General features: G+C 72.4%; 51 protein-coding genes (2 of these 51 running past the window's edge). 30 read left to right on the top strand and 21 right to left on the bottom strand.

The annotated features are described in order from the left end of the window. The 8 genes in view from ACFYZ3_RS14425 to ACFYZ3_RS14390 are tightly spaced (at most 4 nt apart) and all read left to right on the top strand, a layout consistent with a single transcriptional unit that may run on beyond the window. Window positions 1–398, top strand: partial view of a GvpL/GvpF family gas vesicle protein gene (locus tag ACFYZ3_RS14425; protein WP_388516614.1) — the 3' portion only. Its footprint begins 376 nt before the window's first position; only the last 398 of its 774 coding nucleotides appear in the window; its start codon lies off the left edge, out of view; it ends in the stop codon at window positions 396–398. A 4-nt stretch (window positions 399–402) separates the two neighbouring features. Next, window positions 403–666 (top strand): gas vesicle protein GvpG, encoded by a 264-nt coding sequence (locus ACFYZ3_RS14420; RefSeq protein WP_007445595.1) that lies wholly within the window; start codon window positions 403–405, stop codon window positions 664–666. Continuing rightward, window positions 663–1,400, top strand: a complete 738-nt coding sequence (locus ACFYZ3_RS14415; protein ID WP_388516610.1) for a DNA primase — start codon at window positions 663–665, stop codon at window positions 1,398–1,400. The genes ACFYZ3_RS14420 and ACFYZ3_RS14415 overlap by 4 nt, the downstream gene beginning before the upstream one ends. Next, entirely contained in the window at window positions 1,397–2,521 is a 1,125-nt protein-coding gene (locus tag ACFYZ3_RS14410) for an SRPBCC family protein (protein ID WP_388516607.1), read from the top strand. Before ACFYZ3_RS14415 ends, ACFYZ3_RS14410 begins: the two co-directional genes overlap by 4 nt. After that, a complete protein-coding gene (locus ACFYZ3_RS14405; RefSeq protein ID WP_003972473.1) occupies window positions 2,518–2,847 on the top strand; it encodes a gas vesicle protein in 330 nt (109 codons plus the stop codon). Before ACFYZ3_RS14410 ends, ACFYZ3_RS14405 begins: the two co-directional genes overlap by 4 nt. Further along, window positions 2,844–3,638 (top strand): GvpL/GvpF family gas vesicle protein, encoded by a 795-nt coding sequence (locus ACFYZ3_RS14400; RefSeq protein ID WP_388516604.1) that lies wholly within the window; start codon window positions 2,844–2,846, stop codon window positions 3,636–3,638. Before ACFYZ3_RS14405 ends, ACFYZ3_RS14400 begins: the two co-directional genes overlap by 4 nt. Continuing rightward, window positions 3,635–3,817: a gas vesicle protein gene (locus ACFYZ3_RS14395; RefSeq protein WP_003972471.1), complete on the top strand. Its 183-nt coding sequence runs from the start codon at window positions 3,635–3,637 to the stop codon at window positions 3,815–3,817. Before ACFYZ3_RS14400 ends, ACFYZ3_RS14395 begins: the two co-directional genes overlap by 4 nt. A 1-nt stretch (window position 3,818) precedes the next feature. Beyond that, window positions 3,819–4,112: a gas vesicle protein K gene (locus ACFYZ3_RS14390; protein ID WP_361005276.1), complete on the top strand. Its 294-nt coding sequence runs from the start codon at window positions 3,819–3,821 to the stop codon at window positions 4,110–4,112. 62 nt (window positions 4,113–4,174) lie between these two features. Here ACFYZ3_RS14390 and ACFYZ3_RS14385 read toward each other — a convergent pair whose 3' ends face one another. The 3 genes from ACFYZ3_RS14385 to ACFYZ3_RS14375 form a co-directional block, all read right to left on the bottom strand. Beyond that, window positions 4,175–4,345: a hydrophobic protein gene (locus ACFYZ3_RS14385; protein WP_052840530.1), complete on the bottom strand. Its 171-nt coding sequence runs from the start codon at window positions 4,343–4,345 to the stop codon at window positions 4,175–4,177. 54 nt (window positions 4,346–4,399) lie between these two features. Next, entirely contained in the window at window positions 4,400–5,221 is an 822-nt protein-coding gene (locus ACFYZ3_RS14380; protein ID WP_388516600.1) for a methyltransferase domain-containing protein, read from the bottom strand. Window positions 5,222–5,406: 185 nt separating this feature from the next. Continuing rightward, complete coding sequence (locus ACFYZ3_RS14375; RefSeq protein ID WP_361005267.1) at window positions 5,407–6,912, bottom strand: phosphatase PAP2 family protein; 1,506 nt, start codon at window positions 6,910–6,912, stop codon at window positions 5,407–5,409. 123 nt (window positions 6,913–7,035) lie between these two features. Here ACFYZ3_RS14375 and ACFYZ3_RS14370 point away from each other — a divergent pair, with 123 nt between their 5' ends. Continuing rightward, window positions 7,036–8,655: an ABC-F family ATP-binding cassette domain-containing protein gene (locus tag ACFYZ3_RS14370; protein ID WP_388516597.1), complete on the top strand. Its 1,620-nt coding sequence runs from the start codon at window positions 7,036–7,038 to the stop codon at window positions 8,653–8,655. 62 nt (window positions 8,656–8,717) lie between these two features. On the opposite strand, the gene ACFYZ3_RS14365 is transcribed toward ACFYZ3_RS14370, so the two are convergent. Continuing rightward, window positions 8,718–9,839 (bottom strand): Vms1/Ankzf1 family peptidyl-tRNA hydrolase, encoded by a 1,122-nt coding sequence (locus ACFYZ3_RS14365; protein ID WP_388516594.1) that lies wholly within the window; start codon window positions 9,837–9,839, stop codon window positions 8,718–8,720. A gap of 62 nt (window positions 9,840–9,901) precedes the next feature. Here ACFYZ3_RS14365 and ACFYZ3_RS14360 point away from each other — a divergent pair, with 62 nt between their 5' ends. Beyond that, window positions 9,902–10,180, top strand: a complete 279-nt coding sequence (locus ACFYZ3_RS14360) for a DUF6158 family protein (protein ID WP_388516592.1) — start codon at window positions 9,902–9,904, stop codon at window positions 10,178–10,180. 81 nt (window positions 10,181–10,261) lie between these two features. Here the strand turns inward: ACFYZ3_RS14360 and ACFYZ3_RS14355 are convergent, their stop codons facing one another. After that, window positions 10,262–10,804 (bottom strand): type 1 glutamine amidotransferase domain-containing protein, encoded by a 543-nt coding sequence (locus ACFYZ3_RS14355; protein ID WP_388516589.1) that lies wholly within the window; start codon window positions 10,802–10,804, stop codon window positions 10,262–10,264. Between the two features lie 25 nt (window positions 10,805–10,829). Then, a complete protein-coding gene (locus tag ACFYZ3_RS14350; RefSeq protein ID WP_356865040.1) occupies window positions 10,830–11,228 on the bottom strand; it encodes a DUF2795 domain-containing protein in 399 nt (132 codons plus the stop codon). A 208-nt stretch (window positions 11,229–11,436) separates the two neighbouring features. On the opposite strand from ACFYZ3_RS14350, the gene ACFYZ3_RS14345 reads away from it, so the two are divergent. From ACFYZ3_RS14345 to ACFYZ3_RS14315, 7 genes are all read left to right on the top strand, one after another. Then, window positions 11,437–13,833 carry an ATP-binding cassette domain-containing protein gene (locus tag ACFYZ3_RS14345; protein WP_388516585.1) on the top strand — a complete coding sequence of 799 codons (2,397 nt, stop codon included), beginning with the start codon at window positions 11,437–11,439 and terminating at the stop codon, window positions 13,831–13,833. 67 nt (window positions 13,834–13,900) lie between these two features. Further along, the gene (locus tag ACFYZ3_RS14340) at window positions 13,901–14,401 is read left to right on the top strand and encodes a helix-turn-helix transcriptional regulator (RefSeq protein WP_388516583.1); all 501 of its coding nucleotides are present in this window, start codon (window positions 13,901–13,903) and stop codon (window positions 14,399–14,401) included. Between the two features lie 5 nt (window positions 14,402–14,406). Next, window positions 14,407–14,823: a VOC family protein gene (locus ACFYZ3_RS14335; RefSeq protein ID WP_361005245.1), complete on the top strand. Its 417-nt coding sequence runs from the start codon at window positions 14,407–14,409 to the stop codon at window positions 14,821–14,823. Window positions 14,824–15,110: 287 nt separating this feature from the next. Next, window positions 15,111–15,911, top strand: a complete 801-nt coding sequence (locus ACFYZ3_RS14330; protein WP_388516580.1) for an RNA polymerase sigma factor SigF — start codon at window positions 15,111–15,113, stop codon at window positions 15,909–15,911. A gap of 139 nt (window positions 15,912–16,050) precedes the next feature. After that, window positions 16,051–17,055 carry a hypothetical protein gene (locus tag ACFYZ3_RS14325; RefSeq protein WP_388516578.1) on the top strand — a complete coding sequence of 335 codons (1,005 nt, stop codon included), beginning with the start codon at window positions 16,051–16,053 and terminating at the stop codon, window positions 17,053–17,055. A gap of 199 nt (window positions 17,056–17,254) precedes the next feature. Then, window positions 17,255–18,568, top strand: a complete 1,314-nt coding sequence (locus tag ACFYZ3_RS14320; protein ID WP_388516575.1) for an aminotransferase class I/II-fold pyridoxal phosphate-dependent enzyme — start codon at window positions 17,255–17,257, stop codon at window positions 18,566–18,568. Then, on the top strand, window positions 18,565–19,605 hold the full coding sequence (locus tag ACFYZ3_RS14315) for an MBL fold metallo-hydrolase (RefSeq protein WP_388516573.1): 1,041 nt from the start codon (window positions 18,565–18,567) through the stop codon (window positions 19,603–19,605). Before ACFYZ3_RS14320 ends, ACFYZ3_RS14315 begins: the two co-directional genes overlap by 4 nt. A gap of 37 nt (window positions 19,606–19,642) precedes the next feature. On the opposite strand, the gene ACFYZ3_RS14310 is transcribed toward ACFYZ3_RS14315, so the two are convergent. Together ACFYZ3_RS14310 and ACFYZ3_RS14305 are read right to left on the bottom strand one after the other, a co-directional pair. Continuing rightward, window positions 19,643–20,269 carry a DedA family protein gene (locus ACFYZ3_RS14310; protein WP_388516570.1) on the bottom strand — a complete coding sequence of 209 codons (627 nt, stop codon included), beginning with the start codon at window positions 20,267–20,269 and terminating at the stop codon, window positions 19,643–19,645. After that, complete coding sequence (locus ACFYZ3_RS14305) at window positions 20,266–21,039, bottom strand: MBL fold metallo-hydrolase (RefSeq protein WP_388516567.1); 774 nt, start codon at window positions 21,037–21,039, stop codon at window positions 20,266–20,268. Before ACFYZ3_RS14305 ends, ACFYZ3_RS14310 begins: the two co-directional genes overlap by 4 nt. A gap of 94 nt (window positions 21,040–21,133) precedes the next feature. Here ACFYZ3_RS14305 and ACFYZ3_RS14300 point away from each other — a divergent pair, with 94 nt between their 5' ends. The 6 genes from ACFYZ3_RS14300 (at window position 21,134) to ACFYZ3_RS14275 (ending at window position 28,766) form a co-directional block, all read left to right on the top strand. Continuing rightward, on the top strand, window positions 21,134–21,535 hold the full coding sequence (locus ACFYZ3_RS14300; RefSeq protein WP_388516865.1) for a hypothetical protein: 402 nt from the start codon (window positions 21,134–21,136) through the stop codon (window positions 21,533–21,535). 116 nt (window positions 21,536–21,651) lie between these two features. Beyond that, window positions 21,652–23,796: a phage holin family protein gene (locus ACFYZ3_RS14295; protein ID WP_388516564.1), complete on the top strand. Its 2,145-nt coding sequence runs from the start codon at window positions 21,652–21,654 to the stop codon at window positions 23,794–23,796. 81 nt (window positions 23,797–23,877) lie between these two features. Then, on the top strand, window positions 23,878–25,302 hold the full coding sequence (locus ACFYZ3_RS14290) for an amino acid permease (protein WP_388516561.1): 1,425 nt from the start codon (window positions 23,878–23,880) through the stop codon (window positions 25,300–25,302). A gap of 81 nt (window positions 25,303–25,383) precedes the next feature. Further along, window positions 25,384–26,445, top strand: a complete 1,062-nt coding sequence (locus ACFYZ3_RS14285) for an ATP-binding protein (protein WP_388516558.1) — start codon at window positions 25,384–25,386, stop codon at window positions 26,443–26,445. Beyond that, window positions 26,442–28,253 carry a hypothetical protein gene (locus tag ACFYZ3_RS14280; RefSeq protein ID WP_388516555.1) on the top strand — a complete coding sequence of 604 codons (1,812 nt, stop codon included), beginning with the start codon at window positions 26,442–26,444 and terminating at the stop codon, window positions 28,251–28,253. The genes ACFYZ3_RS14285 and ACFYZ3_RS14280 overlap by 4 nt, the downstream gene beginning before the upstream one ends. Before the next feature lie 87 nt (window positions 28,254–28,340). Further along, complete coding sequence (locus ACFYZ3_RS14275; RefSeq protein WP_115745177.1) at window positions 28,341–28,766, top strand: OsmC family protein; 426 nt, start codon at window positions 28,341–28,343, stop codon at window positions 28,764–28,766. A gap of 44 nt (window positions 28,767–28,810) precedes the next feature. Here ACFYZ3_RS14275 and narI read toward each other — a convergent pair whose 3' ends face one another. From narI to ACFYZ3_RS14245, 6 genes are all read right to left on the bottom strand, one after another. Then, window positions 28,811–29,533 carry a respiratory nitrate reductase subunit gamma gene (gene narI, locus ACFYZ3_RS14270; protein ID WP_361005212.1) on the bottom strand — a complete coding sequence of 241 codons (723 nt, stop codon included), beginning with the start codon at window positions 29,531–29,533 and terminating at the stop codon, window positions 28,811–28,813. Continuing rightward, window positions 29,530–30,024 (bottom strand): nitrate reductase molybdenum cofactor assembly chaperone, encoded by a 495-nt coding sequence (gene narJ, locus ACFYZ3_RS14265; protein ID WP_361005209.1) that lies wholly within the window; start codon window positions 30,022–30,024, stop codon window positions 29,530–29,532. Before narJ ends, narI begins: the two co-directional genes overlap by 4 nt. A gap of 4 nt (window positions 30,025–30,028) precedes the next feature. Next, window positions 30,029–31,624, bottom strand: coding sequence for a nitrate reductase subunit beta (gene narH / locus ACFYZ3_RS14260; RefSeq protein WP_388516550.1), 1,596 nt, complete (start codon window positions 31,622–31,624; stop codon window positions 30,029–30,031). Beyond that, window positions 31,624–35,319 carry a nitrate reductase subunit alpha gene (locus tag ACFYZ3_RS14255; protein ID WP_388516547.1) on the bottom strand — a complete coding sequence of 1,232 codons (3,696 nt, stop codon included), beginning with the start codon at window positions 35,317–35,319 and terminating at the stop codon, window positions 31,624–31,626. The genes narH and ACFYZ3_RS14255 overlap by 1 nt, the downstream gene beginning before the upstream one ends. Window positions 35,320–35,448: 129 nt before the next feature. Beyond that, the gene (locus ACFYZ3_RS14250) at window positions 35,449–36,264 is read right to left on the bottom strand and encodes an SAM-dependent methyltransferase (RefSeq protein WP_388516545.1); all 816 of its coding nucleotides are present in this window, start codon (window positions 36,262–36,264) and stop codon (window positions 35,449–35,451) included. A 43-nt stretch (window positions 36,265–36,307) separates the two neighbouring features. After that, the gene (locus ACFYZ3_RS14245; protein WP_388516543.1) at window positions 36,308–37,171 is read right to left on the bottom strand and encodes a helix-turn-helix domain-containing protein; all 864 of its coding nucleotides are present in this window, start codon (window positions 37,169–37,171) and stop codon (window positions 36,308–36,310) included. A 228-nt stretch (window positions 37,172–37,399) separates the two neighbouring features. On the opposite strand from ACFYZ3_RS14245, the gene ACFYZ3_RS14240 reads away from it, so the two are divergent. After that, window positions 37,400–37,825, top strand: a complete 426-nt coding sequence (locus ACFYZ3_RS14240; protein ID WP_388516540.1) for a hypothetical protein — start codon at window positions 37,400–37,402, stop codon at window positions 37,823–37,825. Here ACFYZ3_RS14240 and ACFYZ3_RS14235 read toward each other — a convergent pair. Further along, the gene (locus ACFYZ3_RS14235) at window positions 37,807–38,625 is read right to left on the bottom strand and encodes a helix-turn-helix domain-containing protein (RefSeq protein WP_388516537.1); all 819 of its coding nucleotides are present in this window, start codon (window positions 38,623–38,625) and stop codon (window positions 37,807–37,809) included. The two genes, ACFYZ3_RS14240 and ACFYZ3_RS14235, sit on opposite strands and share 19 nt — an antisense overlap. Window positions 38,626–38,714: 89 nt before the next feature. On the opposite strand from ACFYZ3_RS14235, the gene ACFYZ3_RS14230 reads away from it, so the two are divergent. From ACFYZ3_RS14230 to ACFYZ3_RS14220, 3 genes are all read left to right on the top strand, one after another. Next, on the top strand, window positions 38,715–39,020 hold the full coding sequence (locus ACFYZ3_RS14230) for a 4a-hydroxytetrahydrobiopterin dehydratase (protein WP_388516534.1): 306 nt from the start codon (window positions 38,715–38,717) through the stop codon (window positions 39,018–39,020). A gap of 4 nt (window positions 39,021–39,024) precedes the next feature. Continuing rightward, entirely contained in the window at window positions 39,025–39,765 is a 741-nt protein-coding gene (locus tag ACFYZ3_RS14225; protein WP_388516532.1) for a class I SAM-dependent methyltransferase, read from the top strand. A 76-nt stretch (window positions 39,766–39,841) separates the two neighbouring features. Beyond that, window positions 39,842–41,737 (top strand): rhamnogalacturonan lyase, encoded by a 1,896-nt coding sequence (locus ACFYZ3_RS14220; protein WP_388516529.1) that lies wholly within the window; start codon window positions 39,842–39,844, stop codon window positions 41,735–41,737. A 54-nt stretch (window positions 41,738–41,791) separates the two neighbouring features. Here ACFYZ3_RS14220 and ACFYZ3_RS14215 read toward each other — a convergent pair whose 3' ends face one another. Together ACFYZ3_RS14215 and ACFYZ3_RS14210 are read right to left on the bottom strand one after the other, a co-directional pair. Beyond that, the gene (locus ACFYZ3_RS14215; RefSeq protein ID WP_388516526.1) at window positions 41,792–44,458 is read right to left on the bottom strand and encodes a cellulose binding domain-containing protein; all 2,667 of its coding nucleotides are present in this window, start codon (window positions 44,456–44,458) and stop codon (window positions 41,792–41,794) included. A gap of 250 nt (window positions 44,459–44,708) precedes the next feature. Continuing rightward, the gene (locus ACFYZ3_RS14210; RefSeq protein ID WP_388516523.1) at window positions 44,709–47,630 is read right to left on the bottom strand and encodes a glycoside hydrolase family 48 protein; all 2,922 of its coding nucleotides are present in this window, start codon (window positions 47,628–47,630) and stop codon (window positions 44,709–44,711) included. 520 nt (window positions 47,631–48,150) lie between these two features. On the opposite strand from ACFYZ3_RS14210, the gene ACFYZ3_RS14205 reads away from it, so the two are divergent. Further along, on the top strand, window positions 48,151–49,890 hold the full coding sequence (locus ACFYZ3_RS14205) for a cellulose 1,4-beta-cellobiosidase (protein ID WP_388516520.1): 1,740 nt from the start codon (window positions 48,151–48,153) through the stop codon (window positions 49,888–49,890). A gap of 160 nt (window positions 49,891–50,050) precedes the next feature. Continuing rightward, window positions 50,051–51,001, top strand: a complete 951-nt coding sequence (locus ACFYZ3_RS14200) for a class I SAM-dependent methyltransferase (protein WP_388516518.1) — start codon at window positions 50,051–50,053, stop codon at window positions 50,999–51,001. Window positions 51,002–51,062: 61 nt separating this feature from the next. On the opposite strand, the gene ACFYZ3_RS14195 is transcribed toward ACFYZ3_RS14200, so the two are convergent. From ACFYZ3_RS14195 to ACFYZ3_RS14185, 3 genes are all read right to left on the bottom strand, one after another. Continuing rightward, window positions 51,063–51,896: an aldo/keto reductase gene (locus ACFYZ3_RS14195; protein WP_388516515.1), complete on the bottom strand. Its 834-nt coding sequence runs from the start codon at window positions 51,894–51,896 to the stop codon at window positions 51,063–51,065. Window positions 51,897–51,979: 83 nt separating this feature from the next. Then, window positions 51,980–53,806 (bottom strand): AMP-dependent synthetase/ligase, encoded by a 1,827-nt coding sequence (locus ACFYZ3_RS14190; protein ID WP_388516512.1) that lies wholly within the window; start codon window positions 53,804–53,806, stop codon window positions 51,980–51,982. 227 nt (window positions 53,807–54,033) lie between these two features. Beyond that, window positions 54,034–55,548: an MFS transporter gene (locus tag ACFYZ3_RS14185; protein ID WP_388516509.1), complete on the bottom strand. Its 1,515-nt coding sequence runs from the start codon at window positions 55,546–55,548 to the stop codon at window positions 54,034–54,036. Window positions 55,549–55,665: 117 nt separating this feature from the next. Between ACFYZ3_RS14185 and ACFYZ3_RS14180 the strand changes: the two genes are divergently transcribed. Beyond that, complete coding sequence (locus ACFYZ3_RS14180; protein WP_388516506.1) at window positions 55,666–56,649, top strand: Lrp/AsnC family transcriptional regulator; 984 nt, start codon at window positions 55,666–55,668, stop codon at window positions 56,647–56,649. Here the strand turns inward: ACFYZ3_RS14180 and ACFYZ3_RS14175 are convergent. Further along, window positions 56,631–56,860, bottom strand: the end of a protein-coding gene (locus tag ACFYZ3_RS14175) for a LysR substrate-binding domain-containing protein (protein ID WP_388516503.1). Its footprint extends 649 nt past the window's final position; only the last 230 of its 879 coding nucleotides appear in the window; the start codon falls outside the window, past its right edge; the stop codon is at window positions 56,631–56,633. The two genes, ACFYZ3_RS14180 and ACFYZ3_RS14175, sit on opposite strands and share 19 nt — an antisense overlap.

Raw genomic sequence — 56,860 nt, 5'->3', positions numbered from 1 at the left:
TGATGGCCGAGAACCCGGAGATCCGTGCCCTCGCCGAGTCCAACAGGCAGGCGGGCGGCGGGACTTACGAGACGAAGATCCGGCTCGGCGAGATGGTCGCGGCCGCGGTCAAGGAGAAGGAGGCCGCGGACGCCACGGCGCTGGAGCGCGCCCTGGAGGCCGCCGCCGACGCCGTGAGCGTGGGCCCCGAGTCCACCGGCTGGCTGGCCAACGTCTCCTTCCTGGTGAAGCGGGAGGCGGCCGACGAGTTCCTGGCCGCCGTCGAGCGGGCCCGCGGCCTGATGCCGCACCTGGAGGTCCGCGTGAACGGCCCGCTGCCGCCGTACAGCTTCGTCGAGCCCGGTCCGGCCGAGCCCGCGGGCACGGCGGCCGGCGGTGCGGACGCCGGAGCGGGGTGACGACATGGGACTGATCTCGGAGGTCCTGCTGCTGCCGTTCGCACCGGTGCGCGGCAGCGGCTGGGCCATCAGACAGGTGCTGGAGGAAGCCGAGCGGATCTACTACGACCCCGCCACGGTACGGGCCGAACTTGCCCGCCTGGAAGAGCAGTTGGAGGCCGGTGAGATCACGGAGGAGGAGTTCGACCGACAGGAGGACGAGCTTCTGGACCGGCTGGAGATCGCTACGCGCACGAGCGCGGGATTGGGCAACGGGACGGCACCATGAATCGAGTGGGACTGGGCCTCGCCATAGGGGCCGGATACCTGCTGGGGCGCACGAAGAAGCTGAAACTCGCGGTCGCCGTGGGCACCATGGTGGCCGGCAAGAAGCTGAACCTGACCCCGAAGGGCGTCGCCGAACTGGTCTCGGGCCAACTGCAGAACAACCCGCAGTTCAAGGAGATCGGGGACCAGTTGCGCACCGACCTGCGGGGCGTCGGCAAGGCGGCCTCGGGTGCCATGGTCGAGCGGGAGATCGACGCGCTCGCCGACCGGCTGCACGGGCGCACCGCCGAGGTGCGCGACCAGCTCTCCGGCGTGGCGTCCCGGGCGCCCGGCACCGGATCCGACGACTCCCGCGACTCCCGCGACTCCCGTGACTCCCGTGACTCCGAGGACTCGGAGGACTCGGAGGACTCGGAGTACGAGGAGGCCAGGGAGCGGGAGGAACCGGAGGAGCCCGAGGAGCAGCAGGACGCCGAGGAGCCCGAGCAGGCCGAGGAGCCCGAGGAGCGGCCCGGGCCGCGGCGCGCGCGGCCCGCGAAGAAGGCACCGCCCGAGTCGCGCGGGACGGCCAGGAAGGCGCCCGCGAAGAAGGCCGCCGCCAAGGCCCCCGCGAAGAAGGTGGCGGCCAAGCGTGCCCAGCCCGCCAAGAAGGCGGCCGGAAAGAAGACGGCAGGGGCGAGGAGTGCCGCCCGCGGCGCCGGTGCCCGGCGGTCCAAGGACGGTGGTGAGCGATGAGTGACTCCCTGGGGTCCGCGGCCTCCACGGCGGGAAAGGCCGCGAAGAAGAACCCGCTGGCCGACGTGGCGCAGAGCGAGGCGGCCGACCGTCTCAAGGCCGAGGTGCAGGACTACCTCGCCGCCCAGGCCACCCGGCTGCTGACCGGAGTCGGCACCAAGCTCGGCGAGACCACCGGCAGGCTCAACGACATCGCGGAGGGCAACAGCCCCGGATTCGCCAAGCTCGCCCTCGACGGCGGACGCAAACTCGCCGAGGGCAAGAGCCCGATGCGGGCCGCCTTCGAGGTCGGCGCGGGCAAGGTGAAGGACAACGTGGTCGGTGCCTTCAAGAACCTCACCGGCGGCAAGAGCCGCAAGAAGGGCGGTGGGGGCCAGAAGCCGACCGTCATCATCGAGTACGTCGACGTGGGCGTGCCGCTGCGCACGGCCTACGACCAGTGGACCCAGTACCAGGACTTCAGCACCTTCGCCAAGGGCGTCAAGAGCGCGAACCGCGCCGACGACACGTCCTCGGACTGGCAGCTGAAGGTCTTCTGGTCCAACCGCAGCTGGAAGGCGACGACCACCGAGCAGGTGCCCGACGACCGGATCTCCTGGACGTCGGAGGGCGCCAAGGGCTCCACCAAGGGCGTCGTCAGCTTCCACGAGCTGGCCGACAGCCTGACCCGGGTCGTCCTGGTCATCGAGTACTACCCGAAGGGCCTGTTCGAGAAGACCGGCAACATCTGGCGCGCCCAGGGCCGCCGGGCCCGGCTCGACCTCAAGAACTACGTCCGCCACATCACCTTCAAGGGCGAGGCCGAGGACGGCTGGCGCGGTGAGATCCGCGACGGCGAGGTCGTCCGCAGCCACGAGGACGCGGTCGCCGAGGAGGAAGAGGAGCGGCAGGCCGGGCAGGAGCAGGAGCAGGAGCAGGAGCAGGAGCCCGAGGGCGAGTACGAGGAAGAACCGGAGGGGGAGCCCGAGGGCGAGTACGAGGAAGAACCGGAGGGCGAGTACGAGGAGCCCGAGGAGGACAAGGAAGCCGGGGAGGACGAGTACGCGTCCCGTGACGACTACGAGGACGAGGACGAGTACGAGCCCGAGTACGAGGACGCCGAGGGCGGGAGCCGTCGATGACCACCCCCAGCCGGCTGCCCGATCCCTACGGCCAGGGACAGAGCGCCAACCTCGCCGACATCCTGGAGCGGGTGCTCGACAAGGGAGTCGTGATCGCGGGCGACATCAAGATCAACCTGCTCGACATCGAGTTGCTGACCATCAAGCTGCGGCTCGTCGTCGCCTCCGTCGACAAGGCCAAGGAGATGGGCATCGACTGGTGGGAGAGCGATCCCGCACTGTCCTCGCGCGCCCGGCACGACGAGCTGACCCGGGAGAACGCGGCGCTCCGCGAACGCCTGCGTGAGCTGGACCCGGGCCGGGTGCCGAGGGAGGAGGCGCCGTGACCGGACTGCGCTACGTCTACGCCGTCTGCCGCCCCTTCGGCGCGGCCCTCCAGTCCCAGCTCGCCGGGGTGTCGGGCGACCCGCCCCGGCTGCTGCCGCACGGCGACCTGGTCGCCGTCGTCAGCCATGTGCCCGAGGCCGACTTCGGTGAGGAGGCGCTGCGCGACCATCTGGAGGACCTGGACTGGCTGACCGCAACCGCCCGCGCCCACCAGCAGGTGGTCGACGCGCTCACCGCCGTCACCACCCCGCTGCCGCTCCGGCTCGCCACCGTCTTCCGCGACGACAGCGGCGTACGCGTGATGCTGGAGGAGCGCGAGGCGGCCTTCCGGCGCACGCTCGAGCGGCTGGACGGCCGGGTGGAGTGGGGCGTGAAGGTGTACGTCGAGGCGGATACGGCGCAGCAGGCGGAGTCCGAGCGGTCGGCCGCGTCGGCCCGGCCCGCGCCGAAGCCCGCCTCGGGCCGGGACTACCTGCGGCAGCGGCGCCGGCAGTCCCGGGCGAACGACGACCTGTGGAGCAGGGCCGAGGAGTTCGCCACCGGTCTGCACACGACGCTGTCCGGCCGGGCCGACGACGCCCGGCTGCACGCGCCGCAAAATCCCCGCCTTTCCGGTGCCGCCGGTCGGAACGTTCTCAATGCCGCCTATTTGGTGGCCCGCGACGCATCCGAGGAATTCGTCGAAATGGTGGACCGTACGAAGGACGACGCCCCCGGAATCCGCGTGGAACTCACCGGCCCGTGGGCGGCCTATTCCTTCGCCGGAGAGACAGAGGAGGAGGGATCGTGACCGTCGTGGAGCGCCGCGAGATCGCGCTGGTCGACCTGCTCGACCGGCTGCTGGCGGGCGGAGTCGTCATCACCGGTGACGTCACGCTGCGCATCGCGGACGTCGACCTGGTCCGCATCGATCTGAACGCGCTGATCAGCTCGGTCAACCGCAACGTACCCTCACCGTTCGGGGACTGACGTGACCGAACCCGCCGAGCCCCGCAAGCGCCTCGACCTCGACCCCGACACGGTCGAGCGCGACCTGATCAAGCTGGTCCTGACGGTCGTCGAACTGCTGCGCCAGCTCATGGAACGCCAAGCGCTGCGCCGGGTCGACGAGGGCGATCTGAGTGAGGACCAGGAAGAGCGGATCGGGCTCACCCTGATGCTCCTCGACGACCGCATGACCGAACTGCGTGACCGCTACGGACTGCGGCCCGAGGACCTGAACCTGGACCTCGGGCCGCTGGGACCGCTGCTGCCCCGGGAGTGAGCACTCCCGGGGCAGCAGCCTCGTCACCTGTCGTGCGTCACCGGTTGTTCACCACCGGTTGTTCACCACCGGTACCAGCGGCCCCTGCCGCCGCCGGCCGTCGTCCCGCGGGCCAGGAAACCGATCAGCCACAGGACCAGAACCGCCAGAGCGATCCACCAGAGAATCTTCACCGCGAATCCGACACCGAAAAGAACGATCGCGAGAAGCAGTACGAGCAGAAGCGGAACCATAATGTTGAACCTCCTGTCGTACTGGTTTCCCGGATTTCACCGAACAGGCGTGGGTCACGCTTCCTTTCGGCACAGAATCTCTCCGTGCAGAACGCTGAACCAGCTTTCCGGGTGCTTTCCCCAGTCCCGCCAGGCCGCCGAGACGGCGCGCAGTCGCTCCGGCGTCGCATGGCCGCCCTCGGTGGCGCGCTCCGCGTACGCCGACGCCAGGGTGCGGTCCGCCCACAGGCCGCTCCACCACTCCCGCTCCTCGGGGGTGGTGAAGGTCCAGGTGGCCGAGGTCGCCGTGATGTCGGTGAACCCCGCGTCGAGCGCCCAGGCCTTCAGCCGGCGTCCGGCGTCCGGCTCGCCGCCGTTGGCGCGGGCCACCCGGTGGTACAGGTCCAGCCAGTCGTCCATGCCCGCGGACGCGGGGTACCAGGTCATGGCCCCGTAGTCGGAGTCACGGACGGCGATGAACCCGCCCGGGCGCGCGACCCGCTTCATCTCGCGCAGCGCCCGCACCGGGTCCCCCACGTGCTGGAGCACCTGGTGCGCGTGGACCACGCAGAAGGTGTCGTCCGGGTAGTCCAGCGCGTGTACGTCCGCGACCGCGAAGTCGGTGTTCTCCAGCCCTCGTGCGGCGGCCGTGGCCCTGGCCCGCTCCACGATCTCCGGCGACCGGTCCACGCCGGTGACGTGGCCGTCCGGAACCAGTCCCGCCAGGTCGGCGGTGATGGTGCCCGGCCCGCAGCCGACGTCCAGGATCCGCATGTGGGGCCGCAGCGATCCGAGCAGATAGGCGGCGGAGTTCTCGGCGGTGCGCCAGGTGTGCGAGCGCAGCACGGACTCGTGGTGCCCGTGCGTGTAGACGGCGGTCTCATGCGGCTTCGGCATGGTCGATCCCCTCTCCCGACAGTGTGATCACGGTACGCCCGCCAGCCGCATGCTGAGACTGACGTTTTGCCATGTGGACTGACGAAGTGTCAGGAGAGAGGCGTCGTGTGCAGGAGAGGTGTGTGGTGTCAGGAGAGGGGCGTGGTGTCAGGAGAGATGTCTGGTGTCAGGAGAGATGTGTGGTGTCAGGTGAACAGGCCGCCACCGGGCAGCGGCCGGTACACCGTGAGCGCCTCGGGCAGCTTCTCCAGCGTCAGGTCGCCCTCGGTCTCGGTCAGCTCGCCGTCGTACGCCATCAGCGTGCCCGGCGCGACCCCCGACAGGCGCAGCCGGGGCACCTGCACCGCCGCGTGGGCGGGGGAGCGGGTCAGTGGTCCGGCGAGGGCCGCGGACAGCAGCCGCAGGGCCGGCCGGCGGCCCCCGTGCACCACCCGCACGTCCAACTGTCCGTCCGCCAGGTCGAGCCGGCGTCCCGAGGCGAGCCCGCGGCGGTGGTACGTACCGTTGCCCGCGAACAGCATCCACAGCGGGCGCCGGCGGCCGCGCACCTCGGCCTCCAGCGGGTGCCGGTCGGCGCGCAGCACCCGCACGGCGGCGAGCACCCCGGCCGGCCAGCCGCCGATCCGGGGCGACCAGCGCTCCCGCTCGTTGACCAGCTCCGGGTACACACCGAGGCTGAAGGTGTTCAGGAAGACACCGCGCCGCCCGCCGGAGGCGAACCGGCCCACGTCCACCCGCACCCCCTCGCCCCGCTCCAGCGCCCCGCACAGATCCCGTACGTCCTCCACACCCAGGTCGTAGGCGAAGTGGTTGAGCGTGCCGCCGGGCAGGACCGCGAGCGGCAGGCCGTGGCGGAGCGCGATCTCGGCCGCGGCGTTCACGGTGCCGTCGCCGCCGCACACGCCGAGCGCCCGGGCATGTCCGGCCGCCTTCTCGAGTTCGGCCCGGACGTCCCCGGGCTCGCACTCCACGACCTCCGCGTCGGGCAGCGCGTCGCACAGGGCCCGCACCCGGTCCGAGGTGCCCGAGCCGACGTTGGCGACCATGACGAGTCCCTCGCCCCCCGGCAGCGCGGGCACCTCGGCACGCGGCCGGGCCGGCGGGGTGTGCTGCGCCCGGGTCGGCACCAGGCCCCGTACGGCGAACGCGGCCCCCGCCCCGAGGGCCGCACCGGCCAGGACGTCGCTCGGGAAGTGGACGCCCGTGTAGACCCGGGACAGGGCCACCGCGGCGGCCACCGGGGCCACCGCCGCCCCCCACGCCGGGGACTCCAGCGCGACACCGGTCGCGAACGCCGCGGCCGACGCGGCGTGCCCCGAGGGGAAGGACGTCGTGATCGGCTGCCGCTTCAGCTGCCGGACCAGCGGCACCGGGTCCAGTACCGGACGGGGGCGCCGCACCGAGCGCTTGCCCAGGGTGTTGATCGTCAGCGAGGCCAGGCCCAGCGAGGCCAGCCCCCGGGCGGCCGCGCGCCGGGCCCGCGGGGTGCGCGACGCGGCCAGGGCGGCGCCCACCGCGAACCACAGCACCCCGTGATTGGCGCCGCGGCTCAACCGGGGCAGCAGGGGGTCCGCGCCCGGCCAGGTGCGGGAGGCGACGGCCTCGAACGCCCGCTGGTCCAGCCGCAGGAAACCGTTGCGGAGGGGATGCGGGCCGGGCGTGGCGGCGGTGAGGTCTACGTCGGGACTCATGGATCCCGCCTACCCTGCGGACGGCGTTTCCTGCCGGTGGTCCGCGCCACATGTCCCCGGCTCGGGCGCCGCGGCGGAAATGGGTTTGCCCGGGGAGCGGCCGGAGCCGCAGAATCCGGTCCTATGGGTCACCTCGAAGCCGCGCACCTGGAGTACTGCCTCCCCGACGGGAGGGCGCTCCTCGGCGACGTGTCCTTCCGGGTGGGGGAGGGGGCCGTCGTGGCCCTCGTCGGACCCAACGGCGCGGGCAAGACCACCCTGCTGCGCCTGCTGGCCGGGGAGCTGAAACCGCACGGCGGGACCGTGGCCGTCGGTGGCGGCCTCGGCGTGATGCGCCAGTTCGTGGGCTCCGTACGCGACGAGACCACCGTGCGCGACCTGCTGGTGTCCGTCGCGCCGCCCCGGATCCGCGAGGCCGCGCGCGCCGTCGACGCCGCCGAGCACGCGATCATGACGGTGGACGACGAGGCCGCCCAGCTGACCTACGCGCAGGCGCTCTCCGACTGGGCCGAGGCGCGGGGGTACGAGGCGGAGACCCTGTGGGACATGTGCACCACCGCCGCGCTCGGGATGCCGTACGACAAGGCCCAGTGGCGGCAGGTGCGCACCCTGTCCGGGGGTGAGCAGAAGCGCCTCGTCCTGGAGGCGCTGCTGCGCGGCACCGACGAGGTGCTGCTGCTCGACGAGCCGGACAACTACCTCGACGTGCCCGGCAAGCGCTGGCTGGAGGAGCGGCTCGCCGAGACCCGCAAGACCGTACTGTTCGTCTCCCACGACCGGGAGCTGCTGGCCCGCGCCGCCGAGAAGATCGTCTCGGTCGAGCCCGGGCCCGCGGGCGCCGACGCCTGGGTGCACGGCGGCGGTTTCACCACCTTCCACGAGGCCCGCCGCGAACGCTTCGCCCGCTTCGAGGAACTGCGCCGCCGCTGGGACGAGAAGCACGCCCAGCTGAAGAAACTGGTGCTGACACTGCGTCAGGCCGCCGCGGTCAGCCACGACATGGCCTCCCGCTACGCCGCCGCCCAGACCCGGCTGCGCAAGTTCGAGGAGGCCGGACCGCCGCCCGAGCCGCCGCGGGAGCAGGACATCAGGATGCGCCTGAAGGGCGGCCGCACCGGCGTCCGCGCCGTCACCTGTGAGCAACTGGAACTCACCGGCCTGATGAAACCCTTCGACCTGGAGGTCTTCTACGGCGAACGGGTCGCCGTCCTCGGCTCCAACGGCTCCGGCAAGTCGCACTTCCTGCGGCTGCTGGCCGGAGACGACGTGGCGCACAACGGGAACTGGAAGCTGGGGGCGCGCGTGGTGCCCGGCCACTTCGCGCAGACCCACGCCCACCCCGAGCTGCTGGGCCGCACCCTCCTGGACATCCTGTGGACCGAGCACGCCCAGGACCGGGGCGCCGCCATGTCCCGGCTGCGCCGCTACGAACTGACCCAGCAGGCCGAGCAGTCCTTCGACCGGCTCTCCGGCGGCCAGCAGGCCCGCTTCCAGATCCTGCTGCTGGAACTCCAGGGCGTCACCGCCCTGCTCCTCGACGAACCCACCGACAACCTCGACCTGGAATCGGCCGAAGCCCTCCAGGAGGGCCTGGAGGGCTTCGAGGGCACGGTCCTCTCGGTCACCCACGACCGCTGGTTCGCCCGCTCCTTCGACCGGTACCTGGTCTTCGGCAGCGACGGCCGGGTGCGCGAGACGGCGGAGCCGGTCTGGGACGAACGGCGGGTGGAGCGGGCCCGCTGACGGCCGGACTCCGGACTCCGGACTCCGGACCTACTCCGGTCTCCGGAGGAGACCCGGGAAGATCACTTCCAGCGCAGCAGCGCCCCCAGGCCGCCCACCGGTGCCTTCTGGGAGGTCTCCGGCGGCAGCACCGGCGTCACCGAGATCGCGGGCGCGCCGGTCATCACCGCCGACCGCAGCAGGGCGTCGTCGGCCCGCGCCGACCAGGAGTTCTGCTCGCCGAGCGTCTTCAGCTCCGTACGGCGCACCGCCACCTGGTCGGCGTCCTCGCCGATCCAGACCTCGCGGTGGGTGTCGGGGGCGTCCGGGATGACCAGCAGCTCGTCGATGCGGTGCTCCCGGGCGGCCTCGACCAGCGCGGGCACGCCCTCCGCCGCGCCGGCCCGGCCCTCGTCGTCCGGCGACCGGGCGGCCAGGAACCGGTCCAGGTCCTCTTGGGCACGGGCCCGGACGTGGTCGTCGCGCAGCCCCTCCACCTCGTCGTCCAGCAGCCTGCTGCCGGCGCCGCGGGAGGCCTCGGCGACGCGCTCCATGAGCCGCGAGGGGAGCCGCTCGTGCACCGAGCGCCGCTCCCGGTCGTCACCCACCAGGATCAGCAGGTCGGCGCCGGTCTCCTCCTGGCACACGGCGAGCGCGTCCGCGATCTCCGCCGCGTTGTGCTCCCAGGTGTTCTCCACCCGGAGCTGGAAGTGCCGCTCCGACCAGTCCGCGCTGCTCGTGCGGTGCACCGGCCACTGCCTGCCGGTCACGCCGCCCGCGTCGGAGCTGCCCAGCGCGGAGCGCAGCTCGAAGTCGGCACCCTTGCGGTCGATGTACGCCACCACGCACACCGGGTCCTCGCCGGCCAGGTCGAGCAGCGGCGTGACGTGCGGCAGCGGGGCCCAGTCCGCGGTGGTCCCGCCGTACGGGGGCCGGGCCAGCGGCGGATCGAGGACCACCTGACCCGCACACGCGAACAGGGCCCGCCCGTGCGGGTCGGTGGCGTGCCGCAGCTCGTCCACCGCCTCCCGCACCGCCCGGCACGTGGCGTCGTCCGCGCCCTGCTCCGCCAGCTCCCGGGCCACCGCGGCGGCCGTCAGCTCGCGCTCATGGGGGGTGTCCTCCGTGTGCCGGGAGAGGTCGACGTAGACGGAGGCCCAGGGCCCCTGGTGTTCGTAGAGGGGGTGCAGAAACGCGAGATCCATGTGGCTGCCCTCCCGGGTGCCGCTCGGGGGTGGTAGTGCTGCGGGGCGGGTACCCGGGACGCATGAACGAACACGACACGCGGGACGACACCATGACCGGAGTGGACCCGGGCCGCCTGGACGACCAGCAGCTGATGAAAGAGCTGGAGACCATCCACCGCACGCGCCACGACACCCTGCTGTACGGGTCGAACGACGCGCTGCGGGCCCACAACGACCGCATGGCCCGGCTGGAGGGCGAGTGGCTGCGCCGCAACCCCCGGCGCCCGGTGGCCCCGGGCCGCACCCGCGAGGGCGCCCGGGAACGCGGCTGCGGCCAGACCGCCGCGCCCGGTGGCTGAGCGCGGCGGCGGGCCACCGGCGATCACTCACCGGTGGCCCGTCCGCCCGTCGCTCGGTCGTCCGCGCTGTTCTTGTCCGTCTCAGCCGGCCGCCTTGGCGAACTGCGCGAGGTAGGTCGCGCAGAACGCCTCGAGGTCGTCCGGTTTGCGGCTGGTGATCAGGACGTTGTCGCCCGCGTCGCAGACCTTGACCTGTTCGTCGACCCAGGTGGCGCCCGCGTTGCGCAGATCCGTCCGCAGACTGGGCCACGAGGTCACGGTGCGGCCGCGCACCACGTCCGCCTCCACGAGCGTCCACGGCGCGTGGCAGATGGCGGCCACCGGCCGGCCCTGCGTGAAGAAGTCCTTGACGAACGCCACGGCCTTCTCGTCCATTCGCAGGAAGTCCGGGTTGGCCACCCCGCCGGGCAGGACGAGACCGCCGAACGCGTCGGCGGAGGTCTCGCCCACCACCTCGTCGACGGGGAACGTGTCCGCCTTGTCGAGGTGGTCGAAGCCCTGGATCTCGCCGGACTGCGTGGAGACGAGCACCGGGTCGTGGCCCGCGTCCTTCGCCGCCCGCCACGGCTCGGTCAGTTCCACCTGCTCCACGCCCTCGGGCGCGGTCAGAAATGCGATGCGCATGGAGTTTCGGTTTCCCTTCCGGCGCCTACGCGCCCTGCGGACCGGACCGGCCGCTCTCGGTGAGCGCCACCGCCAGCTCCTGGACGTTGTCGTAGCGCGCCTTGTGCGGCAGTCGGTCCAGTCCCTCGACGAGGGCGTCCGGCGCGTTGCCGCGGCGCAGTGTGCGGGTCAGTTCCCGCGGTCCCGCGGGGAAGCTGCCCCGGGTCAGGTTCCGGGCCAGCTCGAGCCGCAGGGCCTCCAGGTACGTCGGTCCGCGGCCCGGTGTCACCGGTCCGTACATGACGTCCGGATCGTCCTCGGCGGCCGGCTCCGGGTCGTTCCACTCCTCGCTGCGGGTGGGGTGCCCGGACCTGAGCAGACCCTGCAGTTCATGCTTCATCTCGTCGTCGCGGTGGACGCTCATCCGGTCGCTGCCTCGCTGCATGTCTCCCTCCAGATCCTTAAGGGGTGCCGACCGCGTACCCGGACACCGCGGGCCGACACGGATTCAGCCGGACGGGTCCGCTCCGATTTCCGCGGTCCCTGAGCGGATCAGTAATCGAGAAGCGCGGGCCGCCGCGCGCCCTCTAGCGTGTGACCACCGAGGCACTGAGGGCGTCACCTTCACCGAGCCCCCGACAGATGGAGACACGATGAGCAGCGCCAAGAGGCCGGGCACCCAGAAAGCCGGGTCGCACGTCGCCGACAGCCACGATCTGATCCGTGTGCACGGCGCCCGCGAGAACAACCTCAAGGACGTCAGCGTCGACCTTCCCAAGCGCCGGCTGACCGTGTTCACCGGCGTCTCCGGCTCGGGCAAGAGCTCGCTGGTGTTCAACACGATCGCCGCCGAGTCGCAGCGGCTGATCAACGAGACCTACAGCGCCTTCGTCCAGGGCTTCATGCCCACCCTCGCCCGCCCCGAGGTCGACGTCCTGGACGGCCTCACCACCGCCATCATCGTGGACCAGCAGCGGATGGGCGCCGACCCCCGCTCCACCGTAGGCACCGCCACCGACGTCAACGCCATGCTGCGCATCCTCTTCAGCCGCCTCGGCGAGCCGCACATCGGCCCGCCCAGCGCCTACTCCTTCAACACCGCCTCGGTCCGGGCCAGCGGCGCGATCACCGTCGAGCGGGGCAACAAGAAGGCGGTCAGGGCGACCTTCCAGCGCACCGGCGGCATGTGCACGAACTGCGAGGGCCGGGGCACCGTCTCCGACATCGACCTCACCCAGCTCTACGACGACTCCAAGTCGCTCGCCGAGGGCGCTTTCACCATCCCCGGCTGGAAGTCGGACAGCCAGTGGACCGTGCAGGTGTACGCCCAGTCCGGCTTCGTCGACCCGGACAAGCCGATCCGCGAGTACACCGACAAGGAGCTGCGGGACTTCCTGTACGGCGAGCCGGTCAAGGTGAAGGTCAACGGCGTCAACCTCACCTACGAAGGCCTGATCCCCAAGATCCAGAAGTCCTTCCTGTCCAAGGACAAGGAGGCCATGCAGCCCCACATCAGGGCCTTCGTGGAGCGGGCCGTCACCTTCACCACCTGCCCCGAGTGCGAGGGCACCCGGCTCAGCGAGGGCGCCCGCTCGTCGAAGATCAAGAAGGTCAGCATCGCCGACGCCTGCGCGATGGAGATCCGGGACCTGGCCGAATGGGTTCGCGACCTCGACGAACCCTCGGTGGCGCCGCTGCTCACGGCCCTGCGGGACACCCTCGACTCCTTCGTGGAGATCGGCCTCGGCTACCTCTCCCTCGACCGGCCCGCGGGCACCCTGTCCGGCGGCGAGGCCCAGCGCGTCAAGATGATCCGCCACCTCGGCTCCTCGCTCACCGACACCACGTACGTCTTCGACGAGCCCACCGTCGGACTGCACCCGCACGACATCCAGCGGATGAACGACCTGCTGCTGCGCCTGCGGGACAAGGGCAACACGGTCCTCGTCGTCGAGCACAAGCCGGAGGCGATCGCGATCGCCGACCACGTGGTCGACCTCGGCCCCGGAGCCGGCGCCGCGGGCGGCACCGTCTGCTTCGAGGGCACCGTCGAGGAGCTGCGGGCAGCCGACACCGTCACCGGCCGCCACCTCGACGACCGGGCCGTCCTCAAGGAGTCGGTCCGCAAGCCCACCGGCGCCCTGGAGATCCGCGGCGCGCGGACGCACAACCTCCAGGGCGTCGACGTCGACGTCCCGCTCGGCGTGCTCTGCGTGGTCACCGGGGTGGCCGGCTCCGGCAAGAGCTCCCTGATCCACGGTTCGGTCCCGGGCGCCGCGGGGGCCGACGTCGTGTCGGTCGACCAGAGCCCCATCAAGGGCTCGCGGCGCAGCAACCCCGCGACGTACACCGGACTGCTGGACCCGATCCGCAAGGCCTTCGCCAAGGCCAACGGCGTGAAGCCGGCTCTCTTCAGCGCCAACTCCGAGGGCGCCTGCCCCACCTGCAACGGCGCCGGTGTCATCTACACCGACCTGGCCATGATGGCCGGCGTCGCCACGCCCTGCGAGGACTGCGAGGGCAAGCGGTTCCAGCCCGCCGTGCTGGAGTACCGCTTCGGCGGCCGGGACATCAGCGAGGTGCTCGCGATGTCCGTGGACCAGGCCGAGGAGTTCTTCGGCGCCGGGGCGGCACGCACCCCGGCCGCGCACAAGATCCTCCAGCGGCTCTCCGACGTCGGCCTCGGCTACCTCACCCTCGGCCAGCCGCTGACCACCCTGTCCGGCGGCGAGCGGCAGCGGCTCAAGCTGGCCACCCACATGGGCGAGAAGGGCGGCGTGTACATCCTGGACGAACCCACCACGGGACTGCACCTCGCCGACGTCGAGCAGCTGCTCGGCCTGCTCGACCGCCTCGTCGACGCCGGCAAGTCGGTCATCGTCATCGAGCACCACCAGGCCGTCATGGCGCACGCCGACTGGATCGTCGACCTCGGCCCCGGCGCCGGTCACGACGGCGGGCGGATCGTCTTCGAGGGCACCCCCGCCGACCTCGTCGCCGACCGCTCCACCCTCACCGGCGAGCACCTCGCCGCCTACGTCGGCGCCTGAGGGTGCCCCCTGCCCACGGCGCCGGAACCGCTACCGGCGGTGTCCGGTGCTGTGGGATCGTGGCCGGGTGACGACGCTGGAGGATCTGGCCCGGCTGCGCCGGGCCCGCGACCTGATGGACCGCGAGTACGCCGAGCCGCTCGACGTGCCGGCGCTGGCGCGTGTCGCCCTCATGTCGGCGGGCCACTTCTCCCGCAGCTTCCGCGCCGCCTACGGGGAGACGCCGTACAGCTACCTGATGACGCGCCGCATCGAGCGCGCCATGGCGCTGCTGCGGCGCGGCGACATGAGCGTCACCGAGGTCTGCTTCGCGGTCGGCTGTACCTCGCTGGGGTCGTTCAGCTCGCGGTTCACCGAACTGGTCGGCGAGAGCCCGAGCGCCTACCGGGACCGCGATCACGCCGACGGGGCCGCCCTTCCGGCCTGCGTCGCCAAGGTCTACACCCGGCCGGTCAGGAACGGCGAGCCGGTCAGGAGCGGGACGCCGGCCGGGAAGAGCGAGTCGGTCGGGAACGGCGAGTCGGTCAGGAACGGAGAAGCGACGCCCGCGCCGCCGCCCGTAGCGTGACGCGCATGGACATCAGCCTCTCGCAGTGCTTCATAGCCGTCGACGACCACGACCGGGCGCTCGCCTTCTACCGGGACGTCCTCGGCCTGGAGGTCCGGGGCGACGTCGGGTACGAGGGGATGCGGTGGGTGACCCTCGGCTCCCCGGCGCAGCCCGACGTGGACATCGTCCTCGAACCCCCGCTCGCGGACCCCAACGCCTCGGCCGCCGACAAGCAGGCGATGGCCGACCTGCTGGCCAAGGGCCACCTGCGCGGCGTCATCCTCACGACCGACGACGTCGACGCCACCTTCGAACACGTCCGCGCCGCGGGCGCCGAGGTCCTCCAGGAACCGGTCGACCAGCCCTACGGCGTCCGCGACTGCGCCTTCCGCGACCCGGCCGGCAACATGGTGCGTTTCCACCGCCCGCGCAAGGGCTGAGAAGCCGGGGGTTTGCCGCGGGGGACAGGGGGCATGCGCAAGGTCAGTGCTTCGGACAGGAGGCACGTCCGTGGGAGCGGCGCGACGCCGCCACGGATGCGTCCGTCCGGGGCCGGACGCCCTCCCACGGTGACCGCCCGACCAAGGGCCCCGTCGTCGTCACGGTGCCGCCGCCCCGCGAGCCGCAGGTCGCGAAACCTCCGGCCGCGATCCGCGGGGCCGCACCGACCGGGCTGCCGTCCGGTGCGACGACGGGACCCCGCGCTCCGAGGGAGTTGCGACGCACCATGCCGATCCACGCCAGTGTGCAGCACCCGCACGACGACGCCCCCGACACCGCCGACGCCTTCCGTCGGTTCGCCACCCTTCCCGACGGTCCCGAGCGCGACGCGCTGCGCGACCGGATCGTCGAGGCCTGGCTGCCCATGGCCGAACGGCTGGCGGGACGATTCCGCAGCCGCGGCGAGAGCTACGAGGACCTGCGCCAGGTCGCGGCCCTCGGCCTGGTCAAGGCCGTCGACCGGTACGAGCCCGAGCGCGGCAACGCCTTCGAGAGCTACGCCGTACCGACCATCACCGGCGAGATCAAGCGCCACTTCCGCGACCACATGTGGACCCTGCACGTGCCGCGCCGGGTCCAGGAACTGCGCAACCGCGTGCGCTTCGCCGGCCAGGACCTGTCCCAGACCATCCCGGGCCGCAGGCCCACCGTCGCCGAGATCGCCGAGCGCGCCGACCTGAGCGAGGAGGACGTCCGGGTGGGGCTCGAGGCGCTGGAGAGCTTCACCGCCCTGTCCCTGGACGCCGAACTCCCCGGCAGCGAGGACGGCTACTCGCTGGGCGACGCGCTCGGCGCCCCCGACCCGGCCCTCGACACGGTCGTCGACCGCGAGGCGGTCAAGGACCGGCTGGCCGCCCTGCCCCCGCGCGAGCGGGCCATCCTGTACATGCGGTTCTTCGACGACATGACCCAGAGCCGCATCGCCGAACAGCTGGGCATCTCCCAGATGCACGTCTCCCGCCTGATCACCCGCTGCTGCGACCGGGTGCGGGAGCAGGTCCTGCGGGATCCCGGTCCGGAGGCGTGAAACCTGGGACTCACCCGCCCGGACGCTCCGTTCGCGCGAACGGAGCACGGTGACGGGCGTCGCCGTGCCGGGCGGGCTGTGATGGCCGAGGGGCGCGAGTGCAGTGCCCCGCAAGCCGTCGCTCGAAGGAGCCCGCCCCATGCGCCGCACCGCCCGCGCCCTGTCCGTCGCCGTGCTGGCCAGTGCCGCCCTCGGTCTCTCCGCGGGGGTCGGCGCGGCCGACCCGGGTGTCCCGCCGTCCCCCTCCGAGGCGGGGGAGCCCGTCGTCCCTCCGCCCGCCGACGACTCGGCGGCCGTGCCCCCGCCGTCCGCCGAGGAGGCCCTGCCGCCGTCCTCCGGGCAAGCAGCCGCGCAGGTCAGCCCGGCGGACGCCGGCCCCGGCGACACCGTCACCGTCTCGGTCTCGTGCGGTCCGACCGGCGGGTCCGCGCCCGCGAGCCTCGACGCGACCTCGGCGGCGTTCGAGGAGGGCACCGTCGCGCTGCGCAAGGTGGCGGACGACGCGGGGACGGCGTCCGGGCCGGCCTACCGCGGCACCGCGCGCATAGCCGCCGCCGAGGACTTCGCGGCCGAGCGGCCCGCAGCGGGCAGCACCGACCCGGAGGGCACCACGGACCCGGAGGGCACCACCGACCCGGAGGGCACCACCGACCCGGAGGGCACCACGGACAGCGAGCCCTCGGCCGGGACCGAGGGCTGGGCCGAGACCGGCGACGCCGCCGCTGAGGCCGCCGACGACTGGACCGTCGACGGCGCCTGCCCGGACGCCTCGGGCGGCGAGGGCGGCGCCCCCTGGAGCGCGACCATGAGCGTGCCGGAGGAGAGCGGTGCAGGTGCCGGTGCCGCTCAGCCGGCGTGCCGGGAATCCACCGTTCCACGCGAGGGGACCTCCGCGCACGGCACGCCCTGCGCTCCCACCAAGCCCCCGTGCCCCGAACCCACCGCCTCGCGCGGTGCGGCGGCCAGCCCGGGCACGTCCTGCGGCGGCGCGACGGCGGAGCACGGGGTCCGTGCCGGTGCAGGCGGGACCTTCGGCGACTCGGTGCCCGCCCTGGCCGCGGGCGGCCTCCTGATCGCGGGCGCGTGCGGGGCGGCCGCACACCGGCTGCGGCTGCGCCTGCGCGGGGAGGACGGGGAGCGCTGACCCCGCGCGGGCGCCGGGCCGGCTGTGACGCGCGCAACCGGACCCGGAGCCTTGGCGGCGCCCCACGGTGGGTACTGGGACCAACGAGCGGCGAGCGAAGCAGACGACCGACGGGAACGGGAACGGGACCGACGGCAACGGGACCGACGGCACCAGGGCACGGCACGGACAGGCGGCACGGACCGCGCGGAGGTACGGCATGCGGCGCACGGACCCCGAGGGCCTGGCCACGGAACCCGGAGGCCACGAACCCGCAGGCCGCCCCGGCGCGGGCTCCGGTGCCGTGGGACACGGTCCCGTGCGTTACGGCCCGCACTTCCCCGACGACGGCCTGCCGGTGCTGCCCGAACTGTCCGCCGTGCTCGCCGCCGCCGCGGGCCGCGCACGCGGTGAACCGGCGGGCGGCGCCCCCGCCCTCCTGGACGCGGCGAGCGGCTACTGGGACCGGCGCGGCCTGACCACGGACGCCGGCCACCTCGCCGCCGCCCCCGGGGCGGGCGCCCTGCTCCTCGCGCTGACCGCCGCGCTGGGCGGCGACGTCCTGGTGCCCCGCCCCTGCGCCGCCTGGTGGGCACCGTACGCACGACTGCTGGGCCGACCCGTCTTCCACGTACCGACGCCGGCCGAGTCCGGCGGCGTACCGGACCCGTACGCCCTGCTGGAGACCGTCCGCCGGGTCCGCGCGGAGGGCGGCGATCCCCGCCTGCTGGTGCTGTCCGTCGCCGACGACCCCACCGGCACCGTCGCGCCGCCCGAGCTGCTGCACGAGACCGTCGAGGCCGCCACCGGCGAGGGCCTGCACCTGGTCAGCGACGAGACCTGGCGCGACACCCTGCACGACCCGCACGCCACAGTGCTCCTCAGCCCCGCCGAGATGCTGCCCGAGCGGGTCACCGTCGTCACCGACCTGGCCGGTGCGCTGCTCCCGCCGGCCTGGCCGGCCGCCGTGGCCCGCTTCCCCGCCTCCGCCGCCGGGAACGGACTGCACGCGCGCGTGCTGGACGTGCTCACCGCGCTGGGCGCCCGGGTGGCCGCCCCCGTCGCCGCCGCCGCCGGGTACGCGCTCGGCGAACCCGAGCCGGTCACCGCGCGGCGGGCGGCCGCCGTACGCCTGCACGCGCGCGTGGCCGCCGCCGCGCACGCGGCCGTCGTCGCCTCGGGTGCCACCGCCCGCCCCCCGCAGGCCGGCCGCCACCTCTACGCCGACCTCGGCCCGCTGCGTGACGCGCTCGGCGCCGAGGGCGTCGGCGACGCCCAGGAACTGGAGGACTACCTCACCGCCCGGCTCGGCCTGCCCGCCCCCGGCGGACACCGCTTCGGCGACGACCTGCCCGCCCTGCGCGTCCGGCTCGCCACCGGCCCCCTGCTCGACGCGGGCACCGACGAGCGGCGGGCGGCCTGCCTCCTGTCCCCGGACCCGTTGGAACTGCCACACGTACAACGCGCGTTGACCGCTCTGAAGTCGGTCTTCGACGGTCTCCGCGACGCTCAGCGATGGGAGCCCCCTCGATGACGCAGCAGCCCCGGTCGACCACGAGCACCCCCGCCTCCGCCAAGGACACCGCCGAGGCCGCCGCCCAGCCGCCGCTCGCCGCCCCCCGGCCGCCGGCCGAGCACCGGGTGTGGCCGCGGACCTTCCACGACCGGCTGACCGCACCGCTGCCCGGTCTGAAGGCCTTCGCGAGATTCGCCCGCGAGGGCGCGGTCAGACCCGGACCGGCCGGACTCGCCGACATCCCCCGGCTGCCCTGCGCCCCCGGCCCGCTGCCCCGGGTGGACGCGCGCACCGTCGCCGTCACCTGGGCCGGACACGCCAGCTGGGTGGTGCGGATCGGCGGCCTCACCGTGCTCACGGACCCGGTCTGGTCCCGCCGGATCCTCGGCACTCCGCCCCGGGTCACCCCCGTCGGCGTCCCCTGGAGCGCCCTGCCCCGCGTCGACGCCGTCGTCGTCAGCCACAACCACTACGACCACCTGGACGCCCCCACCCTGCGCAGACTCCCGCGCGACACCCCCGTCCTGGTGCCCGCCGGTCTCGGCCGCTGGTTCCACCGCCGCCGCTTCACCCGGGTCACCGAACTGGACTGGTGGGAGGCGACCGAGCTGAACGGGGTCCGGTTCGACTTCGTCCCGGCCCACCACTGGTCCAAGCGCACCCTCACCGACACCTGCCGCACCCTGTGGGGCGGCTGGGTGCTCACCGAGCCCGACGGCCGGCGCGTCTACTTCGCCGGTGACACCGGATACGGCCACTGGTTCACCCGGATCGGCCGCCGGTATCCCGGCATCGACCTCGCCCTGCTCCCCATCGGCGCCTACGACCCCCGCTGGTGGCTCAGCGACGTGCACTGCGATCCGGAGGAGGCGGTGCGGGCCGCCCAGGACGTCGGCGCGCGCCACATGGCGCCGATGCACTGGGGCACGTTCGTGCTCTCCGCGGAGCCGGTGCTGGAACCCCTCACCCGCGTACGCGCCGCCTGGCAGCGGGCGGGCCTGCCCCGTGAACGCCTGTGGGACCTGCCGATCGGCGCCTCCCGCGTGCTGGAGTGACGCTCCCCGCCCCCAGTGCCCGCCGACCGCCGGACGCCTACGCCTTCGCCGGGCCCCGGAACCGCCGCCACATCCCCGGCGCCACGCTGACCAGCACGGTCAGTGCGATCGCCGCGGCCACGCCCTCCCACGGCTTGCTGAACAGGGCACCGCTGAGGATCCCGATCAGCTGGTACGTCACCGCCCAGGCCAGACAGGCCGGCAGGTTGCCCCGGGCGAAGCGGCGCAGCGGCCACTCGGCCAGCAGACAGGCCAGCATCACCGGTATCCGGCCCGCCGGCACCAGCCGGGAGAGCACCAGCACCGCGACGTCGTGCTCGGCGAGCTTGTCCTGCGCCTGCTCCAGCCGGTCCTCCGGCGCCCGGGACCGGATCGCCTCCAGCCAGCGCGAGCCGTTCTTCGAGCCCACCCCGCGCCGGCCCAGCCAGTACAGCGCCATGTCCCCGCAGAACGCGGCCAGCGACGCCGTCGCGAACACCATCAGCATGGCGAACGGCAGCGTCTGGTGCATCGCCACCACCGCCGCCGAACTCACCAGCGCCCCCGTCGGCACCACCGGCACCAGGGCCCCGATCAGGACCAGCAGGAACAGCGACGGGTAGCCGAGCGCCTGCTGCGTCGGCTCCGTCGGTATGTCCAGCGTCGCGGCCGCCAGCCAGCTCACCGCGCGACCTCCACCCGCACACTCTCGCCGTGCCCCAGCCGGTGCACCGCCACGCCCGGCGCGCGCAGCGCCGACAGGCGCACGAACTCCTCGCCCGGCGTGTGGAACTCGTGGGGGCGCACGGCGTCCATCCCGATCGGCCAGTACGTGCCGTAGTGCACCGGCACCGCCGTGCGCGGCGCCAGCCGGGCCAGCGCCTCGGCCGCCCGTCCCGCGTCCAGGTGCTCCGCGCCCAGGTAGGGGCCCCAGCCGCCCACCGGCAGCAGTGCCACGTCGACCGGCCCGACCTCCCGCTCCATGCCGTCGAACAGACCGGTGTCCCCGGCGAAGTACGTCCGCGCCTCGCCCTCGACGACGTAGCCGAGCGCGGGGGCGCGGTGCCGCCCGACCGGCAGGCGCCGCCCGTCGTGCCGCGCGGAGACCGCCCGTACGCGCAGGTCACCGACGGTCGTCTCGTCACCCGGCGCCACCTCGGTCAGCTCCAGGTGCCCGAGCCGCCGCAGCCCCGGCACCGCCCGGCGTGCGCCCCGGGGCACGAGCAGGCGCGTGCCCGGCGCGAGCCGCGCGAGCGACGGCACATGCAGGTGGTCGGCGTGCAGATGGGAGACCAGCGCCACGTCCGCGCGCCACGCCTCGGGCGGCGGCACCGCGCCCCGCCTGCGACGCAGATGGGCCAGCCGGCGGACGAACAGGGGATCGGTGAGCACGCGGATGCCCGAATCCTCGACCGTGCAGGTGGCGTGACCCCACCACGTGAGCTCCACCGGCACTCCTTTGCCTCCTTCGCGCGACTCCCCGAAGCCTACGTCCAGGAGTAGGGTCGGCGGCGAAAACGGGAGGTGACGGGAGGTGAGGGGGGACACCATGGGGCCGGTGCGGGTGACGGCGATCGCGAGTCTGACGCCATTGGAACAGCTGGACGACGACCCCTTCCTGGTGGACTCCCGCAGCCAGCACGCCATGTGCGCCCGCTGGGCCGCGGAGCACGGCTACGTCGTCGCCAGACAGCTGCTGGTGCGCGGTCTGCGGCCCGACCACGACGCCCTGTGGGACGGAGTGCGCCCCGGGCAGGACCTGTTCGTGGCGCCCAGCCGCCGGGTGCTGGAGAGCGCGCTGTCCTCCGTCGACGACTTCAGCGCGGAGTGTGCGCGGCGCGGCGTCCGCGTCGAGACCGTCGGCCGCGCGGAACCGTCCTACGACGCCCGGATGAAGGCGTGCGTGCACCGCAGACTGTCGATGCCGACGGCCGGGTACGACGGCCGCTGACCCCCGCCGCGGGGTGTGAACCGGACCCGGGGGGACAAACGGGCACTCCGGAGCGTTGTGGCAGGGTGGGGAAGGCCCGCACGGACGACGGGCCGGGGACGTGAGGTGTGCGGAGCGTGGGTGGAGGGCGTTGGCGCCGGGTCGCCAGTCAGGTCGGGCGGAGTGTCACGGTGTGGGCCGTGTCCACCCTCACCATGCTCGTGCTCGCCGGGATCCTGCCGGACTTCCGGCTCCAGTCGCCCGACGGGGACAGCGCGACCGACATCGCCATGACCGCCGCGGTCGGCGCCGGTGCCTTCGGCCTGCTCTCCGCCCTGGTCTGGCCGCTCATGGTCCGCCTGCTGCTCCTGGTGCCGGCGCTCGTCCTCGGCCTGCTGGTCTTCTTCCTCAACGGCGGGCTGCTGCTCCTCGCGATCGACGTGAACCCGGCGGGGCGCGGAGGCGTCGCCCCCGAGACTGCGGTCGTGGTGGCCGCCGTCATGTCCGCCGTCGCCTCGGCCACCGGCGGCGCCCTGGCCGTGCGCGACGACGACGCCTACCGGCGCCGCCTCTACCGCCTCGCCGACCGCCGCCGCAGATCGGGACCGCCCTGCCCGGCCGGCCCCGGCACCGTCTTCCTCCAGCTGGACGGCGTCGGCCACGACGTCCTGCTCGACGCCGTCGACCGCGGCGCCATGCCCACCGTCGCACGCTGGCTCGGCCGCGACGGCGCCTCGGCCACCCACCGGCTCGCCGAGTGGCGCACCGACTGGTCCAGCCAGACCGGCGCCAGCCAGCTCGGCATCCTGCACGGCAGCAACCACGACGTCCCCGCCTTCCGCTGGTACGAGAAGGACAGCGGCGAGGTCATGGTCTGCAACCGCCCGACCAGCGCCGCCGAACTCCAGTACCGCGCCGTGCGGCGCACCGGCGACGGCGGACTGCTCAGCCTCGACGGCGCCAGCCGCGGCAACCTGTTCGGCGGCGGCGCCGACGAACAGGCCCTCGTGCTGTCCATAGCCACCCGCCGCCGCAGCCGCGAGACCCGCTCCAGATCCGGCTACTTCGCCTACTTCTCCGACCCGGCCAACGCCGTGCGCACCGCGATGTCCTTCGTCGCCGAGGTGTGCCGGGAGATCGGCCAGTCCACCCGCGCCCGCGTCCACAAGGTCCGCCCGCGGGTCTCCCGCGGCGGCCTCTACCCCTTCGTGCGCGCCTTCGCGACCGTCGTCGAACGCGACGTCGTCGTCGCCGCGGTCATGGGCGACATGCTGGCCGGCCGTACCGCCGTCTACGCCGACCTGGTGGCCTACGACGAGGTCGCGCACCACTCCGGGCCGGGCGGCCGGGACGCCGCCAAGGTCCTCCAGCGGCTCGACCGGTCCCTCGCCCTGGTCGAGAAGGTCGCCGAGCACGCCCCCCGCTCGTACCGGATCGTGCTCCTGTCCGACCACGGCCAGAGCCCCGGCGAGACCTTCCGCGCCCGCTACGGCCTGACCCTCGCCGACCTGGTGCGGGCGGGCTGCGGGCTGCCCGTGCCGCGCAGCGCCCGGCGCACCCGCAGCGGCGCCGAGGCGCGCAACACCGTACGGGCCGCCCTGCACCGCCCGGTCGAGGAGGGCGCCGAGCAGCAGCGGCCCGCCGACACCCCCACCGGACGCCGCTCCGAGCCGATCGTGCTGGCCTCCGGCAACCTGGGCCTGGTCTCCTTCCCGGACGTGCCGCACCGGATGACCCGCGAGGAGATCGACGCCCGCCACCCCGCCCTGCTGCCGACCCTCGCCAACCACCCCGGCATCGGCTTCCTGCTGGTGCGCAGCGAGGAACACGGCGGTGTCGTGCTCGGCGCGCGCGGCGCCGAGGTGCCCCTGGACCGGCTCGACGAGGACCCCGGGCCGCTCGCCCCGTTCGGCCCCGGTGCCGCCGACGCCGTACGCCGAACGCACTCCTTCCCGCACACCGCCGACATCATGGTCAACTCCTTCCACGACCCGGCCGACGGCGAGGTCCTCGCCTTCGAGGAGCAGATCGGCTCGCACGGCGGACTCGGCGGCGCCCAGTCGCGCGCCTTCCTGCTGTCGCCGGTCGTCCTGTCCGCGCCGGTGGCCGGGGACGCGGAGATCGTCGGCGCCGAACACGTCCACCGGGTGCTGCGCCGCTGGCTGCGCGAGTCGAACGGCCCGCAGGTGCCCGTGGACCCGGTGGACGTTTCACGGCCGAACGTCGCGGACGGCGCACCTTTTCCCGTCGCGGACGGGTTCGTACAGGACAAAAGCGCCTGATTTGGAGCGGTGCCGCACCGTGCCCGACCATGGGCGCGTCCGGTGATCCCGGACCCCGTTCCATGAGAGGCGCACCACCCCATGCACGTCACCGGGACCGTCCCCCCACCGGCTCCGGAACCGCAGGCGACCCCCGCGGCCCCCGACCCCACCGCTCCCACCGACCCCACCCCCGGCAACGGAAGGCACGCCCGCCGCTTCGGCCTTCCCGTCGCCACCGCCCTGGTCATGGGCAACATCATCGGCGGCGGCATCTTCCTGCTCCCGGCCTCCGTCGCGCCCTTCGGCACCATCAGCCTGCTGGCCTTCGGCGTCCTGACCGTCGGCGCCATCGCGCTCGCGCTGGTCTTCGGCCGCCTCGCCGCCCGCGACCCGCGCACCGGAGGCCCCTACGTCTACGCCCGTGAGGCCTTCGGCGACTTCGCCGGGTTCCTCGCCGCCTGGGCGTACTGGATCACCACCTGGGTGTCCAACGCGGCCCTCGCCGTCGCCGCCGTCGGCTACCTCGACGTCCTGGTCCCGGTGAACGACCACCGCTGGACCGCGTGCCTGGCCGCACTCGTCATCCAGTGGCTGCCCGCCCTCGCCAACTTCGCCGGCACCCGCTGGGTCGGCGCCGTCCAGCTGGTCTCCACCGTGCTGAAGTTCGCGCCGCTGCTGCTCGTCGCGGTCGGCGGGCTGTTCTTCTTCGACGCCGACAACCTCGGCCCGTTCAACGCGAGCGGCTCCAGCGGCATCGGCGCGGTCTCCGCCGCCGCCGCGATCCTGCTCTTCTCCTACCTCGGCGTGGAATCCGCCGCGGTCAGCGCGGGCGAGGTCAAGGACCCCCGCCGCACCGTCGGCCGCGCCACGGTCATCGGCACCGCGGGCGCCGCCCTCGTCTACCTGCTCGGCACCCTCTCGGTCTTCGGCACCGTCGCCCACGACCGCCTGGTCACCTCGGACGCCCCCTTCTCGGACGCCGTGAACGCCATGTTCGGCGGCGCCTGGGGCGGCTGGGCCGTCGCGCTGGCCGCCCTGGTCTCGATGACCGGCTGCCTCAACGGCTGGACCCTGCTCAGCGCCCAGACCCCGTACGCGGCGGCCAAGGACGGTCTCTTCCCGGCCGCGTTCGCGCGCAAGCGGCGCGGCGTGCCCACCGTGGGCGTCGGCGTCACCGTCGTCCTCGCCTCCCTCCTCACCGTCTACAACTACACGTCCGGCTCGGCGAAGGTCTTCGAGGTCCTGGTCCTCGTCACCACCTTCACCGCGACCGTGCCGTACCTGCTGGCCACGGCCGCCCAGCTCTTCCACCTGGTCTCCGGACAGGGCGAGAAGGTCGACCGGGGGCGCCTGGCGCGGGACGGCGTGATCGCGGCGGTCGCGTCGGTCTTCTCCCTGTGGCTGGTCGCGGGCGCCGGTTACGCGGCGGTCTACCAGGGCGTGCTGTTCCTCTTCGCGGGCGTGCTCGTGTACGCGGTGATGGCGGCCCGCAGGCGGCGCGCGGAGGGACCCGGCGCGCCGTAATTCGGCTGCGCCGGGACACGGAGGACACGCACACTGGGCCGGACACCCTCCCGACCCCCTCTTCCGCCAAGGAGCCCCTGCGTGCAGGCAGCCGTCACCGTCACTCCCGCCCGCCTCCCGGAACTGCTGCTCGGCCTCGCCACCGTGCGGCCGGTCTTCCTGTGGGGCGCACCCGGCATCGGCAAGTCCTCCCTGGTGAGGAACTTCGCCGACTCGCTGGGCCTGGAGTGCGTGAGCCTGCTCGGCACCCAGCTCGCGCCGGAGGACCTGATCGGCGTCCCGCAGATCCGGGACGGCCGCTCGGTGTTCTGCCCGCCGGAGTCCATCGCCCGCGACGAGCCGTACTGCCTCTTCCTGGACGAGCTGAACGCGGCCACACCGGACGTGCAGAAGGCGTTCTACTCCCTCATCCTGGACCGCCGCATCGGCACCTACGAACTCCCCAAGGGCTCCATCGTCATCGGCGCCGGAAACCGCGCCACCGACAACGCGCTCGCCCGCCCCATCGCCTCCGCGCTGGTCAACCGCCTCACCCACGTCCACCTGGACGCCTCCGCCAAGGACTGGCTCGTCTGGGCCGGCGAGAACGGCATCCACCCGTGGATCACCGACCACCTCACCGACCGCCCCGACCACCTGTGGTCCAAGCCGCCCAAGACCGAGGAGCCGTTCTCCACCCCGCGCTCCTGGCACATGCTCTCCGACGCCCTGCACTCCTTCGGCCAGGACCTCGACGAGGAGACCCTGAAGGTCCTCGCGCACGGCACGCTCACCCCGGCCCACGCGACCGCCTTCTGCGGCTACGTCAAGATCGTCCGCAGCCGCTTCGGCATCGAGGCGATCCTCAAGGGCGAGGCCCGCTGGCCCAGCGGCCTCCAGGACCGCGACCTGCTCTACTACCTCGCCGAGTCCTTCCGCGGCCGCCTGGTCAAGGAACTGCCCGCGAGCAAGGAGCACATGTCGGCGAACGGCCGCCAGACCGCGTACCGCGCCAAGTCGCTGCTCGTGCAGCTCGCCGAGATCTCCGTCGAGGTCGCCCAGAGCGTCATCGCCTCCGACGCCGACGGCAACCCGCTGCTGCCCGCCTGGTTCCTCGTCGAGGCCGCCCGCGACATGCCGCGGCTGGTGGAGGCCCGCCGGTGAGCCGCACCCGCAAGCAGAAGCAGCAGCAGAAGAAGAAGAAGGACCCGGCCGCCGAGGACTGCGCCAAGGGCGTGCAGCTGGCGTGGGCCAACCCGGCACTCGCGGCCATGGAGGTCAAGCTGTGCCGGGAGGAGGAGTGCAAGGTCGCGCCCCGCCAGGGTCTGGCCCGGGTCGACTCCGACGGCCGGGTCCACCTGAACCCCACCCGTCACGCCGAGCCCGCCGACTGGGCCTGGTCCCTCGCCCACGCCCTGATCCACCTCGGCTTCGGTCACGTACCCGCGGCCCACGGCGAGCGGGTCCAGCCCGACCGGTACGACCTCGCCGCCCGCTGCGCCGTCGTCAACCGCTTCCTTCAGACCTTCCCGGTCGGCCGCACCCCGGACCACCTGCCGCCGACGTACCCCGACGGCGACGAGGAGCGCATCGCCGCCGCCTGGCGCCGCGAGGGCGGCATCCCCGTCGCCTACGAGCGCTGCGGCACCGCCGGCGGCGACCCCGACCAGGTGCTCGTCCCCTGGGACGCCTGGAACCCGCAGGTCCCCGACTGGCAGCTGGCCTTCGCCCATGCCCTGACCCGCACCATGTCCACCGCCCTCGACCTCGCGGGCGGCCGCCGCGACGCCATGCTCGGCGGACCCACCCGACTTCAGCCCTGGCAGCGGGCCCTGAGCTGGTTCGTCTCCTCCTACCCGCTGCTCGGCGGCATCGCGTCGGGCATCACCCTCGTCGCCGACGCCGAACTCGCCCGTGCCCACGGCATTTCCGTCGCCGCCGTCAACGCCGAGGCGGGGGAGATCTACGTCAATCCCCTGCGCCGCTACGACGACGAGGAATGGCGCTTCATCCTCGCCCACGAGATGCTGCACGCCGCCCTGCGCCACGGCGACCGCTGCGGCACCCGCGACCCGTTCCTGTTCAACGTGGCCTGCGACTATGTCATCAACGGCTGGCTCGTCGAGATGCAGGTCGGCACCATGCCCGAAGGCCTGCTGCACGACCCGGAGCTGGCCGGACTCTCCGCAGAGGAGGTCTACGACCGCATCGCCGGAGACCTGCGCCGCATCCGCCGCCTGTCCACCCCGCGCGGCAAGGGCGTCGGCGACGTCCTCGGCGGCCCGCTCGGCTCCCCCCGCGACCACGTCGACCTCGACGGCTTCTACCGCCGGGGCCTGGCCCAGGGCTTCGACCTGCACCAGCAGCAGGGGCGCGGCTTCCTGCCCGGCGGCCTGGTCGAGGAGATCCGCGCCCTCAGCCACCCGCCACTGCCCTGGGACGCCCGCCTCGCCCGCTGGTTCGACGAGTACGTGCCCCGCCCCGAGCCGGTCCGGTCCTACGCCCGCCCCTCGCGGCGTCAGGCAGCCACCCCCGACATCCCGCGCGCGGGACGGTACTTCCCCCCGGAGGAGATCGCCCGCTGCACCTTCGGCGTCGTCCTGGACACCTCCGGCTCCATGGACCGCACCCTGCTCGGCAAGGCGCTCGGCGCGATCGCCTCCTACGCCGAGGCCCGCGACGTGCCCGCCGCCAGGGTCGTGTTCTGCGACGCCGCGCCGCACGACGCCGGGTACCTCCCGGTGACGGACATCGCCGGGAGGGTGCGGGTGCACGGCCGGGGCGGCACCGTTCTCCAGCCCGGCATCGACCTGCTGCTGCGCGCCGAGGACTTCCCGCCCACCGCGCCGGTCCTCGTCGTCACCGACGGCTGGTGCGACGTCCTGCGGGTGCGGCGCGAGCACGCCTACCTGATCCCGCAGGGCGCGCGGCTGCCGTTCACGGCCCGAGGGCCGGTCTTCCGGGTGAGCTGAGCCGGAGTGTGATCGGATGGGGGGTGGGAGCCCGGCCGCCGGTCTCCCACCGCCCAGCTCCAGCAAGAGAATTCGAGAGGAACCGCCGTGGCAACCACGCGCTCCGCACACACCGTCTGGGAAGGCAACCTGCTCGAGGGCAACGGTGTCGTCACCTTCGACTCGTCCGGCATCGGCGAGCAGCCGGTGTCGTGGCCGTCGCGCGCCGAGAAGGCCAACGGGAAGACCAGCCCCGAAGAGCTGATCGCCGCCGCCCACTCCAGCTGCTTCTCCATGGCGCTGTCGAACGGCCTGGCCGGCGCCGGCACCCCGCCCACCAAGCTCACCACCTCCGCCGACGTCACCTTCCAGCCCGGCGAGGGCATCACCGGCATCCACCTCACCGTGGAGGGCACCGTCCCCGGCCTCGACAACGACGCGTTCGTCGCCGCCGCCGAGGACGCCAAGAAGAACTGCCCGGTCAGCCAGGCCCTGACCGGCACGACCATCACCCTGTCGGCCAAGCTGGCCTAGTCGGACGGTCGGACGGTCGGACGGTCGGACAGTCGGACAGGGCCCTAGGAGCCCGCGCGCTCCCAGCCCCGCCGGTCCGGGCGCGGCCCCAGCTGCCTGGGGTCGCGCGACCGGTAGACGACGTACGGCCGGGTCAGGTACTGCAGCGGCGCGCTGAACATGTGCACCAGACGGGTGTAGGGCACCAGGGCGATCAGCACCATCCCGACCACCGCGTGCACGTGGTACAGCACCGGCACGCCCGCCATCAGCTCCGTCTTCGGGTTCAGGGTGAACAGGCTGCGCGCCCACGGGGCGATGGTGCTGCGGTAGTCGTAGCCGTTGCCGGAGGTGTCGGAGAGCTTGGCGATCATGCCGAGGAGCAGGGCGCCGAGCAGGAAGACGTACATGAGCTTGTCGTTGGCCGTGGTGGCCCGGAAGACCGGCGCGTTGGTGCGGCGCCGGTAGATCAGGATGCCGATCCCGGCGACCGCGAGGACCCCGGAGACCGTGCCGCCGTAGAGCGAGAACAGGTGGTACGCGTGCTCGCTGATGCCGATCGACTGCGTCCAGGACGCCGGGACGAACAGGCCGATCAGATGGCCGGCGAGCACGAACAGGATGCCGTAGTGGAAGACCGGTGAGGCGATGTTCAGCAGCTTGGACTCGTAGACCTGCGAGGAGCGGGTCGTCCAGCCGAAGCGGTCGTAGCGGTGCCGCCAGACGAGGCCCGCGATCAACAGCGCGAAGGCGGCGTAGGGCAGCACGCCCCACAGGAAGACGTTCATCGGCGGGCTCCGGTGGGTGCGGGCGGCAGGGTGGCGCACACGGCGTCCAGGACGCACGCGTAGGGCGTGCCGAAGGCGGTGAGCCGGGCGCGCAGCTGGTCCAGGGCGTCGCGGTGCTCGGTGAGCATCCCCATGTCCCCGGTGCGGGAGACGAACTCCAGGACCGCGGGCAGGAAGTCCGGCAGCTCCTCGCCGGTGAACTCCAGGCCGTGCCTGCGGTACAGCTCCTTGAAGCGGACCAGGGACATCCCGCGGTTGCGGGTGTCGCCGTCGGTCCACCAGCTCAGGTACAGGCTGTGCCGGTTCTTGAAGTCGAAGACCTCGACGTAGTGCGCCTGGAGTTCACTCTGTCCGGTCGCCGCCGCGTGGTCGGTGAAGCCGCGCAGTTGCGGCGCCGCCTCGCGCAGCAGCGGCAGCCGGGCACGGAAGTCGTCGTCGGGATAGGTCAGACAGAGCGCCGCCGCCTGGTAAAGGACCTCGAAGCCGGGCATCGGATCAGACCTCCCTCTCGTCGTCCGCGGTCTGCCGCCTGCGCAGGATGTGGAAGTTCTCCACCGGCACCAGCGGCAGCCGCTTGCGTCCCGAGTCCTGGCCGAACGGCCCGTCGCCGCCCATGCCGGGGCCGCCGTCGGTGTCCAGGCTGCACGTGTCCGGCAGGGCGGACGCCTCCAGCCGGTGCGCGTCCCCGACGGCCGCCGTCGGAATCACGTACCGCTCCTCGTACTTGGCGATCGCCAGCAGCCGGTACATCTCCTCGACCTCCTCGGGGCGCATGCCGACGCCCGCGCAGACGGCCGGGTCGGGGTCCTCGCCGAGGTTGACCGACCGCATGTGGGCGCGCATCGCCGCGAGTTTCTCCAGCGACGCCCGCACCGGCCCGGTGTCTCCCGCGGTGAACAGCTCGGCCAGGTACTCCAGCGGAATGCGCAGCGTGTCGATGGCGCCGAACAGGTTGTCGGCGTCCTCGCCGTCGTGCCCGGTCTCCGTCAGCGCGTCCACGACCGGCGACAGGGGAGGGATGTACCAGACCATCGGCATCGTCCGGTACTCCGGATGCAGGGGCAGCGCGACCCGGTACCTGCTGACCAGCGCGTGCACGGGGGAGCGGCGGGCCGCCTCGATCCAGTCGAACGGGATCCCCGCCTCCTCGGCGGCCCGCCGCACCGCGGGGTCCTCCGGGTCGAGAAAGACGCCCAGCTGCGCCTCGTACAGGTCGTGTTCGTCCGGTGTCTCGGCGGCCTCGGTCACCTTGTCGGCGTCGTAGAGGACCACGCCCAGGTACCGGAGCCGCCCCACACAGGTCTCCGAGCAGACGGTGGGCTGGCCGACCTCGATGCGCGGGTAGCAGAAGGTGCACTTCTCCGCCTTGCCGGTGCGGTGGTTGAAGTACACCTTCTTGTACGGGCATCCGGTCACGCACATCCGCCAGCCCCGGCAGCGGTCCTGGTCGACCAGGACGATGCCGTCCTCCGCGCGCTTGTACATCGCCCCGGACGGGCACGACGCCACGCACGACGGGTTCAGGCAGTGCTCGCAGATGCGCGGCAGGTAGAACATGAACGTCTCTTCGTACGCGAACCGCACCTTCTCCGAGGCCTGCTGCCGGGTGCGTTCCACCATCGGGTCCAGGTCGCCGTAGGCGGGGGCGCCGCCCAGGCTGTCGTCCCAGTTGGAGGACCAGCCGATCTTCATCGGTTTTCCGTCGAGCTGCGAGACCGGGCGCGCGACGGGGTAGTCGGTGCCGAGCGGGGCGTCGGTGAGGTTCTTGTAGTCGTAGGTCCAGGGCTCGTAGTAGTCCTTGATCTCCGGGAGCCTGGGGTTGGAGAAGATCCCGGCGAGCTTCTTGAACCGGCCGCCCGCCTTCAGGCGCAGTGCGCCGCGCCGGTTCAGCTCCCAGCCGCCCTGCCACTTCTCCTGGTCCTCGTAGCGGCGCGGGTAGCCCTGTCCCGGGCGGGTCTCGACGTTGTTGAACCAGACGTACTCCATGCCCCGCCGGTTGGTCCACGCCTGCTTGCAGGTGACCGAACAGGTGTGGCAGCCAATGCACTTGTCCAGGTTCATGACCATCGCGACCTGGGCCATCGGACGCATCAGTACTCGACCTCCTGGGAGCGGCGCCGGATCACCGTCACCTCGTCGCGCTGGTTGCCCGTCGGGCCCAGATAGTTGAACGCCCAGGACAACTGGGCGTAGCCGCCGATGAGATGGGTCGGTTTGAGCAGCAGCCGGGTGAGTGAGTTGTGGACGCCGCCGCGCTTGCCGGTCGTCTCGGCGAGGGGCACGTTGACCGTGCGTTCCTGGGCGTGGTGCATGAAGACCGTGCCCGGTGGCATGCGGTGCGAGACGATCGCGCGGGCCACGACCACGCCGTTGCGGTTGACCGCCTCGATCCAGTCGTCGTCGGCGACCCCGATCGCCGCCGCGTCCTCGGCGGACATCCAGATGGTCTGGCCGCCCCGGGACAGCGCCAGCATGAACAGGTTGTCCTGGTATTCGGAGTGGATCGACCACTTGTTGTGCGGGGTGAGGTAGCGGACCGTCACCTCGCGGTGCCCGTCGGGGCCGAGTCGCGGTTCGCCGAACAGCCGGTGCATGTCCAGCGGCGGCCGGTACACGGGCAGTGCCTCGCCCAGCTCGTGCATCCAGTCGTGGTCGACGAAGAAGTGCTGCCGGCCGGTGAGGGTGTGCCAGGGCTTGAGGTGCTCGGTGTTGAGCGTGAACGCCGTGTAGCGCCGCCCGCCCGCCTCGCTGCCCGACCACTCCGGCGAGGTGATCACCGGCACCGGCGCCGCCTGGGTGTCGGCGTAGGTGATGCGCTTGCCCTCGTGCTCGGCGGCCAGGTGGGCCATCTCCTGCCCGGTCTTCTCCTCCAGGGTGTGGAAGCCCTGGGTGGCCAGGCGGCCGTTGGTGGTGCCGGACAGGGACAGGATGGTGTTGGCCGCCTTCACCGCCGTGTCCAGCGCCGGACGTCCGTCGGCCGGGCCGCCCCGCACCGTGCCGTTGAGGTCCCGCAGCCGCGCCACCTCCTCGTCCGGCCTCAGCGTGATGCCCTTGGCGGGCAGCCCCTGGGTCTCCACCAGCGGACCCAGCGCAGCGAACTTCGCGCCGACCGCCGTGTAGTCGCGCTCCACGACGACGAGGTTCGGCATGGTCTTGCCGGGCTCCGGCTCGCACTCCCCGCGCCGCCAGTCCCGCACGACACCGCCCGGCTGGGCGATCTCGCCCGGGGTGTCGTGCTGGAGGGGCGCCGCCACCAGGTCCTTGCGCACCCCGAGGTGGTCCTCGGCCAGCTCGCTCAGCTTCTCCGCGAGGAGCTTGAAGGTGTCGAAGTCGGTGCGCGCCTGCCAGGGCGGGCTCACCGCCGGGGAGAAGGCGTGCACGTAGGGGTGCATGTCCGTGCTGGACAGGTCGTGCTTCTCGTACCAGGTCGCGGCGGGCAGCACCACGTCGGACAGCAGCGTGGACGAGGTGTGCCGGAAGTCCAGCGAAAGGAGCAGGTCGACCTTCCCCTCGGGCGCCTCCTCGTGCCAGACCACGTCCCGGGGCCGCTCGCCGGGCGCGGCCTCCTCGGCCCGCAGCGAGGACTGGGTGCCCAGCAGGTGCTTGGTGAAGTACTCGGCGCCCTTGCCGGACGAACCGAGCAGGTTGGCCCGCCACAGGGTCACGATCCGCGGCCAGTTCTCCGGCGCGTCCGGGTCCTCGCCCGCGAACTTGAGTGTTCCCGCCCGCAGTTCGGCCACCGCGTTCGCCACCGGGTCGCCGAAGGTCTCGCCCAGCTCCAGCGGGTTGCGGTCGAAGGTCGGGTACGAGGGCATCCAGCCCGTGCGCGCCGACAGGGCGAGACAGTCCGCGCCCGCCATCCCGGCCAGCCGCCCCTCGCCCAGCGGCGAGGCGAGGACGTCGGCGCGGAAGCGGTCGTAGCGCCACTGGTCGGTGTGCAGGTACCAGTACCCGGTGCCGATCGCCTGGCGCGGCGGGCGCGACCAGTCCGACGCGGCTGCCAGCGACGCCCAGCCGGTCACCGGACGGCACTTCTCCTGGCCCACGTAGTGCGCCCAGCCGCCGCCGTTGCGGCCCTGGCAGCCGGTGAGCTGGAGCAGGGCGAGGAAGCCCCGGTAGATCGTCTCGGAGTGGAACCAGTGGTTGGTGCCCGCACCCATCAGGATCATGCAGCGGCCCTTGGATCGTTCGGCGGTGCGCGCGAACTCCCGGGCGATGCGCACACAGGCCGCCGCCGGGACCGAGGTGTGCGTCTCCTGCCAGGCCGGGGTGGCGGGCGCGTCGGCGTCCTCGTACGACGCCGGCCAGTGGCCCGGCAGGTCCGGCCGGGCCACGCCGTACTGGGCCAGCATCAGGTCGAAGACCGTCGTCACCAGCGGCCCGGTCGCCCCGCCGAGACGCGTCGCCGGCACCCCGCGGCGCAGGACGTCGCCGCGTCCCTGCCCGTGGGTGCCCCCCTCGGTGTCGAAGCGGGGGAGGAGCACTTCCACACCCGAGGCCATCTCGTGGCCGTGCAGGCTCAGCCGGGGGTGTACGTCGCCCAGGTCCAGGTTCCACTTCCCCCGGTCGGCGTCGTTCCAGCGGAAGCCGAGCGAGCCGTTCGGGACGACCGCCCGGCCCGTCGCCTCGTCCAGCACGACCGTCTTCCAGCGGGCGTCGTCACCGCCCTGCCCGAGGTCGGCGGCGCGCAGGAACTTGTCCGGCACGTACGCCCCGTCCCGCTCGGTCAGCGTCACCAGGAACGGCAGGTCGGTGAAGCGCCGTACGTAGTCGTCGAAGAACGGGGTCTCGCGGTCGACGAAGAACTCCTTGAGCACCACGTGCCCCATCGCCATCGCCAGCGCGGCGTCCGTCCCGGGGTGCGGGTGCAGCCACTGGTCGGCGAACTTGGTGTTGTCGGCGTAGTCGGGCGAGACCACGACCACCTTCTGGCCCCGGTAGCGGGCCTCCGCCATCCAGTGCGCGTCCGGCGTGCGGGTCACCGGCACGTTCGTACCCCACATGATCAGGTACGCCGCGTCCCACCAGTCGCCCGACTCCGGCACGTCCGTCTGGTCGCCGAAGACCTGCGGGGACGCCACGGGCAGGTCGGCGTACCAGTCGTAGAACGACAGCATCGGGGCGCCGATCAGCGAGTGGAAGCGGGCGCCCGCCGCGTGCGACACCATCGACATGGCGGGAATGGGGGAGAAACCCGCGATGCGGTCGGGGCCCTGGGTGCGGATGGTGTGCACATGCGCGGCGGCGACCATCTCGACCGCCTCGTCCCAGCTCGCCCGGACCAGCCCGCCCTTGCCGCGCGCCCGCTGGTAGCGGGTGCGGCGCTCCGGGTCGCCCTGGATGTCGGCCCAGGCCAGCACGGGATCCTTCAGCCGAGCCTTCGCCTCGCGGTACATCGTCAGCAGTACCCCGCGCACGTACGGGTAGCGCACCCGGGTGGGGGAGTACGTGTACCAGGAGAACGCCGCGCCCCGGGGGCAGCCGCGCGGCTCGTACTCGGGACGGTCGGGGCCGACCGACGGATAGTCCGTGGCCTGGGTCTCCCAGGTGATGATGCCGTCCTTGACGTACACGTTCCACCGGCACGAGCCCGTGCAGTTCACGCCGTGCGTCGACGTCACGACCTTGTCGTGGCTCCAGCGGTCCCGGTAGAAGGCGTCCGACTCCCGCCCGCCGACCAGCCCGATGCTGTGCAGGTCGGGTGCGGCGGTGCCCGGCCGGAAGAACCGTCCCGCGCGCAGCAGCGCCGCGCCCGGCTCGGTGGGCGGTGTCCGCGTGTCGGTCACGTGCGCTCCCTTGCTCACCCGGTCCCGGGTGCTCGCCAGGCCCTGGTTCACGAACCTAGGGCCGGGCGCGGGAGCGCACCTGTTCGCGGCGCCCGTACGGGTCAGCGGGCGGGTCGCCGGACGTCCGGGTCAGGGCTTGCGGGCCACCCCCGCGTACACCGGCACGATGCCCTCCGTCTGGGCCGCCACGTCCTCCGGGTCCGGCCGCCAGCCGGTGACCGGGATGATGCCGGGGCCCAGCAGTTCCAGGCCGTCGAAGAAGCGCGCGAACTCGGTGAGGGAGCGCGGGTGGAAGGGCGTGCCGCCGCGGGCGAACAACTCCGCGGCCTTCCCCACCGCCTCCGGGTTCAGATCGGGCGTGACCTGCGAGAGGACCAGGTGGCTGCCCGGTGCGAGCACGTCCTTGTACCGCTTGAGCAGGCCGTGCACGTCGTCGCCGTCGGCCGCGTCGCCGAGGTAGTGGGTCAGGGCCACCAGCGACAGGGCGACGGGCCGACCGAAGTCCAGGGACTCGCCCGCCAGCCGCAGGATCGTCTCGGGATCCCGGACGTCCGCGTGGACGTACTCGGTGGCGCCCTCCGCAGAGCCGTGCAGCAGCGCCTCGGCGTGCCTGAGGACGATCGGGTCGTTGTCGGCGTACACGATCCGTGCCTCGGGGGCCACCGCCTGGGCCACCTGGTGCAGGTTCGGCTCGGTGGGGATGCCGGTGCCGATGTCCAGGAACTGCCGGATCCCCGCCTCGGCGAGGGTACGCACCGCCCGGTGCATGAACCGGCGGTTCGCGCGCGCCCCGCGCACCGCCGTGCTGTCCGCCGCGAGGATCCTGCGGGCCAGCTCCTCGTCCACCGGGTAGTTGTCCTTGCCGCCCAGCCACCAGTCGTAGACCCGGGCCGGGTGCGGCCTGCTGGTGTCGAGGGGCGCGGAGGCGGGCTCGGGTCCGGTCATGCGGTGTCGTCTCCTCAGGGGCCGGGTGGCGGGTCGTCGCCGGTCAGAAGTTCTCGCGGTACTCGCGCAGGATCTTCTCGGTGCGCTGGGTCGACGCGGCGCGCGCCGTCATGTGGTCCAGGACCTCCAGGTGCGCCGAGACCTCGGTGCGGGAGTCCAGGTACAGGGCGCCCGTCAGGTACTCGGTGAAGACCATGTCGGGCAGCTCCGGCTCGGCGAAGCGGAACAGGGTGAACGGCGCGTACGTCCCGGGGTGCGGCCCGTCCTCGAACTCGGCGACCTGGAGCGTCACCCGGTCCCGGGTCGCGAACTCCAGCAGCTTGTCGAGCTGCTCGCGCATCACCCGGCCGTGGATGCTCACCGGTCGCCTCAGCACCGTCTCGTCCATCACCACCCACAGGTGGGGCGGGTCCGGGCGGTCGAGGAGCCGCTGCCGCTCCATGCGCAGGGCCACGTGCCGCTCCACCGCGTCCGCGCCCGCGTTGCCGATCGTCCCGGCCTCCAGGACCGAGCGCGCGTAGTCCTCGGTCTGGAGCAGCCCGGGGACGAAGTGCGGCTCGTAGGACCGGACGATCCGCGCGGCGCCCTCCAGGCTCACGTACAGGCTGAACCAGTCCGGCAGCACGTCGTGGTACCGCTGCCACCAGCCCGGCTGGTTCGCCTCCTCGGCGAGCGCGACGAACGCCGCGACCTCGTCACCGGCGACTCCGTACGCCGTCAGCAGTATCTGGACATACGGTATTTTCAGCGACACCTCGGCCATTTCCATGCGCCGCACCGTCGCCGGGGCCACGCGGAGCACCTTGGCGGCCTCCTCGCGCTTGAGTCCCGCCGTCTCCCGCAGTTCCTGCAGCCGTCTGCCGAGGACCACCTGGCCCACGGTGGGTGCGGCCCGTCGCTCGCTCACGCCACGCCTCCCCAACGCGCCCAAGTCTCATCGCAGTCTGTCATGTTCCTCTGTCAGTCTCACAGGGGTGTTCGTCGATCTTTCTCGGACCGGGCGCATTACCCCGCGGGTAATCGACCGAGCCCTTCCGGGGCGGGATCGTGGAGCCACCGGGTTCCGGTCCGGCGCACTCCGGTCCGGGATCCGGCCCGGCCCCAGCATCTCCGACCCGACGGAGGGTGACTCGTCATGTCCACGCACCAGCTTGCCGCACTCGCCCGTACGGCCGAACCGCGGCTGATGCTCCGCCGCTTCCTGGCCCTCGACGCGGCGGTGACCGGCGCCAACGCGCTCGCCTACCTCGCACTGTCCGGCCCGCTCGGCCGCTACCTCGGCGCCGATTCCGGTCTGCTCCTCGCGCTCGGGGCCTTCCTCGCGGTGTACGCCGGGTGCGTGGGCCTGCTGGCCGCCCGCCCCCGGCCCCCGGCGCTCGCCGTCCGGGCCGTCGTCGAGGCCAACCTCGCCTGGGCGGCCGTCAGCTTCGCCGCCCTCGCGCTGTGGCTCACGCCCACCACGGCCGGGGCGGTGTGGACGGTGCTCCAGGCCTTCGTCGTCGCCGCGTTCGCACTGCTTCAGCACGGGGCGCTGAGGCAGGATCAGGGCAGCAGCGTCTGAAGGTACTTGACCGTCGCCGGGTCGGCCGGGAGCAGCGTCTCGATGGCCAGCTCGGCGACCGTCACGTCCATCGGGGTGTTGAAGGTGGAGATGGACGAGATGAACGACAGGACGTGTCCCTCGTGCTCGATCTGCATCGGCAGCGCGAAGTACGGCACCGGTTCGTCCGGCTCGGCGCCCGGCGCGCTCTCCGGCACCGGATAGGCGGCCACCTCGTCGTACAGCTCCCGCAGCGGTCGCGAGCGGTGCAGGGCGATCTGCCGCTCCATCTGCTCCAGCAGGTGCCCGCGCCACTCGCGCAGGTTGCGGATGCGCGGTGCCAGGCCGTCCGGGTGCAGCGTCAGCCGGATGGCGTTCAGCGGCGGCGTCAGCAGGTGCTCCGCCACGCCGTCCATCAGCATCGCGATACCCCGGTTGGCCGCCAGCACCTGGTACGTCGCGTCGACGACCAGCGCCGGATACGGCTCGTAGCCCCGGATCAGCCGCTCCATGCCCTCGCGCAGGGCGCCGAGCGCGGGGTCGTCCAGCGGGGTCTCCGGATAGTGCGGGGCGTAACCGGCCGCGAGCAGCAGCGCGTTGCGCTCGCGCACCGGGACGTCGAGGTGCTCGGCGAGGCGCAGCACCATCTCCTCGCTCGGCCGGGAACGGCCCGTCTCGACGAAACTGATGTGCCGGGCGGAGGAATCGGCGCGCAGCGCCAGCTCCAGCTGGCTGACCCGCCGCCGCTCCCGCCAGGCGCGCAGCATCGGGCCCACGCCCCGGTCGGTGGCGGGGGAGGTGCCGGACACGAGTGCGGTCATACCCGGAACGGTAGTCGACGCCGGGGTGCGCCGGAGTGCCCGTGCTGTGGCAGGCTGAGGCGAACCCGCCCAGGAGAGGAGCGCAGCCCATGCCCGTCGAACCGCTGTCGCCGCAGGAGGTCGAGGAGCGGCTGGCCACACTGCCCGGCTGGTCCCTCGACGCCGGCCGTCTCACCCGCTCCTACCGGCTCGGCTCACACTTCGCGGCGGCCGCGATGGTCGTCCACGTCGCCCAGGTGCAGGAGGAGCTCGACCACCACTCCGACCTGACCCTCGGCTACAACACGGTCGCCCTCGCGGTGCACACCCACAGCGCGGGCGGGGCCGTCACCGAGAAGGACGTCGAGCTCGCCCGCAGGGTGGAGGACCTGGCCGCCGGTCACGGGGCACACTGACGGTGTGCTCGACTACGACAAGGAAGCGGAACGGTACGACGACTCCCGCGGCGGCGAGCCCCGGGCCGCGGCCGCCGCGGAGGGCGTGCTGAGCCTGGTGCCGAGGCAGGCCCGCAGGCTGCTCGACGTGGCCTGCGGCACCGGCATCGTCACCCGGCGGATCGCGGCCGGCCGCGACGGCCTGCGGGTGACCGGCGTCGACCTCGCCCCCGCCATGGCCCACCGCGCCGCCGCCCGGCTGCCCGGCGCCGTCGTCCTCGCCGACAGCCGCCGACTGCCCTTTTCCGAGGGGGAGTTCGACGCCGTCACCAGCGTGTGGCTGCTGCACCTCGCCGGCGGCGCCGAGAACGTGCGGGCGATCGTCGCCGAATGCGCCCGCGTGCTGCGACCCGGCGGTACCTATGTGACCACCGTCGACAAGGGCGCCTCGCACAACGTGGGCAGCGACATCGACGCCGTGCTCGCCGCCCGGCCGCCCGGCATCGCGCACGACACCGCCCACCTGGTCGAGGCCTACGCCCGCGAGTACGGCCTGGTTCCCGCCGGCGGGGCCCGCTTCACCGGCCACGGCCAGGGCCGCAGCCCCCGCCGGACCGTCGCCGACCTGCGGCGCGGCTGGTTCGTCACGCTGCCGCCGGACGAGCCGCTCGCGGAGGAGTTCGCCGCACGCCTGGCCGCCCTGCCGGACCAGGACCGGCCCCGGCCCGACCCGGTCTTCACCCTGGCGGCGTTCAGGAAGTCGTAGGTGAAGGGCGGCAACCCGGCCGCCCCGGGCGGCGACTGAGAGGCGGAATCCATTCGCCCTCCAGGAGGTTCGTCCCGTGAGGCACCCCCACACCCGCCCCCACGCCCCCCACACGCACCGCAGACGCCCGCTCGCCCTGGCCGCGGCCCTCGCCGCCGCCGGGCTGGTCGGCGCCGGGCTGACGACGCTCGCGCCCGACACCGCCGAGGCCGCCACGGCCCGCCAGGTCGAAGCCCTGGACCGGGGCGTCGTCAGCGTCCACACCGGCGACGGGAACCTGGTCAGCTGGCGCTGGCTGGGCACCGACCCGGACAACGTCGCGTTCAACGTCTACCGGGCCGGTACGAAGGTCAACTCCAGCCCCGTCACCGGCTCCACCACCTACTTCCACTCCGGCGCGCCCTCCCACGCCGACTACACCGTCCGCGCGGTCGTGAACGGCACGGAGCAGGGCGACTCCGTCCACGCGATCCAGTTCCGCGCCGGGTACAAGGACGTACCGATCAGCCCGCCGTCCGGCGGCACCACCCCCGACGGCGTCTCCTACACCTACGAGGCCAACGACGCCTCCGTCGGCGACCTCGACGGCGACGGCGCGCTCGACATCGTCCTCAAGTGGCAGCCGACCAACGCCAAGGACAACTCCCAGTCCGGCTACACCGGCAACACGATCGTCGACGGCATCAAGCTCGACGGCACCCGCCTGTGGCGCGTCGACCTGGGCCGCAACATCCGCTCCGGCGCCCACTACACCCAGTTCCAGGTGTACGACTACGACGGCGACGGCAAGGCCGAGGTCGCCATGAAGACCGCCGACGGCACCAAGGACGGCACCGGCGCGGTCATCGGCAACTCCTCGGCCGACTACCGGAATTCCAGCGGCTACATCCTCTCGGGCCCCGAGTACCTCACCATGTTCAACGGCGGGACCGGCAAGGCGATGGGCACCGTCGACTACGTCCCGGCCCGCGGCTCGGTCTCCTCCTGGGGCGACTCCTACGGCAACCGCGTCGACCGCTTCCTGGCCGGCACGGCGTACCTGGACGGCTCCCGCCCCTCCGTGGTCATGGCGCGCGGCTACTACACGCGTACGGTGATCGCGGCCTGGGACTGGCGGAACGGGCAGTTCACCCGCCGCTGGACCTTCGACACCAACTCCTCCACCAACAGCGGCAAGGGCTACGACGGCCAGGGCAACCACCAGCTCTCCGTCGCGGACGTCGACGGCGACGGCCGGGACGAGATCGTCTACGGTGCGATGGCCGTCGACGACAACGGCTACGCCCTGTGGACCACCAGGAACGGCCACGGCGACGCCATGCACGTCGGCGACCTGGACCCGTCCCGCGCGGGCCTGGAGGAGTTCAAGGTCGACGAGGACGGCTCGAAGCCCTCGTCGTACATGGCGGACGCGCGCACGGGCCAGATCCTCTGGTCCACCGACGCGAGCGGCGACAACGGCCGCGGTGTCTCCGGGGACGTCTGGCCGGGCAGTGCGGGCGCCGAGTCCTGGTCGTCCGCCGAGAGCGGCATCCGCAACCCCAAGGGCACCGTCGTGAACGGCCGCAAGCCCTCCAGCGCCAACTTCCTGTCCTGGTGGGACGGCGACACCGTCCGCGAACTCCTCGACGGCACCCGCATAGACAAGTACGGCACCTCGGGCGACACCCGCCTGCTCACCGGCTCCGGCGTCGCCTCCAACAACGGCACCAAGGCCACCCCGGTCCTGGCCGGCGACATCCTCGGCGACTGGCGCGAGGAGGTCGTCTGGCGCACGTCGAACAACACGGCCCTGCGCATCTACTCCACCCCCTACGACACGGACACCCGCATCACGACCCTCCTCCACGACACCCAGTACCGCACCGCCCTGGCGTGGCAGAACACCGCCTACAACCAGCCGCCGCACCCGAGCTTCTTCCTCGGCAACGGCATGGCCACGGCGCCGCGGCCGTCGGTCTACACCCCCTGAACGACGGTGGGGCGTGCACCCCGGACTTCCCGGCGTGCACGCCCCACCCCTGGCTCAGCCGACCTCGCAGCTCCGCTCGCCCAGCGTGAACGAAGCCGGTTCCGCGTTGGCCCCCGACCAGTTGCCCGTGAAGCCGAAGCTCACCGAGGCGCCCGGCGCCACACCGGTGTTCCAGCCGACGTTCTTCGCCGTGACCGTCGTACCCGACTGGGTGTGCTCGGCGTTCCACATCTGGGTGACCCGCTGGTCGCTGGAGAAGGACCAGCCGAGGGACCAGCCGTTCCAGGCCGAGGTGCCGGTGTTGGTGAGCTTGACGTCGGCCTGGAAGCCGCCCGACCACTGGTTGGTGACGGTGTACGTCACCTCGCAGGCGCCGGTGGGCGTGGGGTCGGGGCCGGGACCCGGATCCGTGCCCCCGCCCGTGTCCGAGGTGTCGCCGTAGATCACGCCCCGGCCGTTGGTCGCCACGTACACCCGGCCGTACACCCGTGGGTCGCCGGTGACGGCGGCGCCGGTCCAGCCCCACTGGTGGGCGTCGTCGTTGACGCGGGTCCAGGTCGCGCCCGCGTCGGTGGAACGGAAGATGCCGCGGACGCCGCCGATCTCCGCGCTGGTGAAGAGGGTCTGGTAGGAGGCGCCCGGCGCCGCCTTGCCGAAGCCCACGGTGTCCGCCGCGTCGACGTTCGCCAGCTTGGCGAAGCTCGCGCCGCCGTCCGTCGAGTGCCACAGTCCGTACGGACCGTCCGCCGCCCCACCGGCCAGCCAGACGTCGCCCTCCCCGCCCGGCAGCGCCTTGAAGCGGACGCTGTCACCGGCGGGCAGCCCGGTGGCCGCCGAGGCGGTGAAGGTCGCGCCGCCGTCCGAACTGACGTAGAACTTCCCGGACTTGAAGCCGTAGAAGGTCGCGGGGTTCACCCGGTCCGACTCGACGATCGCGCCCGCCGGGAGGCCGGTCGACGCCTGCCAGGACGTACCGAAGCCGGTCGTGTACTGCACGCCGGTGCCCTCCGGGCTCCACACGAAGCGGCTGCCGTCCGCGCCCGCCGCGACCGTGCCCCCGCCGCTCACCCCGGAGGGGTCGGTGCCGCCGAACCAGTTGGCGCCGTTGTCCGTGGAGAACGCGATGTGCGGACCGGAGTCGAGATTGCCCGCCCGGACGACGACGTCCGGCTTGGTCTCCGCGAAGTCCAGGCTCGTCGTCGTGGTGAAGTTCGGCGAGGTGTACATCATCGACGGGACCTCGGTCAGGCTGGTGTGCCGGAAGCCGCCGACGTCACCCAGGGCGCTGAGCAGCGGGGCACCCGACGGGGGAGAGGCCAGGTCGTTGACGGCCGTCTCCTCCAGGCCCCGCACCATCGGCTCGATGGCGAACGTGCCGCCCTCGTCGTCCCAGTTCGTCAGGTTCTCCGTGCCGTAGATCGTGGCGCCCGTGCCGTACATCATCCGGTCCGAGTCGAACGGGTCGATCTCCAGAGCCTCCGTCATCCAGCCCAGCTTCGGGGTCTGCTCGGGCGGCGCCGGGTTCGCGCCCCAGGTGAGCCACGGGGACGAGGACACGTCCATCGTGTAGCGGTTCTCGCGGTTCGGGTACGAGGTGTAGCTCCACGCCTGGGACCACGTCGCGCCGCTGTCCGTCGAGCGGAAGATCTGCGTGTCCGGCCACCACGAGCTGTACGCGGTCGCCATCACCGTCCCCGGGTGCTGCCGGTCGACGGTCAGGCCGCTGAAGCCGTAGTACGTGTCCGCCTCCGCGGCCGGGCTGATGTCCGTCCAGGTTCCGGTCGTCGTCGCGTACCGGTACAGCCGGCCCTTGCCGCCGTCGTACGGGCCTCCCGTGTCGCTGTAGGCGAGGTACAGGTAGCCGTTCTCCGCGTCCAGCACGCCCTTGTGGGCCAGGTAGCCCGTGGGCTGCCCGGCGAGCCGCTCCCAGGTGGCGCCCGCGTCCGTCGAGCGGTAGACCGCGTTCTCCTTGTCGGCGACCCCGACGTAGATCGTCCGCGTCGCCGGGTCCGTGCCGCCGCCGGTGGACTCGTCGAAGGTGACCCAGGTGATGCCCTGGTTGTCGGAGGCGTAGCCGGACGTGTCGCTCGGGTCCTGGGCGTAGTTGCCGGGGTTCGGGAAGGCCGTCACCTCGGACCAGGTGACGCCCGCGTCGGTGGACCGCCACAGTCCGTGGCCGCTGGGAGCGCCCAGGTACAGCACGTCGTTGTCGTGCGGATCGACGGCCAGGCGCTCGCCCATGCCGCGGCCCGGCATGTTGCCGCCCAGCTTGAACGGCAGGTCCGTCTTCTCCCAGCTCGCACCCCGGTCGGCGGAGCGCAGCACCGCGCCGTTCGTCGGGTCCCAGTCATTGGTGTACGTGCCGACCGCCGCGTAGACCCGGTCGGGATCGACGGCGTCGGAGGCGACACTGACCACTCCCGTGTGACCCCAGTCGTCCCAGCCGACGTGGTCCAGGAGCGGCGTCCACGTGTGGGACGACTCCTGCCAGCGGTAGGCGCCGCCGATGTCGGTGCGGGCGTAGGCCAGGTCCTTCTCCGCCCGGTTGAAGACGATGCCGGGGACGAAGCCGCCGCCGTCGATGCGGGCGTTCTTCCAGGTGTAGCTGTCGGCGGCGATCGCCGCCTTCGGGGTCTCCGCGGCCAGCGCGCCGGGCGGGCTGCCCGCGAGCAGGCCGGCCGCGAGGGCCAGCAGCACGGTGAGGATCCGGGTTCTTCGCACGGTGGGGAACCGTCCTTCCGTCAGGAACAGAACACATGCGAGGACCGGGCGGCCCCGGCGTGGTCGGGGCCGCCCGGTCAGGTGGTCTCGTCGTCCGGTGACAAGACCGTGCACACGGAGCCGTCAAGCGCACCGAGGAAGAAGCGGTGCCCCCAGCGCCCCTGAAAGGGGCGCGGGGAACTGCGCGACCAGCCACACACGGCCCGCAGCCGAAATCGAACCGCCCAACCCGCGGAGCGCTCCGCGGGGGCTATTCCAGTAGCTCCGCGTACGAACCCATGGCGAGGGCTATGTCCGCCTGGGCCCAGAACCGGTGGTACGTGAACGTGGGCGCGGCGCCGCCCTGGAGATAGCTCTCGATCTTCGACCACGCCGGGTCGTCCTGGTAGAAGGAGCGGATCGAGGCGAAGGTCGACGACGCGTCGACCGTGTCGCCGTTCGGCATGGTGCCGCTCCAGCCGCTCGGGACGTAGATCCCGTCGTCGAACCGGTTGTAGTCGGCGCGGGTCTCCGGGACGGCGATGCCGAGCGCGTCCTGGTTGTTCTCCCACATGCCGTCGAGCAGCGCCTTGGCGGTCGAGGCCGCCTCCGTGTCGCCCGAGCGGTCGGCGTAGTACGTCAGGGTCTTGGCGTACGCCGCCGCCACACCGACGTCGTTGGTGTAGTCCGCGACCGTGACGTGCAGGTCGCCGTTGTCGCCCGGGGACGCGGCGTTCCAGGTGTCGGGCTGCCCCGACCACTGGAGCGTCGAGGGGATCCGGAAGGTGCCGTCCGGGTTCACCGTCGTCTCCGACAGTGCCCAGTCGACCCACTTGTCCAGGACCGCCTTGGCGTCGGCGTCACCGCTCTGCTGGTAGTACTCGGCGACCCGCTCCATGGACCACGCCTGGAAGCCGAACCACTGGTTGGACGGCGGGTCGTGGTACACCGGCTTCTCGTCGTAGTACATGCCGTAGAAGGTCGGTGTACCGGCCGGCGGCGTCGCGTAGCGGCCCGCCCAGCTGTTGGTCGCGCCGCCCGCGATGGCACCCTCGTCGGACTGCAGCCAGCGGTAGAACTCCACCTGGCGGTCCAGGGACTTGGCCCAGTCGGACTGGCCGGTCGCCGACTTCGGCTTCAGGTCGGCGTCCGTGCTCAGCGCGTACGCGGCCAGCGGATTCTGGTAGCCGCCGTGGGTGTGGCTGGAGCCGATGCGCCAGGCCCAGCCCGCCGAGGTGTCCACCGCGCCGCCCCAGGCGTAGTACCAGGACAGCAGGTAGTGCGAGGAGTCCTTGCCGGTGCCCGCCGGGCAGGCCGACGGCCCGACGCAGTTGCCGACCTTCTTGAAGTACTTGTCGAACATGGCGTAGCGCAGGTAGTCGCCCATCTTCGCGGCCTTGTCCAGGGTCGCGGAGATCTCGTCGCTCTTGCCCTGCTCCCCGGCCCAGATGTCCGCCCAGTAGGCGGCCTGCACGGCACGCGCGTCGGCGTCCGGGGCGTTGGTGAACTTCCACTGCTTGGCGTAGGAAGCGTCACCGGTGAACAGGTCCAGGTAGCCGTTCTTGCCGCCGTACTTGAAGGCGTCGCAGGTGGGCTGCGGCACCGTCTCCCACACCGACTCCTGCGCGCCGCGCTGGAAGGTGTTGATGTAGGACGGGCCGGTGTCCGAGGGGCCCGCCTCGCACTTGCCGGGCGAGTTGCCGTAGCCGTAGGTGTTGTCGACGTCCTGGAGCCAGTGCATGCCGTACACGTCGTCCGTGCCGTACGCCGACTTCAGCTCACCGGCGATCGGGTCCGCGCCCACCGACACGGTGCCGTCCAGCGGCGCCGGGTACTCGTTCGGCGTGTCCAGCTCGGGCGCGTAGGTCGCCGGCTTCGAGGCGTTGTAGGAGGAGTTCGTCGGCTGGTCGGCGTGGGTGGGGATCATGTACGTCTCCATGATCTCCCAGGCGTTGTTGAACTTCGTCCAGTCGCCGGTCACCTTGCCGTACATGGCCTGGAGCCACAGCAGGTAGCTGTACGCCTCCGAGGTGGTCTCGTGGCCGTGGTCCGGTGCCTCGACGATGAGGGTCTCCACCGAGTGGTAGGGGATGCCCTCGGGCGAGAAGTAGCCGTTCGCCGGGTCGGTTATCTTGCCGTACAGCTCGAGGAAGCGGGCGTCGTAGTCCTTCGCCGCCGCCAGTTCGGTCACGGTGACCGTGGCCTTGCCGTGGCCCGGGGCCGTCGACTCGAAGACCGCCGAGCCGCTGCCGGAGGCGTCCGCCGAGACGGTCACCCGCTGGGCGGTGTCCCAGTTGGACGGGGTGAAGGTGAGGCTCGCGCCGCCGGTGAGCGTCAGGCCCGTGTTGCCGCTCGCACGAGTGGTCGTGACGGTCACCTCCGCCGTCGGCTGCTCCGAGAGCTTGACCTCGTAGGTCCCCGACTCGCCCTGCTGTACGCCCAGTTGGCTCGGTGACGCGACCACGGTCGGTCCCGCGGCCACCGTGACGCCGACCGGGGTCGAGTCCGCGGAGGCACCCATGCTGTCGTAGGCCTTCGCCACCAGGGAATGACTGCCCACGGTCAAGCCAGAGGCGGAGTACGTGTAGGGCGAGCTGGTGTCGGTGCCCAGCAGGGTGGCGTCGTCGTAGAACTCCACCTTGCTGATCGTGGCGCCGTCGGCGGCGGCTGCCGTGGCCGCCAGCGGCACCGCCTCGCCCCGCGAGTAGACGGCGCCCGCTTCCGGGCTGGTCAGCACGGTGATCGGCGGCTGGTGGGCGCCGGTGCAGGAGGTGCCGTTGACCGCGAAGTCGGCCGGCGCGGCGTTGCTGCCGCTGTACGTGAACTGTCCGCCGGTGGAGACGGCGGCCCCGGCGGCGATCCGCGCGTTGTACGACGCGTTCTTCACGGTGACGTTCTGACCGGACTGCGACCAGGTGCCGTTCCAGCCGTTCGTGAGCTTCTGGTTGCCCGCGTAGGAGTAGGTCAGCGTCCAGCCGTCGATGGCGTCGGTGCCGTGGTTGGTCAGCGTCAGCTCCGCGGTGAAGCCGGCGCCCCAGTCGTTGGTCTTGTAGTCCACGCTGCACTGAAGTGCGGCCGCCTGGGCCGGAGTCGAACCTGTGCCCAGCATCGTGAGAGGGAGTGCGAGCGCCGCGAGCGCGGCGGTCCACCAGCGCCGCGCGGTGCGGCGTCTGGGTCTGTGTCCTGAGTGCATGGTGCTGGTTCCTCCTTGCGGCTCGGGGAGGGGGTGGGGGAGGAGCAACAAGCCTTGAACCAGTGGGAGCGCTCCCATAGTGGAGAGGGTGCCTGGTGCGGTCAAGATGTGTGAACAGTCGAAAAGATTCGACAGGTCCGACGGGGAGAAAGTCGGTAACTCCTCTGTTCTTTGCCGTCACTTGGCGCTACCTTCGCTGCACCAGTGGGAGCGGTTCCACCAGTCGACGCGTCCGTCACGACGCGCCCGAACTGCAAGGAGTCGCTCATGCGCCACCCCCCGCTCCACCCCCCGCGTTCAGGACTTTTAGCCGTTGCCGCAGCCGTGGCCGCTACGTGTCCCACGCCTCGCCGGCCCGTGTGCCGGATCGCTCACCCCTCGGGCAGTTCCACCGTGCCCGCGGGCCGTTCCTGACCTCCGATCACGACGGCACCCCCATGCCGATCGGCAGCGGGCCGCACCGGCACGAGCGCGGCCCGGGACGACAGCAGCACCCCCACGAAAGAAGGAACCCGCACTCATGACCCGTACCAGAACCGCGATGCTCGCCGCCCTCACCCTGGTCGCCGGCGCCTCGGGCACGGCACTGGCCGCCCACTCCGCGAGCGCCGGGGCCACGGCCGCCGCCTGCACCGTCGACTACCAGGTGCAGAACGACTGGGGAAGCGGATTCACCGCTGCCGTGACCGTCACCAACAACGGTGCCGCCACGTCCAACTGGTCGCTGGGATGGACCTACGCAGGCAGCCAGAAGGTCACCAACAGCTGGAACGCGAAGGTCACTCAGAGCGGTGCCGCCGTCACCGCGGCCAACGAGTCCTACAACGGCACCCTGTCCACGGGCGGTTCTGCGAGCTTCGGCTTCCAGGGCACCTACAGCGGCAGCAACGCGATCCCGGCCACCTTCACCCTCAACGGCGTGACCTGCAACGTCGACGGCGGAACCGACCCCACGGACCCGCCCACCGATCCGACCGACCCGCCGACCGACCCCACCGGCCCGGGCGACCGGGTGGACAACCCCTATGACGGCGCCCAGGTCTACGTGAACCCCGAGTGGTCCGCCCATGCAGCCGCCGAACCCGGCGGTGACCGCATCGCCGACGAGCCGACCGGGGTGTGGCTCGACCGGATCGCCGCCATCGAGGGCGCGAACGGCGGCATGGGCCTGCGCGACCACCTGGACGCCGCGCTGGAGCAGAAGGGCTCCGGCGAGATGGTCGTCCAGCTCGTCATCTACAACCTGCCGGGACGCGACTGCTCCGCCCTCGCCTCCAACGGCGAGCTGGGCCCGACCGAGATCGACCGGTACAAGACCGAGTACATCGACCCGATCGCCGAGATCCTCTCCGACTCGAAGTACGCGGACCTCCGGATCGTCACCACGGTCGAGATCGACTCGCTGCCCAACCTGATCACCAACGTCTCCGGGCGGCCGACCGCCACGGAGAACTGCGACGTGATGAAGGCCAACGGCAACTACCAGAAGGGCGTCGGCTACGCCCTGAACAAGCTCGGCGACGCCGGCAACGTCTACAACTACGTCGATGCGGGCCACCACGGCTGGCTCGGCTGGGACAGCAACTTCGGCCCCTCCGCCGAGATGTTCAAGACCGCCGCCACCACCGAGGGCGCGACCCTCGACGACGTGCACGGCTTCATCGTCAACACCGCCAACTACAGCGCCCTGAAGGAGGAGAACTTCAAGATCACGGACTCGGTGAACGGGACCTCCGTGCGTCAGTCCGACTGGGTCGACTGGAACCAGTACACCGACGAGCTGTCCTACGCCCAGGCCATGCGCGACAAGCTGGTCTCGCTCGGCTTCGACAGCAACCTCGGCATGCTGATCGACACCTCCCGCAACGGCTGGGGCGGTGCCGACCGGCCCACCGGACCGGGCGCGACGACCGACGTGAACACCTACGTGGACGGCGGGCGCTACGACCGCCGCATCCACCTCGGCAACTGGTGCAACCAGTCCGGAGCCGGCCTCGGTGAGCGCCCGCAGGCCAGCCCCGCCGCCGGAATCGACGCGTACGTGTGGATGAAGCCCCCGGGCGAGTCCGACGGCTCCAGCAAGCTGATCGAGAACCCGGACGGCAAGGGCTTCGACCGGATGTGCGACCCCACCTACACGGGCAACGAGCGCAACGGCAACAACATGTCGGGCGCCCTGCCCGACGCCCCGATCTCCGGGGCCTGGTTCTCCGCGCAGTTCCAGGAGCTGATGAAGAACGCCTATCCGCCCCTGTCGTGAGCGGCTTCCCGCGCGCGCGGCGCGGGTGAGCCGCCGGGGCCCGGTCCTTGCGGGCCGGGCCCCGGTGGCCTCCTCTTTTTTGCGGGAGCGGCAACACCGGTTGCACCGGGCCGGTGAGTCGTCGCACGCTGGCGGCACCGCGAACGGGAGGCTGACCGGCATGGCGCACGACCACCATCACGACGACCATCACCACGACCCGCACGGCACCGCCGACGAACAGGGCCACGGGCACGGTCACACGCAGCACACGCACACGCACGACCACGACGACATCGACTGGTCCGAGATGGCCCCGCACCTCGAGGCGCAGGCCGAGCTGTACACGCCGTTGTACCGGCAGGCCCTGTCCTGGCTGGCCGGGGAGATCACGGAGCCCGGTCTGATCGTCGACGTCGGCAGCGGACCCGGCGTCGTCTCGGCGCTGTTCGCCGACACCTTCCCCGGCGCCCGCGTGGTCGCCGCGGACGGCGCCGGACCGCTCCTGGACCGGGCCCGCGCCCGCGCCGAGCGGCTCGGCTTCGGCGACCGCTTCGGCACCCTCGCCGGGGACCTGCCCGGCGCACTGGCCGAGCTGGACTACCCGGCCGACCTGATGTGGGCCAGCCAGAGCCTGCACCACCTCCCCGATCAGCGAGCCGCCCTCGCCGCTCTCGGCGGGCACCTCGCGCCCGGCGGCACCCTGGCGATCCTGGAGGGCGGACTGCCGGCCCGGTTCCTGCCCCGTGACATCGGGACCGGGCGCCCCGGGCTCCAGGCCAGGATCCGCGCCGTGGAGGAGGACGCGTTCGCCGAGATGCGCGCGGACCTGCCGGACTCCGTGGCCGAGGCCGAGGACTGGCCCGCGATGCTGACGGCCGCCGGACTGAAGCACACCGGCACCCGCAGCTTCCTGCTCGACCTGCCCGCGCCCCTCTCCGACGCGGCCCGTGACTACGTCACCACGTCACTGTCCCGGCTGCGCGAGCGGATCGGCGAGCGTCTCGACGCCGAGGACCGCGCCACCCTGGGCCGGCTGCTCGACCCCGCCGACGAGGCGGGCGTGCACCGGCGCCAGGACCTGTTCGTACTGGTGGCGCACACCGTCTACACGGCGGTGCGCCCGGTCTGAGGCCCGCCCTCGATCGGTGGCCCGGCCGCACGCGCGGCCGGGCCACCGTGTGCGGCACCGCTCAGGAGTTGACGTCCGCCGGGTCCGAGCCCAGCCGCCGGTCCTCGTTGAGCGCGCTGATCGCCGCGAGGTCCTCGGTGTCCAGGGCGAAGCCGAACACGTCGATGTTCTCCTTGATCCGCGACGGCGTCACGGACTTCGGGATCACCACGTTGCCCAGCTGGAGGTGCCAGCGCAGCACGACCTGGGCCGGGGTGCGCCCGTGCTTCTGGGCGATCGCCACGATCGCCGGGATGTCCAGGATGCCCTTGCCGGAGCCGAGCGGGGACCAGGCCTCGGTGGCGATGCCCTGTTCCGCGTGCGCCTCGCGCGCGGCGTGCTGCTGGAGGTGGGGGTGCAGCTCGATCTGGTTGACGGCCGGGATCACCGACGTCTCGGCGGTCAGCCGCTCCAGGTGCTCCGGCAGGAAGTTGGACACGCCGATGGCGCGGACCCGGCCGTCGGCCAGGAGCTTCTCGAACGCCTTGTAGGTGTCGACGTACTTCTCCCTGGCCGGCATGGGCCAGTGGATCAGGTAGAGGTCGAGGTACTCCAGGCCGAGCTTCGCCATCGAGGTGTCGAAGGCGCGGAGGGTGGAGTCGTACCCCTGGTCGCTGTTCCAGAGCTTGGTGGTGACGAAGAGGTCCTCGCGGGCCAGACCGGAGGCGGCGATCGCCCTGCCGGTGCCCTCTTCATTGCCGTAGATCGCCGCTGTGTCGATGCTGCGGTACCCGGCCTCCAGGGCCAGGGCGACGGCGGTCTGCGCCTCGTCGTCCGGCACCTGCCAGACGCCGAAGCCCAGCTGGGGCATCTCGACGCCGTTGTTCAGGATGATCGGGGGGACCTTGCTGCTCACGAGCTCTTGATCCTTCGGTTGTGGTCAGGTGGTACTCATATCGTCAACGATCACGAGCCCGGACGCATTCCTGACCGTGGAACTCACGCTGTGTAAAGGGCCTCGACCTCGGTGCCGTAGGCGTTCTCGATGGCCTTGCGCTTCAGCTTCAGCGAGGGGGTCAGCAGCCCGTGCTCCTCGGTGAACGGCTGGGCGAGGATGCGGAAGGTGCGGATCGACTCGGCCTGGGACACCAGCGTGTTGGCCGCGACGACCGCGCGCCGCACCTCCGTCTCCAGGTCGGCGTCGTGCACCAGGTCGGCCGGGGACATCTGCGGCTTGTTGCGCATCGTCAGCCAGTGCTCGACCGCCTCGGTGTCCAGGGTGATGAGGGCGGCCACGTAGGGGCGGTCGTTGCCGACGACGATGCACTGGTTGACCAGCGGATGGTCGCGCACCCGCTCCTCCAGCAGCCCCGGGGAGACGCTCTTGCCGCCGGAGGTCACCAGGATCTCCTTCTTGCGGCCGGTGATGGTGAGGTAGCCGTCCTCGTCCAGGGCGCCCAGGTCTCCGGTGGCCAGCCAGCCGTCGTGCAGGGTCTCGTCGGTCGCCTTGGGGTTGTTCAGGTAGCCCTCGAAGACGTTGTCGCCGTTGAGCCAGATCTCGCCGTCGTCCGCGATGTGCACGGTCACGCCCGGTACGGGCTGCCCGACGGTGCCGTAGCGGGTGCGCTCGGGCGGGTTGGCGGTGGCGGCCGCCGTGGACTCGGTCAGGCCGTAGCCCTCGTAGATCTGCACGCCCGCGCCCGCGAAGAACAGCCCGAGGCGCCGGTCCATCGCCGAGCCGCCCGACATGGCGTTGCGGATGCGCCCGCCCATCGCGGCCCGCACCTTGGCGTAGACGAGCTTGTCGAAGAGCTGGTGCTGCATGCGCAGACCCGCCGACGGACCGGGGCCGTCGCCCCAGGCCTTCGCCTCCACCGCCTCCGCGTACTTCACGGCCACGTCCACGGCCTTCTCGAAGGGACCGGCCTTCCCCTCCTTCTCGGCCTTGCGCCGCGCCGCGTTGAACACCTTCTCGAAGATGTACGGCACCGCCAGGATGAAGGTCGGCCGGAAGGCGGCCAGATCGGGCAGCAGCGCCGCGGCGTTGAGCTGCGGCTGGTGGCCGAAGCGGACCCGGCCGCGGATCGCCGCGACCTCCACCATCCGCCCGAAGACGTGCGCGAGCGGCAGGAAGAGCAGCGTCGCCGCCTCGTCGCCCCGCTTGGAGTGGAACACCGGCTCCCAGCGCGCGATGACGGTGTCCGCCTCGTACATGAAGTTGCCGTGCGTCAGCACACAGCCCTTGGGGCGGCCGGTCGTGCCCGAGGTGTAGATGACGGTGGCGACCGACTCCGGGGTGACCGCCTTGCGGTGCCGGTGGACCACCTCGTCGTCGAGGTGCGCGCCCGCGTCGTACAGCTCCTGCACGGCGCCGGAGTCCAGTTGCCACAGACCGCGCAGGTGCGGCAGCCGGTCGATGACGGTGGCGATCGTCATGGCGTGGTCCTCGTGCTCCACGACCGCGGCCGTCACCTCGGCGTCGTAGAGCATCCACATGCACTGCTCGGCCGAGGAGGTCGGGTAGATCGGCACCACCTGGGCGCCGATCGTCCACAGGGCGAAGTCGAACAGGGTCCACTCGTAGCGGGTGCGGGACATGATGGCGACCCGGTCGCCGAAACGGATGCCCTGGGCCAGCAGCCCCTTGGCGAGGGCCAGTACCTCGTCGCGGAAGGCACCGGCGGTGACGTCCCGCCACTGCCCGGCCTCGTCCTTGCGGCCGAGTGCGATGTGCCGCGGATCCTCCTCGGCATGCTGGAAGACGACGTCGGCCAGACCGCCCACCGGTGGTGCCAACGTCAACGGAGGACTGGTGAACTCGCGCAAACCCCGCTCCCCGCTTTTCGATCCCCGCTTTTCGATGTCGCCCCCGCACAGCGCGGTGAAAGCTACCCCACCCGGCGCGAGGACGGGAGGGGCGCCAAAATCGAACAGGGCTCATGTTCGCGCTGGTCAGCGAGAGGAAATGCGCTCACATGGGGAGTGGTCGGACAGATTCCTGACGGTTGAGTAAGGTTCGGTGCCGTAATCTCCACCGAATCTGTACGACCCGCTTACCGCCGGTACGGGGGTGCCGGAACGGCCTCCTCCTCTTTCAGCGCGGGCGGCGCCGAATCCGTCACACCGGCATTCCGGCCCCCGCGTTCGGCCCTGACCAGGACGAGCACCAGCACCCCGGCGACCGCCGCGACCGCGCCCGCGGCCACCGCGGCCGCGTTCAGTCCGGAGGCGAACGAGGCCCGCAGTGCGTGCTCGCCGAACACGCCCCGCAGGGCGCCCGCCGCACCGCCCGCCAGCCCGTGCGCCGCGTCGTGCGCAAGCGTGTCCTCCATCCGCGAGGTCAGTACCGTGCCGAACACGGCGATGCCGAGCGCGTACCCGAGCTGGCGGAAGGTGTTGACCGCACCCCCGGCCATGCCGGACCGCTCCGCCGGTACCGCGGCCAGCGCCGCGCCCGCGATGCCGGGCGACACCAGGCCCGTTCCGACGCCCACCAGGAGCAGCCCCGGCACCAGGGCGGACGCGGTGGAGCCCGCGTCCAGGAACGCCATGCAGAACTGCCCCGCCGCGATCAGCAGCAGCCCGCCCCCGATGGTCAGCCGGGCCGGCACCCCGTGCAGCAGCCGCCCGCCCGCCGCGGCCACCACGAACGACGCCAGCGACAGCCACACGAACACCAGACCGCCCCGCACCGGGCTCATCCCCAGCATCGTCTGCAGCCATATGGAGGTGTACGCCATCACACCGAACGCCGCCGCGTTGAAGGCCAGCCCGCCCAGCATCACGCCCGAGAACGCGGGGCGCAGGAACAGCCGCGGGTCGAGCAGCGGATCGGCGACCCGGCGCTCCACGGCGACGAACGCGCCCAGCGCCACCACCGCGAGCACGAAGGAGACGAGCGTGCCGCCTTCCGTCCATCCGTGCGACCCGGCCCGCACCGCCCCGTACGTCACCGCCCCGGCGAACGCCGCGAACGCGGCCGTACCCGCCCAGTCCACCCGGCGCCCGGCCGCCCCGCGCGACTCCGGCACCACGCGCAGCGTCAGCCAGACCGCCGCCACGCTCACCGGCAGGTTCACCCAGAAGATCCAGCGCCAGCCCGGACCGTCGGTGAGCAGCCCGCCCAGCACCGGGCCCACGGCCGCCGCCGCCCCGCTGACCGCGCCCCACACCCCGAGCGCCATCGACCGCCGGCGCCCCTGGTAGACCGAGCCGAGCAGCGGCAGCGTGGTGGCGAACATCGCCGCCGCGCCCAGCCCCTGCAACCCGCGCGCGGCGACCAGCATGCCCGGCCCGGTGGCCAGCCCGCACAGCAGCGACGCCACCGCGAACAGCACCACGCCCGCCACGTGCACCCGGCGCCGTCCCAGGACGTCGGCCGCGGCGCCGAGCCCCAGCAGCAGGGCGGCCAGCGCCAGCGCGTAGCCGTCCATCACCCACTGCAGATCGCTCAGCGAGGCGTGCAGCCCCCGGGCCATGTCCGGCAGCGCGACGACCGCGATCGTCACGTCCAGCAACAGCATGAACGTCCCCAGACACACCGCCGTGAGCGGTCCCCATGTACGCATGTTCCGTCTTCTCTCCCGTGTCGTACGTCGTTGCCTGCCTCCGTACGATGGTTCGCGCCCGGCCGATCGCATCGGTTCACGGCAACCTTGCGACGGAATCCGACAGGGAAGACCGCCATGCGGATGGAATCCGACTCCTTCGACGAACTCGACCTGGGGCTGCTCGACGCCCTGGAAGTGAACGGCCGCGCGTCCTTCAGCCGCATCGGGGCGGTACTCGGCGTCTCCGACCAGACCGTCGCCCGCCGCTACCGCAGGCTGTGCGCCGAGGGCGGGCTGCGGGTGGTGGCCGTCCGGGACGCCGAGCGGCTCGGCCAGGACCACTGGACGCTGCGGCTGCGCTGCGTGCCCGACAGTTCCGCGGCCATCGCGGACGCCCTCGCGAAGCGGCCGGACACCAACTGGATCGGGGTGGCCAGCGGCGGCACGGAGGTCATCCTCGGAACCCGACCGCGCAGCCCCGGCGCCCGCGACGACCTGCTCCTCGGCAAGTTGCCGCGCACCCCGCGCGTGCTGGAGATCCACGCCCACCAGATGCTGCACCGCTTCTACGGCGGGCCGAGCGGCTGGCTCCGCAAGTTCGGCGTGCTCAGCGAGGAGCAGGTGGCGGCACTGCGGACCGAGCCGGATCCCGCCCGGCAGGGACCGGCCCGCATCGACCCCGAGGACGAGCCGTTGCTCGCCGTCCTGGAACGGGACGGCAGGGCCACCTACCCCGAACTCCAACGCGCCACCGGTCGTTCCGAGTCCGCCGTCAAGCGCCGCCTCGCCGCGCTGCTCGCCTCCGGTGCCGTCTACATCGACGTCGAGTACGACCCCGACATCCTCGGCTACCGCACCGACGCCGCCCTGTGGATCACCACCAGCCCCGCCGCCCTCCACCGGGTCGGTGAGGCCCTCGCCGCCCACGACGAGATCGCCCACGTGGCCGCGACGGCCGGGCCGTCCAACATCATCGCCACCGCCGTCGTCCGCAGCACCGCCGACCTCTACACCTACCTGAGCGGACCGCTCGGCCACTTGGAGGGCGTCCAGCACCTGGAGGCGTCCCCGCTCCTGCGTCGCGTCAAGCGGTTGACCTATCAGAGGCCCGTCCGCTGAGGCCGGTGCAGCCGGTCGCCGCCCGCCAGGATCGCCGCCGCCAGCGCGTCCGCCGCGCCCTGCGCCGAGGGGCGGCGCCGGCCGTGCACCAGCACGAAGTCGACGCCGCCCAGCTCGGGCAGCCCGGCCCGGTCCGGCACCCGTACCAGCCCGGGCGGGACGAGACCGCGGGAGTGTGCCATGACCCCGAGGCCCGCGCGGGCGGCGGCGA

The organism is Streptomyces sp. NPDC001599 (assembly GCF_042893535.1).
In the GTDB taxonomy this organism is placed as follows: Bacteria; Actinomycetota; Actinomycetes; order Streptomycetales; family Streptomycetaceae; genus Streptomyces.
Note: the sequence above shows the minus strand (reverse complement) of the source record. Positions and strands in the feature narration are given on the sequence as shown.

Coding starts and splice junctions, on each gene's coding strand:
- ACFYZ3_RS14365 (WP_388516594.1), bottom strand. CDS start 9,839: ATGGATCTCGCGTTTCTGCACCCCCTCTACGAACACCAGGGGCCCTGG.
- ACFYZ3_RS14415 (WP_388516610.1), top strand. CDS start 663: ATGAATCGAGTGGGACTGGGCCTCGCCATAGGGGCCGGATACCTGCTG.
- ACFYZ3_RS14240 (WP_388516540.1), top strand. CDS start 37,400: ATGTCCACGCACCAGCTTGCCGCACTCGCCCGTACGGCCGAACCGCGG.
- ACFYZ3_RS14205 (WP_388516520.1), top strand. CDS start 48,151: ATGACCCGTACCAGAACCGCGATGCTCGCCGCCCTCACCCTGGTCGCC.
- ACFYZ3_RS14360 (WP_388516592.1), top strand. CDS start 9,902: ATGAACGAACACGACACGCGGGACGACACCATGACCGGAGTGGACCCG.
- ACFYZ3_RS14200 (WP_388516518.1), top strand. CDS start 50,051: ATGGCGCACGACCACCATCACGACGACCATCACCACGACCCGCACGGC.
- ACFYZ3_RS14300 (WP_388516865.1), top strand. CDS start 21,134: ATGGGGCCGGTGCGGGTGACGGCGATCGCGAGTCTGACGCCATTGGAA.
- ACFYZ3_RS14380 (WP_388516600.1), bottom strand. CDS start 5,221: ATGCCGAAGCCGCATGAGACCGCCGTCTACACGCACGGGCACCACGAG.
- ACFYZ3_RS14185 (WP_388516509.1), bottom strand. CDS start 55,548: ATGCGTACATGGGGACCGCTCACGGCGGTGTGTCTGGGGACGTTCATG.
- narH (WP_388516550.1), bottom strand. CDS start 31,624: ATGCGTCCGATGGCCCAGGTCGCGATGGTCATGAACCTGGACAAGTGC.
- ACFYZ3_RS14315 (WP_388516573.1), top strand. CDS start 18,565: ATGACGCAGCAGCCCCGGTCGACCACGAGCACCCCCGCCTCCGCCAAG.
- ACFYZ3_RS14230 (WP_388516534.1), top strand. CDS start 38,715: ATGCCCGTCGAACCGCTGTCGCCGCAGGAGGTCGAGGAGCGGCTGGCC.
- narJ (WP_361005209.1), bottom strand. CDS start 30,024: ATGCCCGGCTTCGAGGTCCTTTACCAGGCGGCGGCGCTCTGTCTGACC.
- ACFYZ3_RS14330 (WP_388516580.1), top strand. CDS start 15,111: ATGCCGATCCACGCCAGTGTGCAGCACCCGCACGACGACGCCCCCGAC.
- ACFYZ3_RS14335 (WP_361005245.1), top strand. CDS start 14,407: ATGGACATCAGCCTCTCGCAGTGCTTCATAGCCGTCGACGACCACGAC.
- ACFYZ3_RS14375 (WP_361005267.1), bottom strand. CDS start 6,912: ATGAGTCCCGACGTAGACCTCACCGCCGCCACGCCCGGCCCGCATCCC.
- ACFYZ3_RS14370 (WP_388516597.1), top strand. CDS start 7,036: ATGGGTCACCTCGAAGCCGCGCACCTGGAGTACTGCCTCCCCGACGGG.
- ACFYZ3_RS14320 (WP_388516575.1), top strand. CDS start 17,255: ATGCGGCGCACGGACCCCGAGGGCCTGGCCACGGAACCCGGAGGCCAC.
- ACFYZ3_RS14210 (WP_388516523.1), bottom strand. CDS start 47,630: ATGCACTCAGGACACAGACCCAGACGCCGCACCGCGCGGCGCTGGTGG.
- ACFYZ3_RS14355 (WP_388516589.1), bottom strand. CDS start 10,804: ATGCGCATCGCATTTCTGACCGCGCCCGAGGGCGTGGAGCAGGTGGAA.
- ACFYZ3_RS14235 (WP_388516537.1), bottom strand. CDS start 38,625: ATGACCGCACTCGTGTCCGGCACCTCCCCCGCCACCGACCGGGGCGTG.
- ACFYZ3_RS14420 (WP_007445595.1), top strand. CDS start 403: ATGGGACTGATCTCGGAGGTCCTGCTGCTGCCGTTCGCACCGGTGCGC.
- ACFYZ3_RS14405 (WP_003972473.1), top strand. CDS start 2,518: ATGACCACCCCCAGCCGGCTGCCCGATCCCTACGGCCAGGGACAGAGC.
- narI (WP_361005212.1), bottom strand. CDS start 29,533: ATGAACGTCTTCCTGTGGGGCGTGCTGCCCTACGCCGCCTTCGCGCTG.
- ACFYZ3_RS14250 (WP_388516545.1), bottom strand. CDS start 36,264: ATGACCGGACCCGAGCCCGCCTCCGCGCCCCTCGACACCAGCAGGCCG.
- ACFYZ3_RS14385 (WP_052840530.1), bottom strand. CDS start 4,345: ATGGTTCCGCTTCTGCTCGTACTGCTTCTCGCGATCGTTCTTTTCGGT.
- ACFYZ3_RS14325 (WP_388516578.1), top strand. CDS start 16,051: ATGCGCCGCACCGCCCGCGCCCTGTCCGTCGCCGTGCTGGCCAGTGCC.
- ACFYZ3_RS14410 (WP_388516607.1), top strand. CDS start 1,397: ATGAGTGACTCCCTGGGGTCCGCGGCCTCCACGGCGGGAAAGGCCGCG.
- ACFYZ3_RS14345 (WP_388516585.1), top strand. CDS start 11,437: ATGAGCAGCGCCAAGAGGCCGGGCACCCAGAAAGCCGGGTCGCACGTC.
- ACFYZ3_RS14290 (WP_388516561.1), top strand. CDS start 23,878: ATGCACGTCACCGGGACCGTCCCCCCACCGGCTCCGGAACCGCAGGCG.
- ACFYZ3_RS14180 (WP_388516506.1), top strand. CDS start 55,666: ATGCGGATGGAATCCGACTCCTTCGACGAACTCGACCTGGGGCTGCTC.
- ACFYZ3_RS14350 (WP_356865040.1), bottom strand. CDS start 11,228: ATGCAGCGAGGCAGCGACCGGATGAGCGTCCACCGCGACGACGAGATG.